The 56,805-nt window shown below is 43.1% G+C and carries 58 protein-coding genes and 1 riboswitch (1 of these 59 only partly in view); of the genes, 36 read left to right on the top strand and 22 right to left on the bottom strand.

The genetic code is table 11. The features are described 5' to 3' along the window. Positions 1-987, bottom strand: partial view of an ABC transporter permease gene (locus tag DFP77_RS14395; RefSeq protein ID WP_114412908.1) — the 5' portion only. It extends 81 nt beyond the left edge of the window; the window shows 987 of its 1,068 coding nt (coding positions 1-987); it begins with the start codon at positions 985-987; the stop codon falls past the left edge of the window. Next, positions 984-2,540: an ABC transporter ATP-binding protein gene (locus DFP77_RS14390; RefSeq protein WP_114412907.1), complete on the bottom strand. Its 1,557-nt coding sequence runs from the start codon at positions 2,538-2,540 to the stop codon at positions 984-986. The genes DFP77_RS14395 and DFP77_RS14390 overlap by 4 nt, the downstream gene beginning before the upstream one ends. 513 nt (positions 2,541-3,053) lie before the next feature. Here DFP77_RS14390 and DFP77_RS14385 point away from each other — a divergent pair. The 3 genes from DFP77_RS14385 (at position 3,054) to rlmM (ending at position 5,989) form a co-directional block, all read left to right on the top strand. Further along, a complete protein-coding gene (locus DFP77_RS14385) occupies positions 3,054-4,115 on the top strand; it encodes a GGDEF domain-containing protein (protein WP_258861174.1) in 1,062 nt (353 codons plus the stop codon). 104 nt (positions 4,116-4,219) lie between these two features. Further along, positions 4,220-4,891, top strand: a complete 672-nt coding sequence (locus tag DFP77_RS14380) for a TIGR01621 family pseudouridine synthase (protein WP_114412905.1) — start codon at positions 4,220-4,222, stop codon at positions 4,889-4,891. Positions 4,892-4,936: 45 nt separating this feature from the next. Then, positions 4,937-5,989 (top strand): 23S rRNA (cytidine(2498)-2'-O)-methyltransferase RlmM, encoded by a 1,053-nt coding sequence (gene rlmM, locus DFP77_RS14375; RefSeq protein ID WP_114412904.1) that lies wholly within the window; start codon positions 4,937-4,939, stop codon positions 5,987-5,989. A 108-nt stretch (positions 5,990-6,097) separates the two neighbouring features. On the opposite strand, the gene DFP77_RS14370 is transcribed toward rlmM, so the two are convergent. Both DFP77_RS14370 and DFP77_RS19870 read right to left on the bottom strand, forming a co-directional pair. Beyond that, positions 6,098-7,768 (bottom strand): L,D-transpeptidase family protein, encoded by a 1,671-nt coding sequence (locus DFP77_RS14370; RefSeq protein WP_114412903.1) that lies wholly within the window; start codon positions 7,766-7,768, stop codon positions 6,098-6,100. Next, positions 7,765-8,052 (bottom strand): YkgJ family cysteine cluster protein, encoded by a 288-nt coding sequence (locus DFP77_RS19870; RefSeq protein ID WP_239544138.1) that lies wholly within the window; start codon positions 8,050-8,052, stop codon positions 7,765-7,767. The genes DFP77_RS14370 and DFP77_RS19870 overlap by 4 nt, the downstream gene beginning before the upstream one ends. A 171-nt stretch (positions 8,053-8,223) precedes the next feature. Between DFP77_RS19870 and DFP77_RS14365 the strand changes: the two genes are divergently transcribed. After that, a complete protein-coding gene (locus DFP77_RS14365) occupies positions 8,224-9,462 on the top strand; it encodes a GGDEF domain-containing response regulator (RefSeq protein WP_114412902.1) in 1,239 nt (412 codons plus the stop codon). Between the two features lie 76 nt (positions 9,463-9,538). Here DFP77_RS14365 and gatB read toward each other — a convergent pair whose 3' ends face one another. The 3 genes from gatB to gatC are packed head-to-tail and all read right to left on the bottom strand — an operon-like array spanning position 9,539 to position 12,746. Next, entirely contained in the window at positions 9,539-10,984 is a 1,446-nt protein-coding gene (gene gatB, locus DFP77_RS14360) for an Asp-tRNA(Asn)/Glu-tRNA(Gln) amidotransferase subunit GatB (protein ID WP_114412901.1), read from the bottom strand. A gap of 2 nt (positions 10,985-10,986) precedes the next feature. After that, positions 10,987-12,447: an Asp-tRNA(Asn)/Glu-tRNA(Gln) amidotransferase subunit GatA gene (gene gatA / locus DFP77_RS14355; RefSeq protein ID WP_114412900.1), complete on the bottom strand. Its 1,461-nt coding sequence runs from the start codon at positions 12,445-12,447 to the stop codon at positions 10,987-10,989. Positions 12,448-12,458: 11 nt separating this feature from the next. Beyond that, positions 12,459-12,746, bottom strand: coding sequence for an Asp-tRNA(Asn)/Glu-tRNA(Gln) amidotransferase subunit GatC (gene gatC, locus DFP77_RS14350; protein ID WP_110573030.1), 288 nt, complete (start codon positions 12,744-12,746; stop codon positions 12,459-12,461). A 236-nt stretch (positions 12,747-12,982) separates the two neighbouring features. Here gatC and DFP77_RS14345 point away from each other — a divergent pair, with 236 nt between their 5' ends. The 7 genes from DFP77_RS14345 (at position 12,983) to DFP77_RS14315 (ending at position 22,103) form a co-directional block, all read left to right on the top strand. Beyond that, entirely contained in the window at positions 12,983-14,026 is a 1,044-nt protein-coding gene (locus DFP77_RS14345) for a rod shape-determining protein (RefSeq protein WP_110573027.1), read from the top strand. A gap of 67 nt (positions 14,027-14,093) precedes the next feature. Next, the gene (mreC, locus tag DFP77_RS14340) at positions 14,094-14,879 is read left to right on the top strand and encodes a rod shape-determining protein MreC (protein ID WP_258861173.1); all 786 of its coding nucleotides are present in this window, start codon (positions 14,094-14,096) and stop codon (positions 14,877-14,879) included. After that, positions 14,876-15,349, top strand: coding sequence for a rod shape-determining protein MreD (mreD, locus tag DFP77_RS14335; RefSeq protein WP_114412898.1), 474 nt, complete (start codon positions 14,876-14,878; stop codon positions 15,347-15,349). The genes mreC and mreD overlap by 4 nt, the downstream gene beginning before the upstream one ends. Positions 15,350-15,371: 22 nt before the next feature. Continuing rightward, positions 15,372-15,983: a Maf family protein gene (locus DFP77_RS14330; RefSeq protein WP_114412897.1), complete on the top strand. Its 612-nt coding sequence runs from the start codon at positions 15,372-15,374 to the stop codon at positions 15,981-15,983. Then, positions 15,976-17,430 (top strand): ribonuclease G, encoded by a 1,455-nt coding sequence (rng, locus tag DFP77_RS14325; protein ID WP_114412896.1) that lies wholly within the window; start codon positions 15,976-15,978, stop codon positions 17,428-17,430. The genes DFP77_RS14330 and rng overlap by 8 nt, the downstream gene beginning before the upstream one ends. 16 nt (positions 17,431-17,446) lie before the next feature. Continuing rightward, entirely contained in the window at positions 17,447-21,274 is a 3,828-nt protein-coding gene (locus DFP77_RS14320) for a YhdP family protein (RefSeq protein ID WP_114412895.1), read from the top strand. Next, complete coding sequence (locus DFP77_RS14315; RefSeq protein ID WP_114412894.1) at positions 21,264-22,103, top strand: carbon-nitrogen hydrolase family protein; 840 nt, start codon at positions 21,264-21,266, stop codon at positions 22,101-22,103. The genes DFP77_RS14320 and DFP77_RS14315 overlap by 11 nt, the downstream gene beginning before the upstream one ends. Before the next feature lie 70 nt (positions 22,104-22,173). On the opposite strand, the gene yjgA is transcribed toward DFP77_RS14315, so the two are convergent. The 9 genes from yjgA to DFP77_RS14270 form a co-directional block, all read right to left on the bottom strand. Next, on the bottom strand, positions 22,174-22,710 hold the full coding sequence (yjgA, locus tag DFP77_RS14310) for a ribosome biogenesis factor YjgA (protein ID WP_114412893.1): 537 nt from the start codon (positions 22,708-22,710) through the stop codon (positions 22,174-22,176). A gap of 6 nt (positions 22,711-22,716) precedes the next feature. Then, positions 22,717-24,069 (bottom strand): magnesium transporter, encoded by a 1,353-nt coding sequence (mgtE, locus tag DFP77_RS14305; protein ID WP_114412892.1) that lies wholly within the window; start codon positions 24,067-24,069, stop codon positions 22,717-22,719. A gap of 8 nt (positions 24,070-24,077) precedes the next feature. Continuing rightward, on the bottom strand, positions 24,078-24,347 hold the full coding sequence (locus tag DFP77_RS14300) for an HPr family phosphocarrier protein (protein ID WP_114412891.1): 270 nt from the start codon (positions 24,345-24,347) through the stop codon (positions 24,078-24,080). Between the two features lie 9 nt (positions 24,348-24,356). After that, positions 24,357-24,806, bottom strand: a complete 450-nt coding sequence (gene ptsN, locus DFP77_RS14295; protein ID WP_114412890.1) for a PTS IIA-like nitrogen regulatory protein PtsN — start codon at positions 24,804-24,806, stop codon at positions 24,357-24,359. A gap of 17 nt (positions 24,807-24,823) precedes the next feature. Continuing rightward, entirely contained in the window at positions 24,824-26,293 is a 1,470-nt protein-coding gene (locus DFP77_RS14290; protein ID WP_114412889.1) for an RNA polymerase factor sigma-54, read from the bottom strand. A 75-nt stretch (positions 26,294-26,368) separates the two neighbouring features. Further along, positions 26,369-27,094, bottom strand: coding sequence for an LPS export ABC transporter ATP-binding protein (gene lptB / locus DFP77_RS14285; protein WP_114412888.1), 726 nt, complete (start codon positions 27,092-27,094; stop codon positions 26,369-26,371). Positions 27,095-27,097: 3 nt separating this feature from the next. Then, a complete protein-coding gene (gene lptA / locus DFP77_RS14280; RefSeq protein WP_114412887.1) occupies positions 27,098-27,604 on the bottom strand; it encodes a lipopolysaccharide transport periplasmic protein LptA in 507 nt (168 codons plus the stop codon). Next, complete coding sequence (lptC, locus tag DFP77_RS14275; protein ID WP_114412886.1) at positions 27,588-28,163, bottom strand: LPS export ABC transporter periplasmic protein LptC; 576 nt, start codon at positions 28,161-28,163, stop codon at positions 27,588-27,590. The genes lptA and lptC overlap by 17 nt, the downstream gene beginning before the upstream one ends. Positions 28,164-28,165: 2 nt before the next feature. Continuing rightward, positions 28,166-29,146 (bottom strand): calcium/sodium antiporter, encoded by a 981-nt coding sequence (locus DFP77_RS14270; protein WP_258861172.1) that lies wholly within the window; start codon positions 29,144-29,146, stop codon positions 28,166-28,168. A gap of 151 nt (positions 29,147-29,297) precedes the next feature. On the opposite strand from DFP77_RS14270, the gene DFP77_RS14265 reads away from it, so the two are divergent. The 9 genes from DFP77_RS14265 to DFP77_RS14225 all read left to right on the top strand — a co-directional run bounded on the left by DFP77_RS14265 (position 29,298) and on the right by DFP77_RS14225 (position 36,196). Further along, positions 29,298-30,095, top strand: coding sequence for an ABC transporter ATP-binding protein (locus DFP77_RS14265; RefSeq protein ID WP_114412884.1), 798 nt, complete (start codon positions 29,298-29,300; stop codon positions 30,093-30,095). Beyond that, complete coding sequence (gene mlaE / locus DFP77_RS14260; RefSeq protein WP_114412883.1) at positions 30,092-30,874, top strand: lipid asymmetry maintenance ABC transporter permease subunit MlaE; 783 nt, start codon at positions 30,092-30,094, stop codon at positions 30,872-30,874. The genes DFP77_RS14265 and mlaE overlap by 4 nt, the downstream gene beginning before the upstream one ends. 1 nt (position 30,875) lies before the next feature. Then, positions 30,876-31,337 carry an outer membrane lipid asymmetry maintenance protein MlaD gene (gene mlaD / locus DFP77_RS14255; RefSeq protein WP_114412882.1) on the top strand — a complete coding sequence of 154 codons (462 nt, stop codon included), beginning with the start codon at positions 30,876-30,878 and terminating at the stop codon, positions 31,335-31,337. A gap of 4 nt (positions 31,338-31,341) precedes the next feature. Continuing rightward, positions 31,342-31,959 carry an MlaC/ttg2D family ABC transporter substrate-binding protein gene (locus tag DFP77_RS14250; RefSeq protein WP_114412881.1) on the top strand — a complete coding sequence of 206 codons (618 nt, stop codon included), beginning with the start codon at positions 31,342-31,344 and terminating at the stop codon, positions 31,957-31,959. Positions 31,960-32,163: 204 nt separating this feature from the next. Continuing rightward, positions 32,164-32,400 (top strand): BolA family protein, encoded by a 237-nt coding sequence (locus tag DFP77_RS14245; protein ID WP_114412880.1) that lies wholly within the window; start codon positions 32,164-32,166, stop codon positions 32,398-32,400. A gap of 26 nt (positions 32,401-32,426) precedes the next feature. Beyond that, a complete protein-coding gene (murA, locus tag DFP77_RS14240) occupies positions 32,427-33,689 on the top strand; it encodes a UDP-N-acetylglucosamine 1-carboxyvinyltransferase (RefSeq protein WP_114412879.1) in 1,263 nt (420 codons plus the stop codon). A gap of 1 nt (position 33,690) precedes the next feature. After that, on the top strand, positions 33,691-34,335 hold the full coding sequence (gene hisG, locus DFP77_RS14235) for an ATP phosphoribosyltransferase (RefSeq protein ID WP_114412878.1): 645 nt from the start codon (positions 33,691-33,693) through the stop codon (positions 34,333-34,335). After that, positions 34,336-35,655, top strand: coding sequence for a histidinol dehydrogenase (hisD, locus tag DFP77_RS14230; RefSeq protein WP_114412877.1), 1,320 nt, complete (start codon positions 34,336-34,338; stop codon positions 35,653-35,655). Next, a complete protein-coding gene (locus tag DFP77_RS14225; RefSeq protein WP_114412876.1) occupies positions 35,645-36,196 on the top strand; it encodes an SRPBCC family protein in 552 nt (183 codons plus the stop codon). The genes hisD and DFP77_RS14225 overlap by 11 nt, the downstream gene beginning before the upstream one ends. Before the next feature lie 17 nt (positions 36,197-36,213). On the opposite strand, the gene DFP77_RS14220 is transcribed toward DFP77_RS14225, so the two are convergent. Then, the gene (locus DFP77_RS14220; protein ID WP_114412875.1) at positions 36,214-37,266 is read right to left on the bottom strand and encodes a S1C family serine protease; all 1,053 of its coding nucleotides are present in this window, start codon (positions 37,264-37,266) and stop codon (positions 36,214-36,216) included. A 17-nt stretch (positions 37,267-37,283) separates the two neighbouring features. Between DFP77_RS14220 and DFP77_RS14215 the strand changes: the two genes are divergently transcribed. Continuing rightward, positions 37,284-38,045, top strand: coding sequence for a Nif3-like dinuclear metal center hexameric protein (locus DFP77_RS14215; protein ID WP_114412874.1), 762 nt, complete (start codon positions 37,284-37,286; stop codon positions 38,043-38,045). 46 nt (positions 38,046-38,091) lie between these two features. Here DFP77_RS14215 and DFP77_RS14210 read toward each other — a convergent pair whose 3' ends face one another. Then, on the bottom strand, positions 38,092-38,547 hold the full coding sequence (locus DFP77_RS14210; protein ID WP_114412873.1) for a Z-ring associated ZapG family protein: 456 nt from the start codon (positions 38,545-38,547) through the stop codon (positions 38,092-38,094). A gap of 130 nt (positions 38,548-38,677) precedes the next feature. On the opposite strand from DFP77_RS14210, the gene zapE reads away from it, so the two are divergent. From zapE to DFP77_RS14185, 5 genes are all read left to right on the top strand, one after another. Next, positions 38,678-39,778: a cell division protein ZapE gene (gene zapE, locus DFP77_RS14205; protein ID WP_114412872.1), complete on the top strand. Its 1,101-nt coding sequence runs from the start codon at positions 38,678-38,680 to the stop codon at positions 39,776-39,778. 152 nt (positions 39,779-39,930) lie between these two features. Next, on the top strand, positions 39,931-40,359 hold the full coding sequence (gene rplM, locus DFP77_RS14200; protein WP_113917669.1) for a 50S ribosomal protein L13: 429 nt from the start codon (positions 39,931-39,933) through the stop codon (positions 40,357-40,359). Between the two features lie 14 nt (positions 40,360-40,373). Next, the gene (gene rpsI, locus DFP77_RS14195; protein ID WP_114412871.1) at positions 40,374-40,766 is read left to right on the top strand and encodes a 30S ribosomal protein S9; all 393 of its coding nucleotides are present in this window, start codon (positions 40,374-40,376) and stop codon (positions 40,764-40,766) included. Between the two features lie 328 nt (positions 40,767-41,094). After that, positions 41,095-41,727, top strand: coding sequence for a glutathione S-transferase N-terminal domain-containing protein (locus tag DFP77_RS14190; protein ID WP_114412870.1), 633 nt, complete (start codon positions 41,095-41,097; stop codon positions 41,725-41,727). Positions 41,728-41,819: 92 nt separating this feature from the next. Beyond that, positions 41,820-42,200: a ClpXP protease specificity-enhancing factor gene (locus tag DFP77_RS14185; protein WP_114412869.1), complete on the top strand. Its 381-nt coding sequence runs from the start codon at positions 41,820-41,822 to the stop codon at positions 42,198-42,200. A gap of 89 nt (positions 42,201-42,289) precedes the next feature. Here DFP77_RS14185 and DFP77_RS14180 read toward each other — a convergent pair whose 3' ends face one another. The 3 genes from DFP77_RS14180 to DFP77_RS14170 are packed head-to-tail and all read right to left on the bottom strand — an operon-like array spanning position 42,290 to position 44,989. Continuing rightward, complete coding sequence (locus DFP77_RS14180; protein ID WP_114412868.1) at positions 42,290-42,883, bottom strand: SIS domain-containing protein; 594 nt, start codon at positions 42,881-42,883, stop codon at positions 42,290-42,292. 5 nt (positions 42,884-42,888) lie between these two features. Further along, positions 42,889-43,272, bottom strand: coding sequence for a YraN family protein (locus DFP77_RS14175; RefSeq protein ID WP_114412866.1), 384 nt, complete (start codon positions 43,270-43,272; stop codon positions 42,889-42,891). After that, positions 43,223-44,989, bottom strand: coding sequence for a penicillin-binding protein activator (locus DFP77_RS14170; protein WP_258861171.1), 1,767 nt, complete (start codon positions 44,987-44,989; stop codon positions 43,223-43,225). The genes DFP77_RS14175 and DFP77_RS14170 overlap by 50 nt, the downstream gene beginning before the upstream one ends. A 113-nt stretch (positions 44,990-45,102) precedes the next feature. Between DFP77_RS14170 and rsmI the strand changes: the two genes are divergently transcribed. The 7 genes from rsmI to DFP77_RS14135 all read left to right on the top strand — a co-directional run bounded on the left by rsmI (position 45,103) and on the right by DFP77_RS14135 (position 52,724). Continuing rightward, positions 45,103-45,963, top strand: coding sequence for a 16S rRNA (cytidine(1402)-2'-O)-methyltransferase (rsmI, locus tag DFP77_RS14165; RefSeq protein WP_114412864.1), 861 nt, complete (start codon positions 45,103-45,105; stop codon positions 45,961-45,963). A gap of 76 nt (positions 45,964-46,039) precedes the next feature. Beyond that, positions 46,040-46,144, top strand: a riboswitch (TPP riboswitch). 181 nt (positions 46,145-46,325) lie between these two features. Further along, entirely contained in the window at positions 46,326-48,341 is a 2,016-nt protein-coding gene (gene thiC, locus DFP77_RS14160) for a phosphomethylpyrimidine synthase ThiC (RefSeq protein ID WP_114412862.1), read from the top strand. Positions 48,342-48,356: 15 nt separating this feature from the next. Further along, a complete protein-coding gene (gene thiE, locus DFP77_RS14155; RefSeq protein WP_114412861.1) occupies positions 48,357-49,892 on the top strand; it encodes a thiamine phosphate synthase in 1,536 nt (511 codons plus the stop codon). Further along, complete coding sequence (thiS, locus tag DFP77_RS14150) at positions 49,889-50,086, top strand: sulfur carrier protein ThiS (protein WP_114412860.1); 198 nt, start codon at positions 49,889-49,891, stop codon at positions 50,084-50,086. The genes thiE and thiS overlap by 4 nt, the downstream gene beginning before the upstream one ends. Before the next feature lies 1 nt (position 50,087). Beyond that, positions 50,088-50,864 carry a thiazole synthase gene (locus tag DFP77_RS14145; protein ID WP_114412859.1) on the top strand — a complete coding sequence of 259 codons (777 nt, stop codon included), beginning with the start codon at positions 50,088-50,090 and terminating at the stop codon, positions 50,862-50,864. Further along, positions 50,861-52,033 (top strand): 2-iminoacetate synthase ThiH, encoded by a 1,173-nt coding sequence (gene thiH, locus DFP77_RS14140; protein WP_114412858.1) that lies wholly within the window; start codon positions 50,861-50,863, stop codon positions 52,031-52,033. Before DFP77_RS14145 ends, thiH begins: the two co-directional genes overlap by 4 nt. A 208-nt stretch (positions 52,034-52,241) precedes the next feature. Then, on the top strand, positions 52,242-52,724 hold the full coding sequence (locus tag DFP77_RS14135) for a Spy/CpxP family protein refolding chaperone (RefSeq protein WP_114412856.1): 483 nt from the start codon (positions 52,242-52,244) through the stop codon (positions 52,722-52,724). 159 nt (positions 52,725-52,883) lie between these two features. On the opposite strand, the gene aroA is transcribed toward DFP77_RS14135, so the two are convergent. Next, positions 52,884-54,161, bottom strand: coding sequence for a 3-phosphoshikimate 1-carboxyvinyltransferase (gene aroA / locus DFP77_RS14130; RefSeq protein ID WP_114412854.1), 1,278 nt, complete (start codon positions 54,159-54,161; stop codon positions 52,884-52,886). Positions 54,162-54,454: 293 nt separating this feature from the next. Between aroA and DFP77_RS14125 the strand changes: the two genes are divergently transcribed. The 3 genes from DFP77_RS14125 (at position 54,455) to DFP77_RS14115 (ending at position 56,770) form a co-directional block, all read left to right on the top strand. Continuing rightward, positions 54,455-55,354: an aldo/keto reductase gene (locus tag DFP77_RS14125; RefSeq protein ID WP_114412853.1), complete on the top strand. Its 900-nt coding sequence runs from the start codon at positions 54,455-54,457 to the stop codon at positions 55,352-55,354. 247 nt (positions 55,355-55,601) lie between these two features. Further along, on the top strand, positions 55,602-56,114 hold the full coding sequence (locus tag DFP77_RS14120) for a putative pterin-binding protein (protein ID WP_114412851.1): 513 nt from the start codon (positions 55,602-55,604) through the stop codon (positions 56,112-56,114). 113 nt (positions 56,115-56,227) lie between these two features. Next, entirely contained in the window at positions 56,228-56,770 is a 543-nt protein-coding gene (locus DFP77_RS14115) for a hypothetical protein (RefSeq protein WP_147270562.1), read from the top strand. Positions 56,771-56,805 lie beyond the last annotated feature (35 nt).

Here is a 56,805-nt window from a genome sequence, read left to right as displayed (position 1 = left end):
TTGGAACATACTCACCACGGCAACGGGGATGCCCATTTCGATTTGTGCTAAATCGCCTCCCATATAGAGAACCGCCATGAAAACTGCTGCTAAGATAGCGCCAAGAGGATTTAGTCTTCCTAGGTAAGCAACAATGATGGCGGAATAGCCGTAACCGGGTGATACATTGGGAACCAGTTGCCCAATTGGGCCAGTGGTTTCACTGACACCTGCTAAGCCTGCTAATGCACCTGCAAAAAGCATCACCATCCAGCTTAGTTTTCTGCTACTAAAGCCTGCGTACTTTGCTGCTGGTTCATCGGAACCAAAAACTCGTATTTGAAAGCCAAGGTGGGATTTGCTTAATATAAACCAAGCGATAAAAGCGGATATGATGGCAAAAACTATACCAAGGTGAATTCTGCTGCTCTCAAATAGTGTCGGTAAGAGAGTGGTATCGGAAAACATTGCGGACTCAGGAAAGCCGAAGCCTTGGGGATCACGGAGAGGTCCATGTACTGCCCAAATAAGAAGATATAGGCCGATGTAGTTAAACATGATGGTGGTTAATATTAGGTTTGAATTAAAGCGTAACTTTAAATAGGTCGGAATTGCCGCCCAAATCATGCCTGATGCTATGCCGGCTAATAAGGTTATTGGCAAGGCAAGAATAGAGTCAGAATCGCCAAAGTAAAGCGCCATTGCCGATCCACCTAGAGCGCCTGCTAATAGTTGACCTTCAGCACCAATGTTCCATAAATTGGCTCGATAACATAAAGACAGGCCAACAGCACAGAGTAGGAGAGGCCCCATTTTGACAAACATTTCTCCAATGTTGTAACTGTCCGCTAATGGTGCGATTAATAAGACATGCAATGCTTGAATCGGCGATTTTCCTATGGCTGAGAAAAGAACGCAGCCAAAGATCAGGGTTAACGCAATAGCTAGAAGCGGTGAAGCCACTTTCATCAATGAGCTTGGCTCAGTACGAGCTTGGATAAGAATCATGCGGTTGCCTCTTGTTTGTCAGAGGCTGACGTATTTTTTATAAAAGTACCAGCCATCCATTGTCCTATTTGATCTATGTTGGTGGTTTCAGTTTTCACAACAGGTGATAGGTAGCCATCGCAAACAGCTGCCATTCGGTCGGCCAACAAAAATAATTCATCAATGTCTTCCGAAATAAGCAAAATGGCAGCGCCTTTATCACGAAGTTCTAATAGGGCTTGATGAATGGCAAGTGCTGCGCCTACATCGACTCCCCAAGTAGGGTGGGCACAAATAAGCACTTTAGGGTTCTGTCCAATTTCGCGCCCCATGATGAATTTTTGCAAGTTGCCGCCACTTAAGCTTTTCGCTTCGGAGAATTCACCGTGACATTTTACTTTATATTTGGTGATGAGCTCGCTGGTGTAGCCTTTTATACTCTGCCAATCGACTAGGCCGTTTCTAATGAAGCCTTGGCTGTGAGTTAGAAGGGTATTTTCTGTTAGGCTCATGTCTGGAACAGCGCCTCGACCTAAGCGCTCTTCTGGAACGTATGCCATACCAAGTTTTCGACGCTCGCCAGCATTTAAATCACTAATGTCTGAACCATCAAGTGATAAGCTGTTCTTTACACTGCGTTCATCTTCACCACTGATAATGGCCATCAATTCGTCTTGACCGTTGCCAGCAACGCCAGCGATGCCGAGGATTTCACCTGATTTTAGTTCGAAGTTGAGGTTCTTAAGCGTTGTCCCAAAAGGCTGCTTGGCTGCAAGAGATAAGTCTTCGACGTTAAAAACGCCAACAGTGCCTTCTTTTTTTGTGTACCCTGCATCTTGTTCAGCAAGATCACCTACCATCATTTTTGCAATAGAAGCTGGTGTTTCTCTTTGTGGAATGCAGGTATCAACCACTTTTCCGCCTCGTAGAATAGTGGCTTTATGGCAAATTTCTGTAACTTCATGGAGCTTGTGGCTGATAAATAAAATGCTACAGCCTTCATTTGAAAGTGTACGTAGAACGCCAAATAACCCTGACACTTCTTGGGGGGTTAAAACCGAGGTAGGTTCGTCTAAGATTAGTAATTTTACGGATTGAACTAGGCAGCGCATTATTTCAACACGTTGTCTTTCTCCTATTGATAGTGAATGTACGTATCGGCTTGGCTTTACGTTTAAGCCATATTCTGCAGAGAGGTGAGTAATTCTTTCTGCTAAATCTCCGATTTCATTTAATTGTGTCTTGCTCAAACATAACTCAATGTTTTGGCTAACTGTTAATGTTTCGAATAATGAAAAATGCTGAAACACCATCCCAATACCTAAATCACGAGCAATAGAGGGTGATTTGATAGAGACTTCTTTCCCATTCCAAATAATGTCTCCTTTGTCTGGAGCCACCACACCATAAATGGTTTTTACTAAAGTGCTTTTGCCTGCACCATTTTCTCCTAGCAGAGCATGAATTTCTCCTGGCATCAGGGTTAAGCTGATGTTGTCGTTGGCAAGGCAGCCGGGGTATTGCTTGGTAATGTTTGTGAGCTCAAGGCGTGATACCAAATTGTGCTTTTTCAATGTACTGGCACCTTATTCTATTAAATGAGTAAAAGACTTGAAGATACTGTGTCATCCGATATGTATGATAACTTTTTCATCTTTGTGCACCGTTTTGGTTTATGCCTCGCTTCCTTTTGGGGCATTTCTGATCTTTCTCATGTATTTTTGACCGATCAGTTAATTTTTTGCTTTTAGTATTGATAATAATCAAGTTTCATGCCAACGAAGTGGATTCTTTGACGAAAAGTTTACTTGATTTTGCAAAATGATAGCATGTGATTGTCGTTATTTTTTAGGAGATAGGAGGGGAGGTTGTCAAACCCTCTTTGTAGGGTTTTTACTTGGCTTAATTTATAGAAAAAATAATTGGTTTTCTGTAAAGTATGCGCTTTAGCCTGCACATTATAGAAAACTGTTTTTTTGTACGTATTGGGTGATGAATATAGCGATTTGATCGCAATTTAAATTATTTCAGGCAAATATATACGGGGTATTGTGTTTTCATCGATAAAGCAATTCATAAATACGCTTTTGAATATTGGTTTTGAGGATGAATTTGGAAATGACCTCAATCAAAAGCATGTAGTGAACTTCTCTTACATAATTTTTTGTGTGGGCTGTTTGTTTTTGATCGCTGTTTTTACCTTTCGTCAAATGTACTCTATTACCATCCTTTCTACTTTGGGTCTACTAGTTGCCTTGGTGGGTCTTCGATACAATTTTATTGGGCATCTTTTTAGGGCTCAGATTTTAATGCCTATCATTAAAATTTTTCAAACATCTATTCTCAGCTTGTTTTATTTTGGTACTGAAAGCGGTTTTCATTGGTTTTTTGTCAATGTTATTGCTTATGCTTTAGTTGTTTTTAGAACAGATCGACAAGCAGTGAAATATTGGGTTGTTGGCATCTCATTAGCGTTATTTTTACTTTGTGAATTGACCGATACCAATGGATTGTATCTTAATTCAACAGATCAAGAGTTATCCGTTATCTTGGTGTTTTTTGCGGTGACCTTTAATTTTGCAATGGTTATAAACCTAGTTATAAGTCGCTTGAAGTCAGTTAATCAGCATTTACGTATCCTTGCTGAAAAAGATGAGCTGACGGGGTTATCTAATCGGCGAAAGGTATTGGCCGATGCAGTTAATATTTTTGCAGATTCAATTATCAATAGAGAATCATGTGTTTTCTCAATCGTAGATTTGGACCATTTTAAAAAAATTAATGACACCTTTGGTCATGAAGCTGGTGACCTTGTGCTGGCTAAAGTATCTGCAATGATGGCTTCTGTTATTCGGCCACAGGATGAGATTGGTCGTTACGGCGGTGAAGAGTTCATCGTTATTATGCGTGGAACTAGCATCAAAGACGCTGCTGATATCATGGAAGCTATGAGGCGGTCTGTTGAAGATATGTTGATAGAGACGGAAAATGGAATTGTTATTCCTGTTACTATTAGCATCGGTTTGGCTGCAATAGACCCTGGCGTTTCACGTTATGAAGAAATACTAGCGCAAGCTGATAAAGGTCTTTATGTCGCGAAGCGTAGTGGTCGTAATCGCCTTTCTGTGCAGTCAGATTATCAAAATTAGATTATATTTACTTCCCTGTATTGACATATGAGTTGTCCACTTTCTCTGTGGATAAACTTGTTGGCTAATCCATTTTTTCTTTATTTATTCGTGGTGGGGCTCATTTGCTTCCTATATTGTTTCGTTGTGATGATTATTGGGTGATCGATAAGCCCGCTGGTATGAGCTTTCATGCAGAGTCAGAAGAGATGGGAGTTATGCAGTCTTTGTCTGCCTATTACCCTGAGCAAACGTTTTATCCGGTGCATCGATTGGATAAAATGACGTCGGGTCTGTTGGTTGTGGCGTGTCACGCAAAGGCAGCGGCTGACTTTGGTAGGATGTTTGAGCAGCATGCAGTTGAAAAACGCTATTTGGCGTTATCAAAGCGCAAGCCTAGAAAAAAACAAGGCACGATCGCTGGTGGTATGTCCCCTAGTCGAAGGGGGCAGTGGAAATTGACCAAAGAAGGTGAGAATATGGCTGTCACTCAGTTTTTTTCTTCATCTTTTCAAGGGTTTAGGGTTTTCATTGTTAGGCCTTTAACGGGGAAAACCCACCAGATTCGTGTTGCATTAAAAAGTATTGGTTCGCCCATTTTTGGCGATCTTAGATATGGTGGTGAAGAGGCAGATAGAGGATACCTTCATGCTTATTTTTTGCAGTTTAACTGGCATGGAGAGGATAAGGTTTATGTTTGTGCACCAAATAATGGGGCGATGTTTTCATCAGCTTTAGGTGACTTTGTGGGCGCTCAGTTTGATGAGTCTTTATTAAAATGGCCCTCTAAAAAATAATTGATTAACTTAGCTAGCTTGAATGCTTGCTAAGAAGGAATTTGAATGAAAAATGTTTTGGTTTATTGTCGTCAAGGCTTTGAAAAAGATTGTGCGGCTGAGTTATCTGAAGTAGCGAGCAGTAAAGGTTTTTACGGGTACGCCAAAGTTGTGCCGGATGCTGGCTATATTGTGTATAACTTTGACCAGCCTGATGCTGGCGAAACCTTGATTCAGCAATTGAGTTTTAACCGCCTTATATTTGCTCGCCAGATTATCGCTGTGAATGACGTGATTGAGTTGGAGCAGGGTGGCCGAGTTGAGTCCTTGCTAGAGGCCGCTCGGGAATTGCCGCTTGCGGAAGAAATCTGGATTGAAACAGCAGACACTAATGAAGCTAAATCTTTGTCGGGTTTAATTAAGAAGCTGGAAAAGCCATTGCGTGACGGCTGGAAAAAGTCGGGGGTGTTGCGTAATAAGGCGGTAGGTGTTCGTCATCATGTGTTTATGCTGGATGGTGAGGCGGCTTACTTAGGTGTTTCATACGCGGTCTGCCGTAGTGAGTTTCCGATGGGGATTCGTCGTTTGCGCTTTCCTGCAGCAGGCCCAAGCCGTTCAACACTTAAGCTGGAGGAAGCTTTTCTACAATTTGTGCCAGAACAAACGCGAGAGTCTGACCTAACAGAGGGTATGACTGCGGTTGATCTTGGTGCGGCCCCTGGCGGCTGGACATATCAGTTTGTTAAAAAAGGCATTCATGTTATTGCAATTGATAATGGCCCAATGCAAAAAGAATTAATGTCGACGGGTTTGGTTCAGCACGAAAAGGCAGATGGTTTTAAATATGAGCCACCTTACACTGTAGATTGGTTAGTTTGTGACATGGTGGAGCGACCAATTAAAGTCGCAGAATTAATGGCTAATTGGTTGGCAAGTGGATGGACTAGACGAGCAATTTTTAACCTCAAGCTGCCAATGAAAAAACGCTACCAAGAAGTGTCTTTGTGCTTACAGATGATAGAGGCAATGTTGAGAAAAGCTGGCGTCGGTTATCAGTATCAAATAAAGCACCTTTATCATGATCGTGAAGAAGTTACAGTATGTATTATGGTTCGATAATATAATGGGCTAGTTGTTGAAGTTGAAAGTCTGAAAGCGGTACATATAAAAATGCCCGGTAAGTAAATAATACTTATCGGGCATTGTTTTATGGTGGTTTTGAGGGTTTTAAATAGAGTCCCTTGCTCTGAATGGCGAGTAACCCATCGCTTCTTCCATTAAGGCGTCTCTTTCGTATACATCGTTACGAAACTCCAGCATACCGTTTGCATTTGGAACTACAGTGAAGTAAACCAAATACACAGGGATGTAAGTAGGTAGCGAGATGACTGTGTTGCTTTTATTCTTCAATGAGCTGTTCATAGCGTTGAGTTGTTTGCTGCCTTTGGTAATTTCTCTAGCAAACTCAACAGGGTTCTCTAGTCGTACACAACCGGAGCTAAATGCTCTGTCGCTTTCGCGAAAAAGGTGCTTAGCAGGGGTGTCGTGTAAATAAATTTCGTTTTTGTTTGGAAACATAAACTTATACTGGCCTAGGGCATTGCCTTCGTCTGGCTCTTGTTCAAAGCGAAAGGCTAACTTGTCCTCACTGATCGCTTTCCAATTGATTTTGGTTGAATCAAGTTCTTTTGCGCCAATACTCCAGCTTGAGAAGACTTTATAGCCATGTTTTACAAGATAGTTTGGATCAGCTTGTAGTTTTGGTAAAAGGTTTTCTCTGGCGATACGGTGCGGTACTCGCCATGTAGGGTTGGTAACCATATAGGTCATTAGGCCCTTGAATACGGGGGTTTTTCTGTCTGGCCTTCCTATGACTGCCTTCATTGAAGTGAGTTCGCCGTTAAGGTGCATATCGACGGTGTAATTGGTTAGGTCGACCCAGACTCGGTTCGCTTCTAGCTCGCTTGGCAGCCAGCGCCATCTTTCTAAGTTGTAAGCAATTTGCTTCGCTCTAGTTTCTAGTGGAACATTAAGCATTTCTATTGTTCTGGATCCTGCTGCACCGTCCGCTGTTAGGTGATGGCGGCGCTGAAAGCGCATCAATGATTCTTTTAGGCGAGAGTCAAACTGTTCTTCATTTACTTTGCGTGTGGAAAAACGAATGTCACCAAGTTGTACTAGTCTCGCTCTTAGTTGGGCAACTCTTGGACCAGTATCGCCAAGGGATAAAGGTACACCAGCGTTGACGAAGATGTCGCTTTCTTTTGCTGCTAGGTCTTGGTAATAAACTAGCCATTTTTGTAAAACTTGATATTGCGGGCTGCGAGGGGATAGCAGTTGTAATGAATTGACCATATCTGTTGCAGAATCAATGTACAGCAAGTCTTTCCAGTTATTGCTTGGGGCATCAAGCTGCCAATTTGGATCTATGAGTTGGGGTTCATAGCGCCCATTACTAATGTCATGGGCGTAGCTGTTTAATGCTATGGTCGAAATAACATCCATCTCGGCTAGTTGTTGAGGAGTGGGTTGTTTTAGGGCCAAATATTCTTTAATAATACCAGTGTGGTAGTGGATTGGGTTTAGTCCCTGGCTAAGGGATTGTTCAAGAATATCAACAAGCTTATAGATCGACATGTTGATTTTTTTGTCTTGAATCCAGATAGGCTCGTAGCCACGAGCTTCATAGGCTTGAAGAACAGTGTTGTTTGGAAGGGCTTGCCCAGCAACTGGTGTGAACGCATTAAGTGCTAATGAAACTTGCTCCTTCACACTGCTTTCTATTTGCGATTCACTTGGTGGAATAACAATGAATTGTTTGCTTGTTTTTGAGGTTGAGCAAGCGCCGAGCAATAAGCTAACACAGAGTAAAGGGAGTAGGTGCTTCGCTGGTATCATTGATATTTCCTTTTTAATAAGCCTGTGTTGATTGGGCTAGTTTCATCTTCCAAATGGGTCAATATGAAGAGTGCTTCTTCACGGTTACTTCCGCACGTGTATTCTTCGGCACTAAATTTGTCACAGACCTCTGGTCTTGAGGGGTCGCCAAATATAGCGCAGCGATAATCTGCAAGTAGCTGTATGCAAGGCTCTCCAGCGGCTTTTCCATTTGGCATACCTGGTATAGGAGAGCTTATGGATGGGGCTGTACAGCATGCTCCGCAATTTTCTCTGCATTGCATATATAGAACCGCCTTGCATTTAGTTAGATTAAGTTAATGTTAAGTATTGTCTGATTTTTACAAAACCATAATGTAGAGTAAGTATTTTAGAGTATCGGAATCGTGGGTCATAGGGGATAATTTAAAAATATTCAAAAAGTATGGCCTTACTTTTTATATTGGGAATTGAGCATGGTAAAGGAAAGAAAAATATTAGTCGTTGAGGACAGTCCTGTCGATTTGAAGGTTCTCCATCATTTGCTTTCCCAAACGGCTTTGTTTACACCGATTTTGTGTACTTGTTACAAAGAAGCTGAAGATAAATTGGCGCATTCTGGTGAAGAGTATTTTGCGGCGATTGTTGATCTTAATTTGCCTGATGCGCCAAATGGCGAGATTGTTGATCTGATTTTATCTCGTAGAATTCCCTGTGTGGTGCTGACTGGGAACTTTGACGATAACTTGCGGCTAAGGCTGCTTAATAAAGGGGTTTTGGACTATATCACTAAGGATGGTCGCTATTCTTTTAATCATGTAGTTAAGGTGATTGAGCGACTAGACCGTAATCGAGACATTAAGGTTCTGGTTGCTGAAGACTCCTCTACAAGCCGTTTGTTTATCAAAATATTATTGGAGCAATATCGGTTTAATGTCGTTGAGGCTGAGAATGGTCAGGTTGCTTTGGCTAAGTTGGAGGAAGATCCTTCTATACGCATGCTGATAACAGATTTTAATATGCCTTTGGTTAATGGTTATGACCTTGTGCGTATGCTTCGTTATAACTCTCGTTTTCAGGACTTAGTCATTATTGGTTTGTCAGCAGAGGGGGACAATGCTTTATCTGCTAAATTCATAAAGGCTGGTGCGAATGATTTTCTGAAGAAGCCTTTTTATCACGAAGAGTTTCATTGTCGGGTTATTCATAGTCTAGAGGCGCAGGAGATGCTCGAGACCATACGAGATCTTGCTAACATTGACCCTTTAACTAAGTTAAAAAACCGCCGCAGCCTATTTGAAGAGGGTGAACAGCTGCTTCGAGATAATGCCCTAGGGCTTTCTCTCGCTATGCTAGATATTGATCATTTTAAAAAAATTAATGATACCTATGGCCATCTTGTTGGAGATAGTTTGCTTGAAGCGGTAGGGCGGGAGTTTATTGAAGCATTTCCAGATATGCTGGTTGGCCGTTTTGGCGGAGAAGAATTTTGTGTCGTCACGAAAGTAGAGGGCCAAAAATTTCAGGATAGGTTACATGTTTTCTTGGAAACTTTGCGCTTAAAGGAATTCACGGAAGGTAAAATTCGTTTGGCTTTCAGTGTTGGTATTTGCAGCGATAAAGTCGATACGTTCGAGGAGTTGATTCGAATAGCAGAGCAGAATTTGCACGAAGCGAAATGTTCTGGTCGAGATAGAATTGTCGCCAGTTTTTGATGTGTGATTACGTAACTCAAGTACAATAAAAAAGCCGCACTCATGGTGCGGCTTTTTGCATTGTAAATGAGCGATTTTAGCCTTTCAGCATCTTGGTCAGTATAGGGTTCACCAAACCTGGATTGGCTTTGCCTTGCGATGCTTTCATAACTTGCCCAACAAAGAAGCCGATCATTTTCTTCTGCTTGTCTTCGTCTGCTGCGCGGTATTGCTCAACTTGAGCGGCATTAGCGTCTAAAATAGTTTGGATCATGGCTTCGATTGCGCCAGTATCTGTCACTTGTTTTAGGCCTTTAGCTTCGATGATTTCATCGGCAGAGCCTTCGCCGTTCCATATGGCTTGCAACACATCTTTTGCTGTTTTGCCATTGATGGTGTTGTCTTTAATTCGAACGAGCAACTCGCCAAATGCTTTAGCGCTAACCGGTGCGTTTTCAATTTCTAGCTGTTCTTGGTTAAGAAGCTTGCTTAGCTCGCCCATTACCCAGTTTGCCGTCAGTTTAGCGTCTGCCACAATGGTATTGGCTGTTTCAAAAAAGTCCGCCATGGCGCGCGAAGAGGATAGGACGTTGGCATCGTATTCGCTTAGTCCGTGCTCGCTTTGGAAGCGTGCCGCTTTTTGGCTTGGCAGTTCTGGTAGTGTTGCTTTAATTCCGTCTACGTATTCTTGCGTCAGTACTACCGGAAGTAGATCTGGGCATGGGAAGTAGCGGTAATCGTTGGCGTCTTCTTTAGAGCGCATGCTGCGAGTTTCGTTCTTTTCTGGATCATACAGGCGAGTTTCCTGAATGATGCGACCGCCGTCTTCCAAAATGTCTGCTTGGCGCTCTATCTCGGTGTAGATTGCTTTTTCGATAAAGCGGAACGAGTTAACGTTCTTAATTTCGGTGCGTGTGCCGTATTCTTTCTGGCCTTTAGGGCGTAGTGACAAGTTGATGTCGCAACGCATAGAGCCTTCTGCCATGTTGCCATCGCAAATACCAAGGTAGGTTACGATAGAGTGGATCATCTTAACGTAAGCCACGGCTTCTTTTGCTGAGCGAATATCTGGCTCAGATACGATCTCAAGCAAAGGCGTGCTAGAGCGGTTCAGGTCTATGCCTGTCATGCCCTGGAAATCTTCATGCAAGGATTTGCCTGCATCTTCTTCTAGGTGGGCGCGAGTAATGCCAACGCGAGAGGTGGTGCCATCTTCTAGCATTACATCGAGATAGCCTTTACCAACAATAGGATGATCCATTTGGCTGGTTTGGTAGCCTTTTGGAAGATCCGGGTAGAAGTAGTTTTTACGAGCAAAAACGGATGACATGCCAATTTCAGCGTTGATGGCGTGGCCAAACATAACGGCCATGCGTAACGCTTCCTTGTTAAACACAGGTAATGCACCAGGCATACCTAGATCAACAAGTGTGGTTTGTGTGTTTGGTTCGGCGCCAAAGCCAACGGCAGCGCCTGAAAACAACTTTGATTTTGTAGAGAGCTGAGTATGAATCTCAAGGCCAATAACAACTTCCCAGTTCATGCTTATGCTCCTTTTGCCATAGTTGGTGTTTGTAAGTGCCAATCTGTATTTTGTTGATACTGATGCGCTACGTTTAAAAGCTTGGCTTCGGCAAAATAGTTACCCATTACTTGTAGCCCAACCGGCATGCCATTGGCAAAGCCTGCTGGAACAGACATGGCTGGGATGCCTGCAAGGTTAACGGATAGGGTGTAAATGTCTTCAAGATACATGGCAACTGGATCACTTGTTTTGCTGCCAAGACCGAATGCGGTAGTTGGTGCAACGGGTCCCATGATGACATCGACTTCATCAAGTGCTTTAACGAAGTCTTCTTTAATCAGGCGACGAATTTTTTGTGCTTTTAGATAGTAAGCATCGTAGTAGCCTTCAGAAAGTGCATAAGTGCCAACCATGATACGTTTCTGTACTTCAGTGCCGAAACCTTCAGCACGTGAGCGCATGTACATGTCTAATAAGTCTTTTGGATCGTCGCAGCGGTGGCCGAAACGAACGCCATCAAAGCGAGATAGATTTGAAGAGGCTTCAGATGGTGCAATTACGTAATAGGACGGAATACTTAGCTGTAAGTTTGGCAGGGAAATTTCTTTTACCGTCGCGCCCAGTTTTTCAAACTCTTTTACTGCCGCCATAATGATGTCAGCGACTTGTGAGTCTAGACCTTCGCCAAAGTATTCTTTTGGTAATCCGATTTTTAGGCCTGTTAGCGGAGCGTTCAAATTGGCTAGATAATCTTCTGAAGGCGTATCTGCAGATGTAGAGTCTTTTTCGTCAAAGCCAGCCATAGCCTGCATCAAGTGTGCGCAATCTTCAGCGCTTTTTGCCATTGGGCCGCCTTGGTCAAGGCTGGATGCGTAGGCAATCATACCGAAGCGAGATACACGGCCGTAGGTTGGTTTTAGGCCAGTAATGCCGCAGAAAGAAGCGGGTTGGCGAATGGAGCCGCCCGTATCTGTGCCTGTTGCTGCAACAGCTAGTCCTGCAGCAATAGCTGCCGCAGAGCCACCTGAAGAGCCGCCAGGGACCATGTCTAGGTTCCATGGGTTTTTTACGGCACCGTAAAAGCTGTTTTCATTGGAAGAGCCCATCGCGAACTCATCCATGTTGGTTTTGCCTAGCATTACTGCGCCAGCCTGTTGAATGCGACTAGTTACGGTGGATTCATAAGGCGGAATGAAGTTGTTCAGCATTTTTGAGCCACACGTGGTTAATGTGCCTTCCGTGCAGAATAAATCTTTGTGGGCAATAGGGATGCCGGTCAGGCTAGTGCCTTTGCCATTTTGAATAAGTGCATCAGCTGTGGCTGCTTGTTCAAGAGCGCGCTGCTCGCTAACAGTAATGTAACTATTTAATTGCGGATCAAGCTTGGCGATACGCGCTAAAAATAGGCGTGTTAGCTCAACGCTTGAAATGTCTTTGTTGCGCAGCTTTTGCGCTAATGTCGAGATGCTTTGTTCGAACATGCTTGTCTCTCTTAATCGATCACTTTCGGTACTAGGAAAAGGCCAGCTTCGGTCTGAGGTGCGTTTGCTAAGAATGCGTCACGACGATTTTCTTCGGTGACTATGTCTTCTCTTAAGCGTTGAGTCATCTCAAGTGGATTAGAAAGAGGTTCAACACCATCGGTATCAACAGATTGCATTTGCTCAACGAGTGATAAAACGCTTGAAAGAGAGTGTTGGTATTGATCGGCGTCTGCCTCAGTAAGAGCGAGGCGTGCCAAGTGTGCAATCTTTTGCACGTCTTGTTTGTCTATGGACATGTTCCACCTAAATGTTTTGATTATCGTAAATGCCCGCCATTGTATCTCTTAGTGGTATTGCTATAAAGCAAAGCGGGTGAAAAAGAAGGCATATTTTAGATTTATTAATTTTTTTTGCTAAACAATGAAATACCTTGGAACTTTTTTAACATTTACGCGGAATCAACTTGCCCATTGGCCCCGTCATTGTTACATTTTGACGCTGTTCGTATCGTATTATCAGGGTGTAAGAATTCATGTTTAAGAAAATCAGGGGAATGTTTTCAAGTGATTTGTCAATTGACTTAGGAACGGCAAATACCCTTATTTACGTTCGTGACCGCGGAATTGTGCTAGATGAGCCGTCTGTTGTTGCTATACGTCATAATGGAAACCAAAAAACAGTGGCGTCTGTTGGTACAGATGCGAAGCGCATGTTGGGTCGTACACCGGGTAATATTACCGCCATCCGACCGATGAAAGACGGTGTTATTGCTGACTTTCATGTTACAGAAAAGATGCTGCAATATTTTATCTCCAAGGTTCATGAAAATAGTTTGTTAAAGCCAAGCCCTCGAGTTTTGGTTTGTGTGCCTTGTAAATCTACCCAAGTAGAGCGACGTGCGATTAAAGAATCCGCTTTGGGCGCTGGCGCACGCGAAGTTTATATTATTGAAGAACCTATGGCGGCGGCTATTGGTGCAGGTCTTCCTGTTGCTGAAGCGTCAGGTTCCATGGTTATCGATATCGGTGGTGGTACGACAGAGATCGCTATCATTTCTTTGAACGGTATTGTTACATCTGAATCGATTCGAGTAGGTGGTGACCGTTTTGATGAAGCCATTACTACATATGTTCGTCGCCAATACGGTAGTTTGATTGGTGATGCGACGGCTGAGCGCATAAAAACAGAGATTGGTATGGCTTACCATACTGGTGAAGAATTACAGATCGATGTTCGTGGTCGTAATTTGGCTGAAGGTATTCCTCGCTCTTTCACTCTAAGCAGCACTGAAATTCTAGAAGCGCTACAAGAGCCATTGGCTCAGATCGTACAAGCAATTAAAGGTGTTCTTGAGCAATCTCCACCAGAATTAGCTGCAGATATTGGTGAAACGGGGTTGGTTTTGACTGGCGGTGGTGCGTTGCTACGTGAAATTGATCGCTTGATCAGTGAAGAAACTGGTCTACCAGTTATCATAGCTGACGATCCGTTAACCTGTGTTGCTCGTGGCGGTGGTATGGCTTTAGAGTTGATGGACAAACACGCTTCTGAGTTGTTTACAGCAGATAACGAATAAGCGTTAGGAGCGTACCATTAATAATTCGCTTCTTTTCAGTGGCAAAGTATCCAGCACACGTTTTGTTGTGTTGGTTATTTTGTCTGTTGCGATGATCGTTGCTGATGTACGTTACTCGGCTTTTTCACAAGTAAGGCCTTATCTGACTTTGCTTGTGACACCTATCCAAGTTGTTGTTAACACGCCTCAGAAAATGTTCAATTGGGCTGGTGAGCATCTTGCGAGTAGGGAAGGCTTGGTTAAAGAGAATCAGTCTTTACAGTCTGAAATTTTAATCCTACGCAGTCGACAGCAGCGCCTTGAATCTCTGCAAGCAGAAAATGTTCGCTTGCGAGAGCTTTTAGATGCATCTCAACGGGTTGATGAAAAAATCGTAATGGCTGAGGTAATTGGTTTTGACCAAAGTGCTTACAGTCATCGATTGATGATAGACAAAGGGTTTTCCTCTGGCGCTTATGTTGGTCAACCTGTCTTGGATGCGACTGGTGTGTTAGGGCAAGTTGTTGAAACATCTGCTTATAGTAGTCGTGTATTGTTAATTGCCGACGCTAATCACTTTGTGCCTGTGCAGCTTTCACGTACTGGCTTTAGAGGGATTTTGCGTGGTACTGGAAGCGTCACCATTATGGAATTGATGAGCGTTCCTCGTTCAGTTGATATAAAAAAAGGTGATGTGCTCACTACTTCTGGTTTAGATAATCGCTTCCCCAGTGGTTATCCAGTCGGTGTTGTTCGGAGTGTGAAATATACTCAGGGCAAAGCTTATGCTGATGTCGAAGTTGTGCCTTTAGCTCAATTAGGTCGAAGCCGTCACGTTATGCTTATTGAAAAGCCTAAGGCGGGACGGTCATGAAGCCTATCTTTGTATTTTGTATTACCTTATTAACCGCTTTAATGCTTGAGGCTGTGCCTTTTCCTGGTGATCTTGTCTGGTTCCGCCCTGAATGGGCTTTGTTGGTCATTTTATATTGGGTTATTGCTTTGCCATTCCGTGTTGGTGTTGGTTTGGCATGGTTTCTAGGTTTGATGGTTGATCTATTGCAAGGCGGCATAATAGGTCAGCACTCATTAACCTATGTGATTATTGCTTATACCTGTGCCGTGTTTTATAAACGGTTGAGAATGTATCATCGTTGGCAACAGGGTTTTTTTATATGTTTGTTGGTAAGTGTGAATCAGCTTGTCGACTTCTGGGTTGATCATTACCTTGGTAATGCTGAGCCAACATTAATGATTTTTATGCCTGCGGTTATTACTGGGGCTTTATGGCCTTGGTCTTTTATTATATTGCGCAGTGTGCGCCGTATTTATGCTATTCGCTAGGTTTATTCTTTAGGGATACATTATGCTTGTTTTGGCTTCAGCTTCGCCGAGAAGGAAAGAGCTGCTTGGTCTTTTGGTTAAGCGTTTTGAGGTGTTGCCTGCTGACATCGACGAAACCCCAAAAGAGCAGGAGGAAGCGAAAGAATATGTTGTTCGTATGGCAGTGGAAAAAGCGCATGCAGCATCCAGAATATATAAGCAACAAAATCATCACCTTGACTCTTCAGTGATTTTTCTCGCGTCAGATACCAGTGTGGTTGTAGACGGCTGTATCCTTGGTAAGCCGGAGTCTCTTGAGGATTCAAGGTCAATGTTAAGGCGGCTGTCAGGTCGTTCTCATCAAGTCATTACCTCCCTTTGTCTGTGCAATATTAATCTTGAATATGTCGCTACGGAATGTGTTGTAAGCGATGTGAGTTTTCGAGATATCTCAGATGTAGAAATAGATCAATATTGGAAAACCAATGAGCCTAAAGATAAAGCTGGTTCATACGGCATTCAAGGTTTGGGTTCTATTTTCGTGCGCTCTATGTCAGGATCTTATTCTGCTGTTGTTGGGTTGCCCCTTTATGAAACGGCTGAGTTGTTAGCCCAGTTCGGAATTCATTCACTAGAGGAAATGTCACATGAGTGAAGATGTACTCATTAATGTTACTCCAATGGAGATTCGCGTTGCTCTAGTTGAGAACGGCGTATTACAAGAAGTTTATATAGAGCGTTCCAGCCGTAAAGGGATTGTCGGTAATATTTATCAAGGCAAGGTTGTCCGAGTTCTTCCTGGTATGCAGGCGGCATTTGTTGATATTGGCTTGGAAAGGGCTGCTTTTATTCATGTATCAGAGGTTGTGAGCCGTGATGCTGTTAACCCAAGTGATCAAATTGGTGATTATTTGCGTGAAGGGCAATCTCTAGTGGTTCAAGTGACCAAAGACCCTATTAGTTCAAAAGGCGCGAGACTAACAACTCACCTTTCTATTCCTTCTCGCTATTTGGTTTACATGCCAGATCAGGCGCATGTTGGAGTGAGCCAAAGAATCGAAGATGAAGTTGAGCGTGAACGTTTAAAATCGTTAGTTTCTGAAGCGCTCACGGACGCAGATGAAAATAGTGGTTATATATTAAGAACTGCAGCAGAAAGAGCGGGTGAAGACGAGATTCTTGCTGATATCAAGTTTCTTACTCGTCTATGGCAATCTGTAAAGCGTCGTATGCAAAATGCAAAAGCGCCTTCTGTTATTTATGAAGATCTTCCTTTGCACTTACGTACTATGCGTGATTTGGTTGGACTTTCGACAGAAAAAATTCGAATAGATTCCAAAGAGAATTATGCCAAGTTACGTTCTTTCGCTGAAGATTTTATTCCTGACCTTAGAGATCGCATTGAGTATTATCCTGGTGAGCGTCCGATCTTTGATTTATACAGTGTTGAAGATGAAATTCATAAGGCGTTAGATCGTAAGGTGCAATTGAAATCTGGCGGTTATTTGCTTGTTGAGCAAACCGAGTCCATGACCACTATAGATGTTAATACTGGTGCTTTTGTCGGAAGTAGAAATCTTGAAGAAACCATCTACAAGACAAATTTAGAGGCGGCCACCGCAATAGGCCGGCAACTTAGGTTGCGTAATCTAGGTGGTATCATCATCATAGACTTCATTGATATGGAAGATGAAGAGCATAAGCGTCAAGTGCTACGTATGCTTGAAAAAATATTAGATGCGGACCATGCGAAAACCAAAATTACTGGGGTTTCTGAGCTTGGTTTGGTTGAAATGACGAGAAAAAGAACGCGCGAGAGTTTGGGACAAACCTTATGTGAGCCCTGTCGTTCCTGCCGAGGCAGTGGTCTTGTTAAAACACCAGAGACAGTGTGTTATGAGGTGTTCCGGGAAATATTAAGAGCAGATCGCGCCTATAATTCACAAACATACACTGTCTTGGCAGCAAGTGCTGTTGTTGAAAGGTTTCTTGACGAAGAAAGTGTTGCTGTTGCTGAGTTAGAGGCATTCATTGGCAAAACTATCCGTTTTCAAGTTGATTCTGTTTACACGCAAGACCAGTATGATGTCGTTTTGCGTTAACTAAAAAGGACCTAAGATGCGTTGGATACTGCGTAAACTGATCCTTTTTTCTTTTTGGGGGAGTGTTGCATTAACAGCATTGTTGGCCATTTTTGCGCTCAGTGTTGGGCAGCTGCTTCCTTATATGGATCGATATCGTCCGCAGATCGAGAATAATTTACAGCAAATTATTGGTTATCCTGTGACGTTGGCTAGCATTGATGGGGGATTAGAGGGAGTCGATCCTACTGTTTCTATTAGCGGGTTTAACATCCTCGCTAATAGAAAGGTCGCCGTTAGTATTGATGAAATGCGTATTCGCTTAGACACTGTTAAATCCCTGCTTAGTTTAAGTCCTCAGTTTACCTATATTCGTTTTGTCCGCCCCTATTTAGGGATGCAAGAGAGTAATGGTGTTTGGCATTTAGATGGCGCCACACCCACACGCAATGTTCGTAATGAAGTGGGGGTTGAGCGTGCTTTAGATTACCTATCTGCACAGAAAAACTTTTCTATTTATGATGGTCAAATAGACGTTAATAGCGAGCAGCTGGGCCTACATAAAATCCGAGTCCCACACCTGTATCTATTTCAGAAGTCTTATGAGTCTTTGCTGACATCAACTGTCTTTTTAGATGGCTATCAATCTCCGTTCAAAATTAATGCCCGCATAGCGGAAGCGCGAGGTTTACTTGGTAACTATCGAGTAAAAGCATCGCTTCATGCCCCGAAGATATCTTTACCTATTAATAGTTTATTACCGAATAATTCATATTCAATTGCATCTGCTGATTTTGGTGGTGAAATATGGCTGGATGCGATTGTTGGCAAAGAATATGAGGTTCGTGCCGAGTCAACAAATTTCAATGTTGCTTTTGAGGATGGGCAGCGTTTTGACACGACATCTTCTGTAAAGCTTCATTACTCGCAGAAACAGCCTGCGGTTCGTGTTGATGTGCAGGATTTAACCGTTAGGGATAGTGATGGCGTAAATTACCCAGCAATCAAGGGTGTGTTTGATTGGTCGTCTTTAACAAATCGTTCGACAATTCGCTTTAATCAAGCTGATCTAGGGTTGGGGCATGAGGTATTAGCGTATTTTTTACCAAAAGATTCTAACGCATTCAGTATTTTGAATGGCTTAAATCCAGTGGGAATGGCTAGCAATGGCAGTGTCCAAGTATGGCGAGAAAATGATCAATGGTCATTCCAGTTTTTAAGTAACCTACAGTCGGCATCGGTTAGCGCCTATAATGGCATTCCTCAGGCCGATAATGTTAATGCCGTTTTCAGTTTGTCTGAGGACAATGGTTATATTGATTTTCGAAGTAATGGAAGCAAATTGTGGTTCGATACAGTTTACGAGTCGCCGTGGCTGGTTGATAAACTTTCGGGTTATGTGGGGTGGCGGCAACAACAAGATGTATTTTTAGTGAGTGGTCGGGATTTGTTCGTGCAGCGTCATGGTGCAGATGTTGATGGTGGTTTTCGTTTAGAGGTTAGAAGTAATGAGCCTGACTGGCTTGCTTTAGATTTGCATGGTCAAAACTTATCTGTTGCAGATCGACTGGATTATATTCCGCCTAAAGTGCTTGATGAAGCGGTTATGTCTTGGATTCAGAAGGCATTTCCTAATTCTGGAGAAATCACTGATATTGATGTATTGGTGCAGAGTGATTTGTCTGACGGTGCTAAGCCTCACGTACGAGTGCAAATGGGGCTAAATGATACGGATGTGGCGTTTGATGAAAACTGGCCTACAGCGACGGATGTCAAAGGCAATTTTTCATATGACGGCTTTGGCATTAGTGTCCGAGTGGACTCAGCAAAGCTAGCAGACTTACCGATACGTGATCTTTTGGTTACGGTTCCAATCATAAATGAGCGAGCGGATTGGCTAAATATTTCGGGTGCAGTGGATGAAGACGCGCCGCTGGTTATGTCTACATTACAATCAACGCCATTGGCTCAGTCTGTCTTGTCACCTTTTGCTAATTGGCAATTGAAGGGGCGTGTAAAAGGCGAATTTGATGTTGCGATTCCTTTTTCAGCTGACATGGAGCCCAAGGTACAGCTTGCGCTAGATATTAAAGACAATTCGTTGCGAATTAATGAACTTGACTTGACCGGTTATGTTCAAGAAGGGAGGCTGAATTACAGCTCTAGTGAGGGTATAACCGATTCAGGATTTGATGTGCAAGCTTTAGGTGGAGTCTCTCACCTAGCGTTGTCTTCTATGGCAACATCTGATGGGAGCGGTGGGTTGGCAGTTATTGGCGATCTTTCCGGCAATGTGGATGTTAAGGAAGTACTTAAATGGCGTAATGTTACTGATGTGGCCGTAAATAAAGTTTCTGGTTTGGCAGATTATGTCGGCAAATTATCAGTGAATCAATCTCAACCGGGTCAAGTCGACTTTACTATCGATAGTGATTTATTGGGTGCAAAAATCGATCTGCCAGAGCCTATTGGGAAAGAATCGGGTGAAGTAAAGCCGTTACAAGTTAAAGTAAGGCAGCATGAATCCGATCTTGTTATCGATGCAAGCTACGATGCTTTTTCGAAGGCAAGGTTATTGCTCCAAAACGAAGAGTTTGTTGGTGGCGAGTTGATTGTTAGTACGGTGCAACATAAAGGGCTGGGTTCAACCATACCAAATGGTTTGGTGATTAGTGGTGATCTAAAACAGCTTCTTGTTAATGAGTGGCAGTCTGTAATCGCTGATTTTTCAAACGAAAATACTACGTCTGATTCGGTGGAAATTCCTGCTCTACCTGCTTGGTTGAGTCGTGTTGACCTTATAGTGGATAGGGTGGTGGTAAATCCAAATAATACTTGGCATAACTTTAAGGTGCTTTATAACTCGTCTACGGATAAGCCACTCTTTGTAAATTCAGATGAAATGAATTTTGCTTTTATAAGGAAAGATGGTGTGGTTAATCTTAATTTTGGTTTTCTAAGCTGGAATTCTGATTCTTCAGAGGATGATGCTGATAGCGGTAAAGCGGCACCTTTCTCGGCTAAGCAAATTCCCAATATGAAGTTATCGGTAGATCAACTTTATTTTAATGAAAAGCCCTATGGTGATTGGCAGCTAACTATAACCAGAGAAGGAGATGTTGTAAGGGTTGATCCTATTTCATCTAAGTTAAAAACGGGCAGTTTTAAAGGTTCTTTATTTTGGCAAGACAGTGGGAAGGCTTCCAATGTTGAGCTAGTTATTACTGCTGATGGTGCTGACCTTGCAGAATTAACACAAAAGTTTTCCAACGAGGCCATTGTTACGTCTAAAAATTACAACATCGATGTGGGGTTAAGTTGGAAAGGGCACCCATTTTATTTTGATCGTGAATCTGTATCTGGACGGATTGCTTTTTCGGCATCGAATGGTAATTTCAGTAAAGTTGATGAGTTACCTCCATTTTTGAAAGCGCTAGGTATCTTTAATATAGGGGCCTTAAGTCGACGTTTGTTGTTGGATTTTTCAGATGTTTATGAGCCAGGGTTAACTTATGATGAGTTTAAAGGGGTGCTTTCACTTGGCGACGGGATTTTGAAAACGGTTTCTCCAATTACCATCAAGTCTCCGACTGCTGAGCTTGTTGTTGCTGGTGAGGCGGATATTGTGAATGAAATATTGAATGAAAAATTAACGGCGACTTTCCCCTTAACTGGCACGCTTCCTTTGGCGGGTTTGATTTGGGGGACACCTCAATTAGCAGGTTTATTGTTCATAACTGATAAGCTAATAGGTGATCAGTTATCGAAGGTAACGAGTGTTCAGTATAAGGTTGAAGGTTCATTTAATAATCCTGTTATGACGCCAGTTCGATATCAGCCACAGGGTAAGTCAAATGACAAATAGATTGTCTGTTGCCGCTATTCAGCTGACGAGCACGAAAGATTGGCGAAGCAATGTTAAAGAGGTTAAGCGACTCGTTACTTCAGCTGTTCTGGATGGAGGTGCGCGTCTCGTAGTCCTTCCTGAGAACGTATTTTTGTTTGATGGCAAAAGCATGCGTCGTTTGGCTGAGTCTGAAGATCAAGCTACGATTTTTGCTGAAGTTAAGGCCCTTGCTGTATTGCACTCTGTCTATATCGTTATTGGCTCTCATCCATCCCTTCTTAGGTTTGACGGCAGTGTGGTTCCTAATGAGCGTGTGAGGCAGTCTTGCTGGGTAGTTGGGCCGGATGGCGCAGTGCTTGAACGATATGACAAGATTCATTTATTTGATGTGGCTGTCGATGATAAAGCGGCCTCTTATAAAGAATCTGACGTTATAGAAGCGGGTGAATTATCATTAAAGGTGTTGGACATTGATGGTTTTAAAGTTGGTCTAAGTATTTGCTATGACTTGAGGTTTCCAGAGCTATATCGACAACTGGTAAGTCTAGGGGCCGAAATATTGTTAGTGCCATCCGCATTTACTTATGTCACTGGAAAGGCGCATTGGCGCACATTGTTGTCTGCTCGTGCAATAGAGAATCAGTGTTATGTATTGGGTGTTGGTCAGTGTGGTTGGCATAACTCAACAAGACAGACTTATGGTAATAGTGCTTTATATTCGCCGTTTGGTGAGTGTTTGGCGGATTTGCAGGAAGAGCCTGGCTTTTTTGTTTTTGAAGTGGAAAAACAAAGGCTGAATGGCTGCAGGAAAAAGATGCCCTGTTTAGTTCATCGTAGATTTCGCTAAAAAAGCCCCGGTCAGTTATGTCTGTACCGGAGCTTTTCGTCGTTAATTCCAATAGACTTAGTTTTCTTTGTTAGTCTTTTAGGCCCAAGCGCTTTTCTTCGGCTTCACGTAAAAAGCGGAAAAGTTTTTTACGATTTGTTGTGTTTGAGGCTTGGGATACTTCCTTCTGTGATAGGCGAATTAACTGCCTAAGCAATTGAATGTCTTCAATCTGAGGGTTTTCATCTAAGTATTGTGACAAAACCTCTTTGCTATTTTCACCAATCAGTGCATCACGCTTTACTTCAAGTTGGTGAAATAATTTATTGTAAGCGGCCGACGTCGAGTCAAACAGAGCGACACGATGCGCAATGGCTTCGTGGTCTTCTGTGCGCATTACCTTGCCAATATATTGGAGATGTCTTCTCATTGCTTCGTGTTGTTTTATGCGCCCTGCTTCAACAAAGGCTTCGCGTAATGTGTCTGACATCTCAACTTTCTTAAGTTGATTTTTACTTAAGCTTAGTAGTTTTTTACCTAGATCTTGCAGGGCTTCCATTTCACGCTTGATCTGGGTTTTACTTTTAGGGATGTCTTCTTCGTTTTCAAATTGATCAAAGTCTGTCATGGGAACCTATATTAGAAAAATAGTAGCGAGACCAAGGAAAGAAAGGAATCCAATCACGTCGGTCACGGTAGTCAAAATTACGCTGCCAGCAAGGGCAGGGTCGATACCAATCTTTTTCAAGAAAATTGGCAGAAGTGTACCAGTGGTTGCTGCAAATAGCAGGTTTATTATGGTGGCACCCGCAATGATATAGGCAATCTTTATGTTGTCAAACCAAAGAGCGGTAAGGGCTGCGATAACGGTTGCCCACAAAATGCCATTGAGAAGACCTACAACAAGCTCTCTATTCAAAAGCCAGCGAGTGTTGGTTGCTCCAATCTGGTTGAGTGCTATACCACGAATAACCAGTGTGAGTACTTGTGAGCCAGCGATGCCGCCCATGCTGGCAACAATAGGCATTAATATTGCCAATGCGACCACCTGATCCAATGTGTTTTGAAATAGACCAATAACATAGGAGGCAATAAATGCAGTAATAAGGTTTATACCTAGCCAAACAGCACGACGTTTGGTGGTTTTCATAATAGGGGAGAAGGTGTCTTCGTCATCATCGAGGCCTGCCATGCTTAACATGGAGTGTTCTGCCTCATCTCGAATAACATCAACCACGTCATCTATAGTGATACGGCCAAGTAATTTTCTGCTTTCACCATCAATAACCGGAGCTGAGACAAGGTCCATTTTCTCAAATAACTGTGCGACTTCACTCGCGGGAGTTTCTGCATTGATAGCGGTAAACTCTGTTTCCATAATATCACGCACGGTTGCGCTTGGGTTGGAAACTAATAACTTTGTAAGGGACAATGTGCCTAGCAGTTTGTCTGAGCGGCTTACGACCAATAGGTTATCGGTCATATCTGGGATTTTTGCGTGCCTGCGTAGATAGCGAAAAACAATGTCAACGGTAATGTTTGGACGAATTGTTATTGTATCCGTGTTCATTAAGCCGCCAGCAGAATCCTCTGAATAGCTTAATAAATCTTCGACTCTTGTTCTGTCCTGCGCCGTCATTGACGCAAGAACTTCTTTTACAATTTTTTCTGGTAGGTGTTGCAGTAAGTCAGCTAGGTCATCGCTTTCGAAATGTTCAGAGACGGCGATTAGGCGTTCTGTGTTCATGTTTTTCATGAATTGAACACCAATATCTTCGGGTAGATACTGTAATACTTCGCCTTCGTTTTTGTCTTCGATGAGTTCCCATAAGAGCTTGCGCTCTTTTGGTGGGGAAGATTCTAGTAGTCGCGCAACATCTTGTGCAGGCAAGGCACCGTTAAGTAGGTAGCGTATTTGCATCGTAGCACCGGTCTCAAGGGACTCGGTAACTGTCTGCAAATGATTAAGGGTGTTTTGCTCCGACATGGTGCTCTTTACTCATCTTCACCGAAGCGATTGTTAATTAATTCAACAATCGCGTTAATAGCGTCTTGTTCGTCTTCACCATTTGCTTTTATGTTTATTTCGGTGCCTTTTCCTGCAGCGAGCATCATCATTGCCATGATGCTTTTTCCATCCACATTACGGCCGTCTTTCTCTATGGTGATATCGCAAGAAAAGCGTGTGGTTGTTTCAATGAGTTTGCCTGCAGCACGGGCATGCAAGCCAAGCTTGTTTATAATAACAATAGACTCTTCCAGCATGCTCTATACCTATACTAATGAGTTAAAAATATTGAATAGCTCTTCGTTATTTTGGGCTGTACGCAGCTTGTCTAATGACTCTGGAGACTGTGCTAATTCTGCTATTTGAGCTAATGTTGCAAGATGTTGGTCGCACTCATGTGGCGGAACAATCAAAGCAAATATTAGATCGACAGCTCGCTTGTCTATCGAGTCAAAATCGATAGGTGTCTGTAAGGACATCACGACTATGGCAGTATGATTTGCAGACTCTAGTCTACAATGTGGAATTGCTATTCCATTGCCTATACCGGTACTTCCAAGTTTTTCTCGACCTAGCAGGGCGTCATAAACCGCTTCGTTATCACAGTGAAGTCGGTTAGATGCTACTTCCGCGAGGTTTTCTAATACGCGTTTTTTGCTAATGATATCTTGCTTTGCGAGAACGAGGTCTGCTTTTAATAATGATTTCAATGACATGATAAAATGCTTTCCGTTTAGATCAGTCGTTTGCGTTCATTGGAAGGAGGGATGTTCATCGCCTCACGATATTTGGCTACAGTTCGTCTAGCAACTTGTATGCCTTGATCTGCCAGAATGGCAGCTAACTTGTTATCACTTAAAGGTTTTTTAGCAGGTTCATCGGCAACAAGCTTTTTGATCATGGCTCTGATTGCTGTCGAAGAGCATTCACCGCCGGATGCCGTATTAACATGACTAGAAAAGAAATATTTTAGCTCAAATATGCCTTTGGGCGTATGCATGTATTTTTGAGTAGTCACCCTAGATATGGTCGATTCATGCATGCCTACTTCTTCAGCTACGTCATGAAGTACCATTGGTTTCATCGCTTCTTCACCAAGCTCGAAAAAATCGATTTGTCTGCTAACAATGCAACTGGCTACTTTTAGCAGTGTCTCGTTGCGGCTTTGCAAGCTTTTCATGAACCATTTTGCTTCTTGTAGAGAGTTTTTGATGTAAGAAGCATCTTCAGCTGTTGTAGCTGTACTTGCCATCGCTGAATAGGTTTCATTGATTTTTATTGGTGGAAGAGCGTCATTGTTTAATTCAACTTGCCATACGTCGTTGCGCTTTTTAACTGATACGTCAGGAATCACGTAATCTGTATCATCCGCATCAATAACAGAACCTGGGCGCGGGTTTAGTTGCTGGATTAGGTTAATGACTTCTTTTAGGGCTTCGTCTTTTAATTTAGTTTTGCGGCTTAATTGCGCAAAATCTCTATTACCCAATAGGGGTAAATAGTGGTCAATAAGGTTATATGTGCTTTTAAATAGAGGATGTGTTTGAAAAGCCTCTAATTGCACTAATAGGCAATCGCGTAAATCAATAGAGCATACACCGACGGGGTCGAAGCGCTGTAGTCTATGTTGAACAGCAATGACTTCTTCCATTTCTAAGTCTTCAAGTTCAATGCTGAGTGATTCGCAGATGTCGTCAGGGGTAATGCTTAAGTAGCCATCAGGCTGAACACATTCAATGATGGCATAGGCAATCTCGAGGTCTCTATCTGACATGTGGGTGAGGTTTAACTGCCAAATAAGATGGTCTTGAATGCTTTCGGCTGGAGCATTGCGGCTTTCAAAATCGCTATCGCCTTCAAAACTGTGGCTGTCACTCACCGCTGCTGAACTTTGGTAGGTGTCATCCCAATTACTATCTATAGACAGTTCTTCGGGGATGCTTTCCGTCCATTCAGACTCTACGCGCGCTTCTTCACCGTTGTCTAGAGGTATTTCTGTTTCGCTCTTTGATTCAATGCTAGCAGGGATATCGTTATGAGTTTGCTCGTCATCATCAAGCTCAAGGAGCGGGTTAGACTCTAGAAATTCATGGATCTCTTGCTTTAAATCCAACGTAGAAAGCTGCAGTAAGCGTATTGCTTGCTGCAGTTGGGGGGTCATGGTTAGCTGTTGACCTAGCTTTAATTGTAAAGACTGCTTCATGGAGCAACTCTTTTTGTTTGAATGAATTGGAACGAGTTGTGCATACTACTCCCTTTCTACAGCAATGATAAGGGGTTACAGACGGAAGTCGTCGCCTAAATAGACCTTTTTAACCTGTTCATTGTTGATGACAGTACTAGCATCACCTGACGCAATGATGTAGCCATTGCCAACAATATAGGCTTTATCGCAGATGTCGAGGGTCTCTCTGACGTTGTGATCGGTGATCAATACACCTATACCACTTTCTTGCAGATGTTTGATGATGAGCTTTATGTCACCAACAGAAATAGGGTCTACACCAGCAAATGGTTCATCTAGAAGGATGAATTTTGGGTTCATTGCAAGTGCTCTTGCAATTTCGACCCTACGACGTTCTCCTCCAGACAATGCCATGCCTAAGTTGGTGCGTATATGAGTAATGTGAAACTCTTCTAAAAGAGTCTCAAGTCTCTCTTGTTGTTGGCTTTTATTTAGCTCTTTTCGGGTTTCTAAGATAGCTAATATGTTATCTTCTACCGACATCTTTCGGAAAATAGATGCTTCCTGAGGAAGGTAGCCAATGCCTTTTTGTGCACGTGTATGCATTGCGTCGTGGGTTATATCTACGCCATCAATAAAAATGCCGCCAGCGTCATTTGCTACCATGCCAACAATCATATAGAAGCAAGTGGTTTTCCCTGCTCCGTTTGGTCCTAATAGACCAACCGCTTGTCCTGATTCAACAGAAATTGATACATCTTTTACAACTTTGCGTTTTTTATAGCTTTTTGCAAGGTGCTTTGCTTCTAGTAAGGCCATCTATTATTTTGCCTCAGTAGCTTGTGGTTGTAATGTCATAGACACGCGTCCAGAATCTTTTTTCTCTGCGCTAAAGGTGCCGTCTTGAATCATATAGAGGATATAGTCAGCAGTGATAGAGTTCTGCATGCGGCTCAAATAGCCATCACCAGTAATTTCTAACTTAGATTCATCTGTTTGGTAGTGGATTTCGTTTCCTCTGCTAATAACAATGTTTCCATTCCAGTCAATTTGTTGGCTGAACTTCGCAGGCAAACCAGTCGCTTCAAGGCTATTGAATTGTTGGGTTTTTGGATCTGTGGAAACTTTTAAATACTGCGCTTGAATCTCGATAGAGCCCTGCTTTACAAATACGTTGCCTTTATAAATGGCTTGACCTGAGTTTTGGTCGAACGATGCTTCATCGGCTTGTATTTCTAACGGCTTATTGATGTCATCTGGTAATGCGTAAGTGTATTGTCCAATAAGGGCAGAAGTGAGCAACATGCTGGCGTTAATGAATTGTTTCATAGCTTCCTCGTACAGATCCTGTCATCACGACTTCTTCTGAATTTATATAGGTTGTAATCTTGCTTGCGGAGGTTTTTCCTTGAGTTGATATCAGGGTAGCAGCTCCGTAGCTGGTCAATGATTTGTTTTTATCTTCGTAGTGCATGTTGTCTGAGCTTAAATTGATGTCTTCAGACTGTTGATACTTCTTAGTTGCTCTTACGTTGTCAGTTAATAGGATATCATTACTTCCGTCCTCAATAACCCCTTTATCTGCTTTTGCATTCCATTGCCCTGACTCTGAGTAGCGCGCAACACTAGGTTGTTCAAGGAATGTTTTGTCTTGCAAATCATAGTGGAAGGTTTGTTTTGCATTCATAGATTCGATTAAAGTTCCACTTTTATCAAACTCTTTAATTTGTACTTCGGTGACAAAGTAATCAGGTGATCCACGAAGTGCATCTGCTTCCACCAAGTTTTTGCCTGGCTCTGTACTGTACCAACTGATAGCAATCGCAAGCATAATTATCACGACTAATATGAGAGTGTTTTTGGTCTTTAATAGCTTTGCAGTATCCATTGTTATAAAGCGCCATTCGTGCTGATTGCGAATAAATACACGCCATAAGAAGCGATTAAGGGTAGACCTAACCATCTAGGGATAGCATTGCTCTTGGATTTTTTAAAGATGAAGATGGCAACAGCAAGCGCGACAGTCAATCCTAGTACCCAAGGGAAATCACGCTGTATCACGCTCGGATCAATGATTCCCGGGGCAATCAGTGCAGGTAAAGGTAGTACGGTGGCTAGGTTAAAGACGTTTGAGCCCAATACATTGCCAATGGCAATGTCATGATGGCCTTTTCTCACACTACTAATGGAAGCCGCTAACTCTGGAAGGCTGGTTCCAATCGCAACAATAGTTAAGCCGATGACTAGCTCGCTAACACCTAATGCTGTGGCTATCCCTATGGCTCCCCAAACGAGTAGTTTGGAGCTGCCGATTAGGACGATTAGTCCGATTAATGCAATGACTAGTGATTGTAGTATTGATGTGCCGTCATCTGCAGGAAGCTCTTCTTTTAGTTCACTCTCTAGATCTTTGTTGCCGCGCAATAGAATGATCAGTACGACGATAAAAGCAACAATGAGTATTATACCGTCCCAAAGATCTAATGCTTGGTCATATAATAAAAAGCCGGTTAGTAGTGTGATTGCTAACACTAGGGGGACTTCTTTTGTGGAAAGTCCTTTTGCTATAGGGATGGCGGAAAACAACAAGGTGATACCTAGCACTAGAGCGATGTTGGCAATATTCGAGCCTAGAACATTGCCGATTGCTATTTCTGGCGCATTATCCATTGCGGCAATAGCAGAAACCACCATCTCGGGAGCTGATGTGCCAAATGCTACTAGGGTGATGCCAATAATCATAGGGCTTACGTTGAGCTTTTCAGCTACGAGAGCAGCGTGCTCAATGAATTTATCAGAGCTAAATACGAGTAAAACTAGTCCTGCGATGAGAGCAATAGAAAATAACAACATATTAATGGTATGACTCATTGTAATAGAAGGCACCATTTAATGAGGTTTGGCGACTAAATTCAAGGCTTGATATTGCAAACAAAGTAGTTTTGCCTTTGTCACGATTCTAATTGTTAGGGGGCAATGATAGTATCAAACCATATTTGGGAAGGATGCTAAGGGTGTACCAGTGACTGATGCTTATATCGAAGTCCAAAATGTGAGTTTTTCAAGGGGGGAGCGGCTTATTTACGAAAACGTCTCTCTAACGATTCCTAGGGGGAAGATTACCGCTGTCATGGGGCCAAGCGGAACAGGTAAAACTACTTTGCTGCGTTTGATTGCAGCTCAGTTAGCGCCAGACTCTGGGGCGGTTTTGGTAGATGGTCAAAATATCCACTCATTGTCTCGGTCGAATCTGTATAAAGCGAGAAAGAAAATGGGCATGTTGTTCCAAAGTGGTGCTCTATTCAGTGACATGAGTGTTGCTGAGAACATAGCTTTTCCAATGGAGGAGCACACCAAGCTTGACGCTGAAGCAATATCTAACAGAGTGTTGGAAAAGCTTTACAGTGTCGGTTTGCGAGGGGCGGCCGAATTAATGCCATCTGAACTTTCTGGTGGTATGGCGCGACGTGTTGCATTGGCTAGGGCGATAGCCTTGGACCCTGAGTTGGTTATGTATGATGAGCCATTTACAGGCCAGGATCCAATTTCAAAAGGTGTGCTGGTGAAGCTAATACGCCAGTTAAATGATTCAGCCAAGATCACCTCAGTGCTTGTTTCTCACGATGTTGAAGAGTCTCTTTCTATTGCAGATCATGTATGTATTTTAGCTGGCGGTCGTGTTATTGCGGAAGGGTCAGCTGAGGAGATAAAGGCGTCAGATAATGCTGAGGTCCAGCAGTTCTTAAATGGTGAGCCAGATGGGCCAGTGCCATTTCATTATCCAGAAAGTAGCTCAGTTGCGGATAAGGTGTCTTTATGAAAATGGTTGCAGAACTTGGGGCTGCGTTGCTGAATTGGCTAGAGTCGGTGGGGCGTGCTGGGATTTTTCTCATTCAAAGTGTCTTTAGATTGCCAGTTAGGCCGAAAGAGTCTTTAAATTTACTGGTTAAACAGTTGTATTCTGTGGGTGTTTTATCTCTAGTGATAGTGGTCGTTTCTGGCGCTTTCATTGGGATGGTATTGGCGTTACAGGGCTATAGCATACTGGCTAAGTTTGGTTCAGAAGAAGCGGTAGGTCAGTTGTTGGCTTTGGCTTTATTGCGAGAGTTAGGTCCAGTGGTAACCGCTTTATTGTTCGCAGGTCGTGCTGGGTCATCTTTGACTGCTGAAATTGGCTTGATGAAAGCAACAGAGCAGCTATCTAGTTTTGAAATGATGGGTGTTGATCCATTGCGTCGAGTCATTGCACCTAGGTTTATTGCTGGGGTTATTTGTTTGCCTTTGTTGAGTTTGATCTTCTCGGCGACAGGGATTATCGGTGGCTTGATTGTTTCTGTTAACTGGTTAGGTGTCCATGATGGCGCTTTTTGGTCGCTGATGCAGCAGTCAGTCTATTTTGATACCGATATTCTTAATGGTTTTATTAAAGCGGTGTTTTTCTCTGTTGCTGTTACTTGGATTGCTGTCTATCAAGGGTATGAGTGTGTACCAACCTCAGAAGGGATTGGTAAAGCCACGACTCGTACTGTCGTTTTAGGTTCATTGGCTATTTTGGCGTTGGACTTTGTATTAACTGCCGCCATGTTTGGAGATTTTTAAGATGAGAAGTAAACGTATTGAATTGTTTGTAGGGGCCTTTATTGTTGTTGGTATTATGGCCTTTGTTTACCTAGCGGTGCAGGTTAGTGGCTTGGCATTTTCTGATAAAAAAGATACTTACCAGATAGTTGCTAGATTTGATGATATTGGTGGTTTGAGTAATCGAGCAAAAGTCACTATTGCTGGCGTAAATATTGGTAGTGTTGAATCGATAACGCTAGATAAAGATCTTTATATGGGGTTGGTTACCATGAATATCGATTCGGATGTCGATAATATTCCGACAGACAGTTCTATTGCTATCCTGACAAGTGGCTTGTTGGGAGAAAAATATTTAGGGTTATCAATTGGTGCTGATGATGAAATGCTGACTGATGGCGGTGAGATTTTTGATACGCAATCGGCTCTTGTTTTGGAGACATTAATTAGTCAGTTTTTATTCAAGGCAGGTGATTCGGAGTAGTATTATGTTAAGAATTTTTTCAGGCGTGCTTGTGTTTTTTTCCTTGGTCAGTGCAAATCTTGCATGGTCAAACGTAGATGAAGCGAGAAACACTGTTGTTAATGTGGTTGAGGCTTTTCGAACGAATATTGTTGCTGATAAGGCGGTTTTAGCAAAAGACCCAGCGTTACTTGAACAGCGTGTAAATGATATTTTGGAAGAGGTTGTTGATTTTGATGATTTCTCAAAAAAGGTAATGGGGAAGTATTATCGTAGAGCTTCTCCAGAGCAGCGAGCCCGTTTCGCAAATGTGACCAAAGATACCTTGCTGAAAACATATGGCGCATCGCTTTTGGAGTTGGACGCAGATCGAATTAATGTTTTACCCTTGGGGCCTCAGGGGCGAGGAAAGGAAACAAAGGTAGATGTTAATTTCCAGATGGAAGCAGGCGGTGTTCTAAATATTTCTTTTTATATGGAACAGGCAAAGCAAGGAAATTGGATGTTGAGCAATGTAGTCATCAATAACATTAACTTCGGACTGACTTTTCGCAAGCAGTTTGGTGTGATGATGGAACAAAATAGAAATGATATTGAGTCGGCTATTTCGGCTTGGAGAGAGTCGTTAGCTAAAAAGTCATAGTTTCTCCTCCTTGATATAAAGCACGTTAAAAATCCGAATTCACTCTGTGGGTTCGGATTTTTTGTCAGTTCGATTGTCAGCCTAGATTAAAATGTTAGAAAACAGCCAGTTTTTTCTTCAGAGTTACGCTTTGAGGTGTTAAGTAGTTGGCTGTACTAAGGTAGAATAAAGCCAATTATGTATATTTAATCTATTGGAGCGACTGTGAACGCAGGTGAAGTTAAAGCACTTTTAGAATCCTCTATTCCTAATTGCGAAGTGATCGCAGAAGGTGAGGGGTGTAATTTTCAAGTAGTGGTAGTAACAAGTGAGTTTGAAGGATTATCAACTGTCAAAAGGCAGCAGCTTGTTTACTCTCACCTTCAGGAAGCTATTTCCAGTGGCGCCATTCATGCCGTTACCATGAAAACCTACACGCCAGAACAAAAAAATAAGCTGTAATAACGCGATTATAAGAGATTTAAAATATGGACAAGCTTCTGATTACCGGTGGTACTCGGCTTAATGGTGTTGTTCGTGCGTCTGGCGCGAAAAATGCTGCGCTGCCAATTCTTGCAGCCACTTTGCTAACAAAAGAATTAATCACAATAAAAAATCTTCCGCATTTACATGATATTACGACCATGTTGGAACTGCTTGGTTCTATGGGGTGTGGCGTTGTAGTAGATGAAAAAATGAGTGTTCAATTGGATGTATCAACACTCAATAATTGTGAAGCGCCTTATGAACTTGTTAAAACCATGAGAGCTTCTATCTTGGTTCTAGGTCCATTAGTAAGTCATTTTGGTAAGGCTATTGTGTCTCTACCTGGCGGCTGTGCCATTGGTAGTCGACCTGTAGATTTGCACCTGCGTGGCTTAGAAGCTATGGGCGCAACTATAAGTGTCGAAGGTGGTGATATTGTTGCTAGTGTAGATGGGCGTCTTAAAGGTGCGCGCATTTTCTTCGACAAAGTGACTGTGACAGGTACTGAAAACTTGCTAATGGCTGCAACCTTGGCTGATGGTCAGACTATTTTAGAAAACGCTGCACGTGAACCGGAAGTGGTTGATTTGGCTGAATGCCTTATTGCTATGGGAGCAAAAATTACTGGGCATGGCACAGATACTATCGTTATTGATGGTGTTGAAAATCTACATGGTACTAACTACCCGGTGATGCCAGACCGTATTGAGACAGGTACCTTCTTGGTTGCTGCTGCAATTACTGGTGGTAAAGTGAAAGTGATTGATACTGATGTGAAATCACTTGAGGCTGTACTTGCTAAGTTGGAGGAGGCGGGAGCTAAGGTTACTTGTGGTGATGATTGGATCGAAGTGGATATGGAAGGTCGTCGACCGCAAGCTGTGAACATTAGTACAGCGCCTTACCCAGCTTTCCCTACTGACATGCAAGCGCAATTTGTTGCCTTAAACTCGGTTGCTAATGGTGTTGGCCGAGTCATTGAAAATATCTTTGAGAACCGCTTTATGCACGTAGACGAAATGTTGCGTATGGGTGCAGATATAGAAGTGAATGGTAATACAGCTATTGTTCGTGGTTGTGATCGCCTTAAAGGTGCACCAGTAATGGCGACAGATTTGCGAGCCTCCGCTAGCTTAGTGCTTTCTGCATTGGTTGCTGAGGGCGATACTAAAATTGATCGTATTTATCACATTGATCGTGGTTATGAATGTATTGAAGAAAAATTCGGTGCATTGGGTGCGAAAATTTCACGGGTTCTGAATTGATATGAGTAAAACATTAACGATTGCTCTGTCGAAAGGGCGTATTCTTGGTGAAACCTTGCCGCTTTTAGAGAAGGCGAATATTGTTCCTGTTGAAGATATTAGTAAAAGTCGAAAGTTAATATTTGATACTAATCATGAGCATATAAAATTAGTTATTTTGCGCGCAACGGATGTGCCCACATATGTTGATCATGGTGTGGCAGATTTTGGTGTGGCGGGCAAAGATGTATTGATGGAAGCCTCTACTAAAAATTTATATGAACTATTAGACCTTAAAATAGCAAAATGTCGTTTGATGACGGCTGGTGTTGTGGACCAACCTTTGCCAAATAGACGTTTGAAGGTGGCTTCTAAGTTTATCAAAACTGCGAAAGCGTATTTTGCTGAGCAGGGCGTTCAAGCAGACGTTGTGAAACTATATGGCGCGATGGAGTTGGCTCCGATCATGGGGCTTGCTGATCTTATTGTTGATATAGTGGACACGGGCAATACGTTAAAAGCGAATGGTCTGGAGGCGCGGGAATTGATTGCGCCAATTAGTACGCGTTTGGTGGTCAATAAAGCGGCTTACAAGACTAAATACTCAGAAATTGAGCCTATTTTAGAAATGATAAGACGAGCGGTTGAAGATAACGAGGGTAAGTAATTGAGTCTGAATATTCGAGAATTTTCTTCTAGAGCTGAAGGGTTTCGTTCAGAGCTAGAATCTCTACTTGCGTGGGACTCAGTGTCTGATAATGGAGTTCAGCAAGCGGTAGCAAATATTGTTGAGCAGGTTCGTCTTAAAGGCGATACCGCTCTGATTGAGTTTACCAATCAATTTGACCGCCGACAGGTTGCATCGTCTTCTGAACTTGAAATTACCCGTGAAGAGTTAGCGTTAGCGAAAGGTCGAGTAAGCATAGAACTGGTGGCTAGTTTAGAGGCGGCAGCGGAGCGAGTTCATAATTACCATGAGCGTCAAATACAGCCTTCTTGGCAGTATCAAGAAGACAGTGGTACTGTGCTGGGGCAAAAAATCACTCCGTTAGATCGAGTTGGTGTCTACGTGCCTGGTGGTAAAGCAGCCTATCCTTCCTCTGTGTTGATGAATGTGATGCCTGCAAAAGTGGCTGGCGTTGGTGAAATCATCATGGTGGTCCCGACTCCTGATGGAATAGTTAACGATATCGTTTTAGCTGCAGCCTATATTGCTGGTGTTGATCGTGTATTTACGATTGGCGGTGCCCAAGCCGTTGCAGCTCTGGCCTATGGTACAAAAAGCGTTCCTAAGGTTGATAAAATTGTTGGGCCAGGGAATATCTACGTAGCTACCGCCAAAAAAATGGTGTTCGGTGTGGTTGGTATCGACATGATTGCCGGCCCTTCTGAAATATTGGTTGTGTGTGATGGCAAAACTGATCCTGATTGGATTGCTATGGATTTATTTTCACAGGCTGAACATGATGAAGATGCACAATCGATTCTGATCTCACCTGACTTGGCTTTTCTTAAGGCTGTAAAGGCCTCAATGGATAAGTTGCTCGAAACGCAAAGTCGCAAAGATATTATTAAAGCATCCTTGGAAGGTCGTGGTGCATTTATTCATGTTGAGAACATGGATGAAGCGATGGATATTGCGAATGTTGTTGCCGCGGAACATCTAGAATTGTCTATGGATGATCCCGAAAAATGGGTTGAGAAAATTCGTCATGCTGGTGCTATTTTTATGGGGCGTCATACTCCAGAGGCGCTAGGCGATTACTGTGCTGGGCCAAATCATGTTTTACCAACATCTGGCACTGCACGTTTTTCATCGCCTTTAGGTGTGTACGATTTCCAAAAGCGTAGTTCTTTGATTTATTGCTCCCCTGAAGGGGCGAGTGAGTTGGCGAAAATTGCTTCCCCTTTGGCGCGTGGTGAATCATTAGAGGCGCACGCATTGTCAGCAGAGTATCGTATTCTGAAGGGTGCGAATGGTGAGTAATTTATCTCACCCTGCAGCGCTTTATACGCTCAGAAAAATAACACGTATTTCTGCGTTGGTTATTTTGCTTTTAGTGGTTGTTGGATTTTTCATGCCAACTGACTATCGAGTAGAGCGCAGCGTGGTTATTCAGGCTTCTCGTGATGCTATTTATCGAGATATTCTTCAAGGGGATCGTTTGCCGAGCTGGATGTTTATTCAGGGTGGTAAGGTTGCTGATTTTGAAGGGGCGTTGAAAGAGGGTGATTCTGTCGCTTTAGTTTACGATGAAACCGCTGAGCAAGGTTTGTTGACAATTGTTGAGTCTTCATCATCCGTTATTCGTTTTGATGTGCGCCCTAAGCCAGCAGTTGATTTAGTTCGAAACCAAATTGAGCTGCGAGATAGTGGTAGTGAAACTATGGTTGTATGGACTATTGAAGGTAGTCTGAATACTGGGTTACTGAGTCCTTATCTTGCTATGTTTGCGAATGATATTGCGGGAAGTAATTTTGAGCGCAGTTTGCAGAGTCTAAAAGAGCAAGTTGAGCTTCTGAATTAGTATTATTAAATAATGTATTAATAGTTAATGCGTTGCATCGTGGGCTGCTTTTCTAGCATGATATTTGTTTGATAGGATTGCTGCCCACGAATGCCAACAAGTGAAATATTGGTGCCGGGCTTTAGTGATGCAATTAAATGCCTAATCTGAAATGGATCTTCGCTCGGAATATTGTTTATTTCAATAATAATATCTCCAACTTCTATGCCTGCTTTCTCGGCTGGGCTTTCCTTTGTTATATCGCTTACTAATAGTCCGTGCTCTGAAGGTAGTAACAAGTTTTCAGCTAGTGCTTTTGTGACCTTCTGTGCGTCCATGCCCAGATAGCCTCTTATAACTTCACCGTGCTCTATAATATCCGCCATAACCTCAAGCGCGTCGTCCACTGGTGTGGCAAATCCTATCCCTTGTGAGCCTCCTGTACTTGAATAGATGGCAGAGCTAATGCCAATCAGTTCGCCTTTTAGGTTAACGAGTGCACCGCCTGAGTTACCTGGATTTATAGCGGCATCTGTTTGTAAGAAATTTTCGTAGGTATTCAATCCTATGCTATTGCGGCCTTTGGCGCTGATTATTCCAGCGGTAACCGTTTGACCTATTCCGAAAGGATTACCAATGGCGAGAATTTGGTCGCCAACAAAGACGTCATCACTGTTGCCCATTTTTATATTTGGTAAGTTGGGTAGCTCTATTTTTAGAACGGCTAGGTCTGTGGATGGGTCGGAACCAATAATTTTAGCCTCAATGCGTCTGTCATCATATAGGGCGATAACAATGCTTTGGGCATTTTGAATGACATGATGATTGGTTAGAATAAATCCATCTTTCGTTGCTATAACGCCAGAGCCTAAATTTATGCTGTGTTTTACTTTATTTGCATCGTTAAAGGCTTTTGGTTCTGCTACTTGGGTGTATATATTTACAACGGAAGGAGTCGCAGCTTTTACAGGTGAAGAGTAGCTTGTAATAGGTGTTTTTTGTTTCTCTTGAATGAGTAAGACGGCTAGGCCTATACAAGTGCCGGTGAGAATGGAGATAATGGCCGAAACCCAGTAAGTTTTTTGATTCATAGATGTGAGAGGTTACTTTGCTACGCAGTGAATTTGAGTTATTGCTTAATGAAACATTAAGTCCAAGTCGTTTCAAAGATTATGCGCCCAATGGTTTGCAGGTGGAAGGAAAAAAAGACATTAACCGTGTTGTGACAGGTGTTACAGCAAGTCAGGCGTTAATTGATGCTGCTATTGAACTAAAGGCCGATGCAATCTTTGTTCATCATGGGTATTTTTGGAAAAACGAAGATCCTCGTATTGTTGGTATGAAGTATCGCCGTATCGCCGCATTAATAAAGCATGACATCAATTTGTATGGTTATCACTTGCCGTTGGATGCGCATCCAACTCTGGGCAATAATGCGGGCTTGGCTGATGCTATTGGTTTGTCTTGTCGATCTGCTCTACAGACTGGGGTTCCTATCGAGGAGTCCATCGGTATTGTGGGTGAGTTAGAGGAAGCTATGTCACTTGATGCTTTTCAGCAACGAGTTGAATCAGCGGTCAGTCGAAGTGTGTTGTTTGAGCGTGTTAGTGATCAGCCTATACGTCGAGTGGCTTTGTGTACTGGAGGTGCGCAAGGTTATATAGAGCAGGCTGTGGCTATTGGGGCAGATGTTTTCATTACAGGTGAAGTGTCTGAGCAGACTATTCATATTGCTCGTGAAATGGGAATTCATTTCATTGCGGCTGGGCATCATGCTACCGAACGGTTTGGGGCTAAATCTATAGCGGCGTATTTGTCGGACGAATGTGGCTTAGTTGCGACCTTTATTGATGTGGATAATCCTGCTTAATGTTGATGGTTAAGCGTAAAAAAGGGCTTTTAAAAAAGCCCTTTTTTTATATAGTGCGTTTCGGTTCTAGATCTGAATCTCTGTTTCGATCATCTAGGCCAAAGCTTTCACTGAGCATGCCAGGTTCTTTATCTTTCTTGAGAGCGTAATCTCTAGGTGCTTCTGTTATCTCGGAGTCATCTGTCAACACTGAGGTGGTGGTTTGATGGCTTTCTATTTTAACATTGCTTAATTGAGGTGCATTGCTGGCAAGGCAGTTTCTCAATTCTGCTAGGCGCTTTTCGGCAGCAATAAGGTGTTCATTGCTGTCAGTGAAGAAGTTATCAATGATGACTTGTTTGCTGTCTAGCTCCTGTTGTAGCGATTTAATGGTGATAACGCTTGAGTTAGACATTGTTTGCTTACTTTGTCTTGTGTTGAGGCTTTTAACAAAAAGCGTGGCAACGCAGCCAATAATGATGCCAGTAATAAATATGATAATGTTGAATTCTTCCAAGTTCATGACTTTCTCCAAAAAACAGATAATCCATTATAGCTAAATCACTTCTACGATAACAGCTTGATAGGTGTTGTTTAAGGCGCAATTTGTTAGAATAAACGCAATTCACCTAATTGAACGAATAAGAGCGGCGATGACACCCATTACACGTTACAAGCAAGATTTGACCAGAGAAGACTTCCATTATGATCCAGCTCAAGAAGAAGCGGTAGAGGCTCTTCAAGATTTATTTGATCGCTTAGTCGCAAATCAGGCTAATAAGCCTTCAGATGGACTTTTGGGAAGGTTTTTAAAGAAAAAAACACCTGCTGTAGAGCAAGGTCTCTATTTTTGGGGTGGGGTAGGTAGAGGAAAGACCTACCTAATGGATACGTTTTTTGATTGTTTGCCGACAGAGAAGAAAATGCGCCTGCATTTTCATCGCTTCATGCAGATGGTTCATCAGGAATTGCGTAAGTTAAATGACGTTAAAAATCCGCTAGAGATTGTGGGTAAGCAAATATCTTCGAAAGCGCAGGTTTTGTGCTTTGATGAGTTTTTTGTAACTGATATTACCGATGCGATGATATTAGCGGGCTTGCTAGATGTGTTGTTTAAGAATGGCACTACCTTAGTTGCTACTTCAAACATTGAGCCAGATGGCTTGTATAAGAATGGTTTGCAGCGAGCGCGTTTTTTACCAGCTATTGATCTGGTTAAGCAGCACACCAAAGTAATGAATGTTGATGGTGGTGTCGACTATCGATTGCGTACGCTGAAGCAGGCTAAACTGTATCATTACCCTTTAAGTGAAGCGGCTGATAAGGAGCTAAATGACAGGTTTATGAGTCTTATTTCTGATGCGTCTCATATTGTAGAGGGTGGTGGTGTCGAAATTGAGGGACGTACAATCCCTCTTTTGAGGAGTTGTGAAAGTCTTGCTTGGTTTGATATTAAAGCGCTTTGCGATGGCCCAAGAAGTCAAATTGACTACATCGAAATTGCGCGTCTTTATGGTACGGTGATTATTTCTAACTTACCTCAGATGGACGCTTCTCGTGATGATTTGGCGAGACGCTTTATTAACTTGGTTGATGAGTTTTATGATCGTCATGTCAAGGTGATATTTACAGCCGAGGTGGCAATCCCTGATATATATACAGGTACAAGGTTGGCCTTTGAGTACGACCGGACTGTGAGCCGATTGTTAGAGATGCAATCTGAAGAATATTTGTCTTTAGAGCACCGTCCTTAAGAGTATTTCGACTTTCATATTTTATTAGGTTGGTATATACTTCGCTCGCCTTTTTAAAGGTAAGTGTACGTTGATCGGAAGCTTTGCTTTCGGCCAACCAATAATAATAGGTATAGCGTGTCATTGAACACGCATATTGATAGGGTTTTTTCATGAAAACTTTTACAGCTAAACCTGCTGAAGTGCGCCGCGACTGGTTCGTGGTTGATGCTGAAGGCAAAACTCTAGGTCGCTTGGCTACTGAAATTGCTCGCCGTCTTCGCGGTAAGCATAAAGCGGAATATACTCCTCATGTTGACACTGGTGATTACATCGTTGTTATCAATGCTGAGAAAGTTCACGTTACAGGTAACAAAGCAGCTGCTAAACAATACTACCGCCATACTGGTTATCCAGGCGGCTTGCGTTCTATGAATTTCGAGAAGTTGATTGATCACGCTCCAGAGCGCGTTCTTGAAATCGCCGTAAAAGGTATGTTGCCAAAAGGTCCTTTGGGCCGTGCAATGCACAAGAAAATGAAAGTGTACGCTGGTACTGAGCATCCACATGCTGCTCAACAGCCTCAAGCCCTTAACATTTAATACGGAAGATCATTATGTCAGCTACTCAATACTACGGTACAGGTCGTCGTAAAACGTCTACCGCTCGTGTTTTCCTTAAAGCGGGTACTGGTAACTTAGTTATCAATAACCGTACTCTTTCTCAGTACTTCGGTCGTGAAACAGCTCAGATGGTTGTTCGTCAGCCTCTTGAACTTGTTGATGCTACTGAAAAATTTGACGTTTACATCACTGTTAAAGGTGGTGGTATCTCTGGTCAAGCTGGTGCGATCCGTCACGGTATCACACGCGCATTGATGCAATACGATGAGACTCTACGTCGTACTCTACGTTCTGCAGGATTCGTTACACGCGACTCTCGTGAAGTTGAACGTAAGAAAGTTGGTCTACGCAAAGCACGTCGTCGTCCTCAGTTCTCTAAGCGTTAATTTTCGCTTTGGAATTATTATCAAAACGCTTGGTGTATTCGCCAAGCGTTTTTTTTGTTTGAAATAAATACAGTGTTACTATCGTTCAGCGTGATGATTTTTCTAAGAAAAATTGTTTCAAAAAATGTTAGAATAGCGGCTCTATAAAACAAAAGGTTTTCTTGGTGTTGCAAATCTCTTGTTTTCTGAAGCTGCGTGGTTATTAAACCGTAGAAATAATATTTTTAGTGTGACGAAGTTGTGTAATGTGTTTGTTACTTCGTCTCCATACTATAGTTTGTCCTTTTCTTCGAAGAGGGCGTTGATGTTTTCAATATAGGGGTTAGACATGGGTGTTATTGCAAAGCGCTCCTCAATGACGTTCTTCTCAGATGGAGAGGATCATTACAGCCATAGAGTTCGTATTGTATTGGCTGAAAAAGCCGTCACAGTGGACATCATAGATGTAGACCCATTTAACAAGCCAGACGAACTGGCTGATGTTAATCCATACAATGAACTTCCAGCATTGGTTGATCGTGATTTGGTTCTATACGAACCAAATGTAATGATGGAATATTTGGATGAGCGTTTTCCGCATCCACCATTACTACCTGTTTACCCTGTAGCACGCGCTGAAAGTCGCTTGTTTATGTATCGTATTCAGCGTGACTGGGCAAAGTTAGTTGATTTGATTTTGACTAGTAAAGACAAAGACGCGGTTGCTCAGGCACAAAAAGAATTGCGTGAAGGTCTATTAAATGTAGCGCCAATCTTTGAAGAGAAGCCTTATTTCATGAGCGATGAGTTCACCATCGTTGATTGCTGTTTGGCTCCTATTTTATGGCGTTTACCGGCATTGGGCGTAGAGATTCCTAAAGAGCAAGCAAGAGCTCTGTATAAATATATGGACCTTGTATTTGCTCGTGAATCTTTCCAAGAAAGCTTATCTGAAGCTGAACAGGAAATGCGTTTAGACTAAGCTGAGAGCCTTCTCAAGCTTTGTTTAGTAACAAAAGAGGAGCTCTTATAGCTCCTTTTTTTTACAAAGATTTATATGTAGTAGGAGTGAAAATGTTACCTAAACGATCTTATTTATTGAATGCAGCGTATTCTTGGGTTGCTGATAATGACATGACACCTTATCTTTTGGTCGATGCTGAGCAAAAAGACGTTGTTATTCCTACAGAGTTTGTTAAAGATGGACAAATTGTTCTTAACATTAGTATGACTGCTGTGCGGCACTTAAAAATGGATAAAGACGCTGTTTCTTTTGAGGCAAGGTTTAGCGGTAAGCCTATGCAGGTTTACGTTCCTATGTCGGCGGCTCTGGCTTTGTATGCAAAAGAAAATGGTGACGGTTTTGTGTTTCCGGATGAAGAGTTTCTTGATAAACCAACTCCGCCGACGTCACCGGAGCCTAAAAAGGGTTTTCAGTTGAAAGTAGTGAAATAAAAGATTTCATTGGTGTTACATTATCGACAAAAAAAGAGCCGCAAACAGCGGCTCTTTTTTTGTCTTGAATTTAGGTTTATTCGATTCTCTTAATCTTCATAGCCAAAAAGTTGTCGTTCAAGTAAATCTATTAATATATGGATAACACTCAGTTGGCACTCGTGTACTCTTGCAGTGCCAAGCAGATTTATTTTTATTTCTGTATCGTCTTGTGACGTAAGTGATGAAACGTTTTTGGCTTCTGGGCTGGTAAGGGCGACTATCCCCATTTTGCGCTCATGCGCTGCTTGAATGGCTTGTATGATAGGGGATGTGTTGCCACGGTTGGCTACAACGAACAGTATGTCCCCAGGATTGCCCAATGCAGTAATTTGCTTTGAGAAGACGTCGTGGTAACTGTCGTTATGGGTTATAGCTAATAAAGCAGCACCTTCACCGCTTAGGCAAATGGCAGGTAAGCCGGGGCGTTCTCTATCCATTCGATCTAGCATCAGGGTGCTGAAGTATTGCGATAGGTGGGATCCCGTACCATTACCAACACAAATCACTTTACCGCCGGAGGCAATGCTTGAAAAAATGACTTTAGCAGCGTGTTCAATGTAAGGGGGTAAACTTTCCAGCGCCTGTTGTTGTGCTTCAAAACTCTGGGCAAATTGTGTATAGATTGCTTCTTGAAAATCCATAGTTATTAAAATACTGCTTTCAGCCAAGTTAAGTGTTGTCGGTCTATTTCTGCGTCAAATAAGATTGCATCAAAACGACTTGCGTGATGTTCTTTACGGTTTTTTTGTAACCATAGTGCCGCGCTGTTGCGGACTTTTTGTAATTTAGAAGCGCTTAAGCTCTCGGCTGCGCTACCGTGTAATAGCTTTGCCCTATAGCGCACTTCTATGAAGATATAAGTGTCATTGTCTAAAAATATTAAATCTATTTCACCCATACGGCAGAAAAAATTTCTTTCAACAAAGCGAAGTCCTTCTTTTTTTAAAAAGGCCTCAGCAAGTTGCTCTGCTTTTTTGCCATTATTTTTCGAGGCTTTCCTTCTGTTCAAAAAACTGCTGACTGTTTGCATATACCAAATTTCCTTTTCGGTAGGTCATGATTTCAGGTCTTTTATGAAAAATACCATTTTCATCGATCGTTATAATGCCAGTATTTGCAGAAACTTTGGTGCTTGGGAGTAAGGCGAACAGCTTGTACTTGTTGGCTAATAGGTACGAATCTGCTCCCAATGCTTGTAGGCGTCGTAAAATGTTTGAACTTTGATTTTTCGGTAATGCACTCAATGCCGTATTTTTAGGGGTGAGTGCAGGGAGCTCTGTAAAGAGTATGCGCTCAATGTCTTCAGGCTTGGTTGATTTTTCAGGAGCGCTATCATTAAGAGTACTGCTGGCCAACATAGGGATTTTTTCGGCAAAGTAGAAATCTAATAAAGGCCTAATTTGCTTAGCATCATTTAACTTGCCTACATAGTAAACGTAATCAAGATCTTCTCGAGACCTTGCGATACTATCTACATTGGTTCCAGTCCACCTCTCAATCAGTCTTCGGCGGGCAAAACTCTCATCGATCAAGAGTAATTTCTGTATTGCCTCTTGTCTGCCTTTCGGCGTGTTAGCGTAGGTTTGGTTTGAAATTAGGTCCACATTTTCTTTTTCTGCAGCGGCTCGAAAATCATCCCCTTGCTTTAGTGCCCATGTGTCTTGAATGCTTAAAATAGCAGCTTTATTAGCGCTTTCTTTTTTGGCAAAGGCGATGATTTCGTGAATTTCATCTTCAGGGCTGAGAGAGAAGTGGAACAAGTTCTTAGGGTGCCGATTAATATCTAGCTGATTGAGTGCAATCACGGGGATAGGCAAATTTAAGCGACTAATCTGCGCCACATTATTTTTTTGAAGAGGGCCGATGATAACATCTGGCTGTATCTCGTTCGCGGCATCCAAAGCATCAGATATATTGGAGTAGTCCTCTACATTGATAATGACAACTTTTGGCTTTGCTTCTTTTTGATTGTAATAGCTGACAAAAAAGCCATCCACAATGGCTTGGGAAGCACGCTCTAATGGTCCGCTCATAGGGAGTAATAACACAATTTTTTCAGGCGCCATTTGGCCAACAGATGCCATTATCAGAAAGTCTTGTGGTGGTGATAGTGCAGCTGGGTGGTTTGGATTTTCTGCTTTCCAGTTGTCGAATACTTTTAGCTGTTGTTCGATTGAAAGTGACTGATTGCGTAAAATTCCACTGATGGTTAGCCATCCATTCAAAAGAGGCGTTTGCTGCTGGTACAGTTCGTCAACTTCATTCTTGGTCAGGTTTTGAATTGCTAACCATAATTTAGCTTGATTGTCTTCGCCTTCATTCAGTGGCAGGTTGAAAGTCAAGTCCATACGCAGATTGACCACATCTAACCAGTTACCGAAGTATTCTAAGATACTGGCTTTGGTTTCTTTTAGCGTGTTTTGATTGTCAGGGTGACGAGCAGCGGCCAAGGCATCTGCTTGGACTAAATAATTCATGGCAGCCGTTGAGTTATCTAGTTGAGAGGCGGCTTGTGCTGCTAATAAATATCCAGCAAAGCGAAGCGATGAGGTCGTGGTCAGTACGTCGTTTTCAAGTAGATCTAACGCCTGCTGGTATTCACCTTGTTCGTAAAACATTCTTGCAGAGGAGAAGCTTTTAGCCAGTGACTCTGAAACATCAGACGTTTTTCTTGGATGGTATATGCTTGCTGGCAAGCTGTTCTCTTGCCCTGCGTTTGCTTTCTGAGCTGCAGTTTGTTGTTCCATGTTTAAATTCATGGAATTACAGGCGCTTAGCAGCACACTGCAAAGAGTTAATGATATGATGCGGTAATTAATTAGGCTCATAAGCTTATAAAATGACAAATAAAAGAGGCAACATGGTACCACATAGTTCTGATGATGCGAGAGGGTCGCTGTACATAGTTGCCACTCCAATTGGCAATCTAGATGATTTCAGTAAGAGAGCAGAGCAAACTTTACGCGATGTAGACTATATAGCCGCAGAAGACACTCGACACACTCGCCGCTTGCTCAATCATTTTGCGATTGAAGCTAAGCTATTTTCAATTCACGATCACAATGAAAAAGATAAAGCTAACTACGTTGCCAGCTTACTAGAGGAAGGCAAAAATGTTGCCCTAGTCTCTGATGCGGGTACGCCACTTATTTCAGATCCTGGCTATCACGTGGTGCATGCATTACGAGAGCAAGGTCATAAAGTCGTGCCGATCCCTGGTGCTTGCGCGTTGATTTCAGCATTGTGTGCTTCTGGTTTGCCTACCGATCAGTTCTTTTTTGCTGGCTTTGTTCCTGCTAAATCCAAAGGTCGTTGTGACTTGTTTGAATCTTGGAAGAAGCAAACTGGCACCGTGGTTTTTTATGAATCTACTCACCGAGTTTATGACTCCATTGCGGATGTACAAAAAGTCTATGGTGAGGATGCTCAGCTGGTTTTAGCGCGGGAAGTAACGAAAACGTTTGAAACGTTTTTATCCGGAACGGCCTCAGAAATACTTGCCAAGTTCGATGCAGATGCCAACCAAATGCGTGGTGAGTTTGTCGTTATGCTGAGTTTTACGCAAGAAAGCGGTAATGAAGCCGAATTAGAAGCGAAGCGTATTCTGACGATTTTGTTAGAAGATTTACCGGTTAAGCAAGCGGCAGCCATGGCGGCTAAATTAACGGGTGAGAAGAAAAATTACCTCTATAAAATGGCGCTGGAAATGCAAGCCGAGTAGTTTTTCGTTGATTGGTTCCCCAAACGCTTGCTGAAAATGTGGGTGTTTACATTCCGATAAGACTGGGTATACTCAGCCCTACTTGTCGGAGTGCCATTTGGCTGAGATCGCATAATTAAATGCGGGATCCGCAGAACCTGATCGGGCTAATACCCGCGTAGGAAACAAGAAAGTCTCTATTTTTCTTTTCTGCATCGAATGAACTCCTGATTTTTATGGAATCGATGCGGTCATATGTCTATAGCATCCTTTCCTAATAAAATTCAGGGTTCATGTTTTGCAAATTAACGCCAGTAGTGCGTTTGCCTGTAAAACAGCACCCCAGACAAGCAATTCTCCATTTTTTAAATAAGGGAAGTGCTATGTCGACTACTAATGAACCTCAAAAAAAACCAAGCAAACAGACTCGAGAAGAAACGCGCCAAGCCGCCAAGTCTTTTATCGAATCATTACAAGCCAAGCCTTTTCCAGCGTCTGAGCGCATATATTTGAGCGGATCAGACGATTCGATTCGCGTTCCTATGCGTAAGATCAACTTAACCGATACACCGATTGGTTCTGATCCAGATAACCTGACTTTCGAACCCAATGAAGCCATCTATGTTTACGATTGTTCTGGTCCATATGCAGATCCGCACGAAAATATCGATGTGTATCGTGGTTTGGCGCCAATGCGTGCTTCTTGGATCGACAAGCGTAATGACTCCGAGGTGTTGCCCAGTGTGTCGTCAGAATTTGCGCAATCACGTTTAGAAAACTCGGCTCTGGATGAATTGCGTTTTAAAGAGTTACCTAAAGTACGCAAAGCGCGCCAAGGCAAGTGTGTGACGCAAATGCATTACGCTCGTCAAGGTGTTGTTACGCCAGAAATGGAATACATCGCTTTACGTGAAAATCAAAATATCGATGCGATCAAAAGCGAATTGTTATTGAAGCAGCACCCAGGTCAAAGCTTTGGGGCGAACCTGCAAACACGCATTACGCCAGAGTTTGTTCGTGATGAAGTGGCAAGAGGTCGCGCCATTATCCCTAACAACATCAATCACCCTGAATCCGAGCCCATGATCATTGGTCGTAACTTCTTAGTGAAGGTGAATGCCAATATTGGTAACTCTGCCGTGACATCTTCCATTGAAGAAGAAGTAGAAAAACTGGTGTGGTCGACCCGTTGGGGCGCAGACACCGTGATGGACCTATCGACCGGTAAAAACATTCATGAAACGCGTGAATGGATCTTGCGTAACTCGCCCGTGCCAATCGGTACCGTACCTATTTATCAAGCTTTGGAAAAAGTCGATGGCGTGGCCGAAAATCTGAACTGGGATGTGTTTCGCGATACCTTGATCGAGCAAGCGGAGCAGGGTGTGGATTACTTTACCATTCACGCCGGCGTTTTGCTGCGCTATGTGCCCATGACGGCGAAACGCCTGACGGGCATCGTGTCTCGCGGTGGTTCTATCATGGCGAAATGGTGTTTGGCGCACCACACAGAAAGCTTCTTGTACGAGCGCTTCCGCGAGATTTGTGAGTTGTGCGCGCAATACGATGTGGCCTTGTCGCTTGGTGATGGCTTGCGTCCGGGGTCTATCATGGATGCCAATGACGAAGCACAAATGTCGGAACTTCGCACCTTGGGCGAATTGACAAAAATCGCTTGGGAATACGATGTGCAAGTGATGATCGAAGGGCCGGGGCACGTGCCAATGCAGCTTATCGAAGAGAATATGACCGAGCAGCTGAAGCATTGTCACGAAGCACCGTTTTACACCTTAGGGCCATTAACGCAAGACATTGCTCCGGGTTACGATCACATCACGTCTGGCATTGGTGCCTCGCAAATTGGTTGGTACGGCTGTGCCATGCTGTGCTACGTGACGCCGAAAGAGCACCTTGGCTTGCCAAACAAAGAAGACGTAAAAGAAGGTTTGATCACCTATAAAATCGCCGCTCATGCAGCGGATTTGGCCAAGGGACATCCAGGGGCGCAAATTCGTGACAATGCCTTGTCGAAAGCGCGTTTTGAGTTTCGTTGGGAAGATCAGTTCAACCTGTCGTTAGACCCTGAAACCGCCCGTTCCTACCATGATGAAACATTGCCACAAGCTTCCGGAAAAGTGGCACATTTCTGTTCCATGTGCGGGCCAAAATTTTGCTCGATGAAAATCACCCAAGAAGTTCGCGATTATGCAAAAGGGTTAGAGAGTGCAAAAGAGTTCGAAGGCACACAGGCAATCGATGTGAGTGCTTTAGAAGCGAACGCAGGTATGCAGCAAATGTCTGAGCACTTTCGTGAGCTAGGTAGTGATGTCTACTTAACCACAGATAAGTTAACCACAGATAAAATAACGTCAAACAAATCAAAAGAAGAATCGCTGTAAGCGAAAGGAGGATATATGTCTATAAAACCTCCTGTGGTCTGGTGCGTGGGCGAGTCGGACTCGTCCGCCAACGTTGGACTTCAAGCGGATTTGGGTACAGGGCAAGATTTAGGTTGCCATGTGCAAACCATCGTCACTTGCATCACAGCGCAAAACCCCAAAGAAGTGCGCTCCGTCGAGGCTGTTTCTTTGTCCATGTTCGATGAGCAGTGGCAAACCTTGCTCGATGATGTACCGCCAGATGCTATTAAAGTGAGCTTGCTACCATCCATTGAGATAGTAAAAGCCTGTTCGATTTGGTTGAAGCGTGTTAAAGCAGACTTTCCTACTGTGTTGGTTGTCTTTGATCCCGTTATGGCGGCGAGCAGCGAGTTGGGAGATCAATTGCAGCAAGACTCAGTCGCAGCGTCTTTATTGGAATCAGTGCTGCCTTATGTGGATGTCATTACACCCAATTTGATGGAGTTTGAACGGCTGACAGGTTTATCAGCTCAGCAGTCAGTGGTTGATATACAAGGTCAGTTGGCTGCGTATTTATCGTCGTCCAAGTGTGCTTGGTTGCTGAAATCAGGTCAATTAGATTCAGAGAAGGCAACAGGCTGGCTAGTGAACCGGGATTCTATCATTGGTTTCGCATGCGAAAGACTGGTTGTACAAAACACCCGTGGCACAGGCAACGCCTTGTCGACAGCATTAGCGAGCTTTATTGCTCATGGCTACGATCTTTTGGATGCGATGACTATGGCGCAAGCTTATATCACTGGTGCCTTGAAAACAGGCGTGGAAATAGGCAAAGGAATTGGTTCATTGGGTCGACCTGGTTGGCCTCTTCAGATTGAAAACCTTCCAGCGATTGTTTCACCAAACATGAGCACAAAGGCGCCAACAAAACGGCCTTTTGCCAAGATGGACCTCAAAAAAATGGGCTTGTATCCCGTTGTTGATTCTGTGGATTGGTTGGAACGAGTGTTAAAGCAAGGCGTGAAAATCGCTCAGTTGCGCATCAAAGACCCTGACGACGCAGATCTAGAAAGTAAAATCCAACAGGCGATTGCCTTGGGTAAAGAGTACGACGCGCAAGTCTTTATTAATGACTATTGGCAGCAGGCCATCGCTTTTGGCGCTTATGGCATTCATCTCGGTCAGGAAGATTTGGAGGTGGCGGATTTAGCGAAAATCCAAGCTGCAGGGCTGCGACTCGGCATCAGTACCCATGGCTACTATGAAATTGCTCGAGCTCAATCTATCCAACCAAGCTACATTGCTTTGGGCCATATTTTTCCAACACAAACCAAAGATATGCCATCTCAGCCACAAGGCTTAAGTCGACTGGTCCATTACGCAACTTTATTAAAAGGCGCGTTTCCGACTGTGGCCATTGGTGGTATCAATGCCGAACGATTGCCGAGCGTTACGCATACGGGCGTCGATAGTGTTGCCTTGGTGACAGCCATCACTAAAGCGATTGATCCAGAAGCAGCGACACAATTACTCATTAGGTCGTTTGAACAGCACTCGAACACTCAAAGAAATAAAGGAGGCGAGCAATGAAGATTATGTTGAACGATGCGTCTCATGAGTTTGTTGGAGAGACGCTCCAAGATTTGCTTACTCAATTAGGCAAAAGCGAGCAGGGTATTGCCATTGCGATTAACCAGCAAGTGGTGCCAAAAAGCTTGTGGTCTAGTACGGAGCTGAATGAGCAGAGTCAGGTATTTATTTTTGAATCGATTGCAGGAGGCTAATATGTCGTCTTTATTTATTGCTGGACACGAATTTCATTCTCGGCTTTTTACCGGAACTGGCAAGTACGCCAGTGCCGATGCCATGATGGATTCTTTAAACGCTAGTGAGAGTGAGTTAGTCACGTTATCGTTACGTCGTATGGATTTAAAAAATCAGACGGACAATATTCTTCAGCCTTTGCTGCAACAGGGGATGAAATTATTGCCTAATACGTCTGGTGCGCGCACCGCGAAAGAAGCGGTATTTGCCGCTGAACTTGCTCGTGAGGCATTAGAAACCAATTGGGTGAAGTTGGAGATTCATCCTGATCCGCGTTATTTGATGCCAGATGGTATGGAAACCCTATTGGCCGCTGAAGAGTTGATCAAAAAAGGCTTTGTGGTGATGCCTTATGTTCATGCCGACCCCGTGCTTTGTAAGCGATTGGAAGAAGTGGGCTGTCAATGTGTTATGCCGCTGGGGTCGCCTATTGGCTCGAATATGGGGTTGGCGAGTCGTCCTTTTCTGGAAATTATTATTGAGCAAAGTAGGGTGCCTGTGATTGTGGATGCAGGGATTGGTGCGCCATCTGATGCTGCTTTAGCGATGGAGATTGGTGCGGATGCGGTATTGGTAAATACGGCCATGGCCGTCGCTAAGCAACCGGCTCAAATGGGCAAGGCCTTTAAACTTGCTGTGGAGGCAGGGCGTATGGCTTATGAATCGGGTTTGGGGGAAAAACGCTTGCAAGCGAATGCCACCAGCCCTTTGACGGATTTCATTGGGGCTCTGTCATGATAGAAGGAGCCAGTCAAAAAATTCGCATGCTAGAACAAAGTCCTGCTACGAAAGGTCAATTCAGCGAGTTTGTTGAAAATGCCGATTGGCAGGAAGTGACACGGTCGCATCAAGAAAAAACTGAGCAAGATGTGTTGCGAGCCTTGAGCAAAAGCAAGTTGGATGTGGATGATTTTGCAGCCTTGATTTCTCCTGCCGCAGAGCCGTATTTGCTGGAAATGGTGGCGAAAAGCGAGCAGCTTACTTTGCAACGCTTTGGTAAAACGGTGAGTTTGTTTGCGCCTTTGTATTTGTCTAACACCTGCGCGAACGAATGTACCTATTGTGGTTTTTCTATGAGCAACGCGATTAAGCGTCTCACTTTAAATCAAACCCAGCTAGGAAAGGAAATCGAAGCGATTAAAGGCAAAGGCTTTGATCATATTCTCCTGGTGACAGGAGAAACCAATAAAGTCTCTATGCCTTACTTTGAGCGCATGATTCCGCTTATCAAGCCGCATTTTAGTCAGCTCTCCATGGAAGTTCAGCCATTAGATGCAAACGAATACAAACAGCTACAAGGTATTGGCTTAGATGGTGTGCTGGTTTATCAAGAAACTTATCGACGAAAAACCTATCTTGAGCATCATTTACGCGGCAACAAATCCAACTTCAACTATCGACTAGACGCGCCGGATCGAATCGGGCAAGCAAGTATCCATAAAATTGGCTTGGGTGTGTTACTTGGCTTGGAGGATTGGCGTACTGACTCTGTGATGATGGCACATCATTTACGGCATTTGCAAAAGCGTTATTGGCGCAGTCGTTTTAGTGTGGCGTTCCCGCGTATTCGTCCTTGTGAGGGTGGGATCGTTCCCAAATCAGTCATTTCAGATCGTCAATTAGTTCAGCTTATTGCTGCGTGGCGCTTGTTTGATCGAGATTTGGAAATGAGCTTGTCTACTCGTGAGTCCCCTGAATTCCGCCATCATGCGGTGCGTATGGGCTTTACCACCATGAGTGCGGAGTCGAAAACCCAACCGGGTGGATACGCGGATGATTCTCTGGAAGCCTTAGAGCAATTTGAGATCAGTGACGAAAGGCCAGTTGCAGAAATCATGGAGATGATTCGTCAACAGGGGCGCGAAGTGGTCTGGAAAGATTGGGATCCAGCGCTTTCTTACATTTAAATGTGGATGATCGTAAAGCCAATCATTCGCACTTCTAAGAATATGTTCAGGTTTGCTCGCTTATTAGGAAAAAACGGTGAATGCGCACTTTCCTTTACGTTCTCATGACAAGTTGTGCATCTCGATTCACTCTCTTTGGCACTGTTTGACAGATAAATCGACATAATGGATTTCATTCAAACAGGAAACAGAGCGTAAGGAGCTAACTATGTTTAATCGTAAAAAAGCAGGAATGATGGGTGCGATTGGTTTAAGTGCCGCGATTATTACTGGCGTAGCCGTCAGTGCATTTGCAGAAACTAAAACGCCTCAGGGCGATATGTCTAAAGGTGAAGCGGTGCAAAGCGCTCCAATCAATACTGCACCAAGCCATGAACAACTGGCAAGTCGCATCGCGCAACAGCTAGGTTTGGATGAAAAAACTCAAACCAAAGTGTCTGACCTTTTTGAAAAAGACGGTAAGGCAATTCGTAAAATTCAAGAGCAGTTACAAACGACTCAAATGGAGATAAGTAGTTTATCACCAGGCTCTAAAGGCTACATGGATAAGGTGGATGATCTTGCAGAAAAAAGTGGTGAGCTAACAGAAGATCTGACCGTGGCTTATGCAAAGAACCGTGCAGGCCTTTATGAGTTGTTGACGCCTCAGCAAATTGAAAAGCTGGAAACTCCAGTACAGCCACAATCGTAATATTTCATTAATACATTTCCCTTTGTATTGAGAGCCTTGCCCCAGCCGTTCATGCTGGGGCTTTTTTTTCAAAAAAAGCCAAATCTCTGATAGGGATTTGGCTTTTACTATTTTTGTTCGAAGAAGTAGGTTTAAAGAAGGCTTGCGTCCTTTAAAAACTTAGCTTGCAACTGTGTTGAACAGTTCGAAATAGGTTGGGAAGGTTTTTGATGTGCAGCCCGGATCGTTGATAGTTACAGGTGTATCTGAAAAAGCAACCAGCGAGAAACACATAGCGATGCGATGATCGTTATAAGTATCGATGGCGGCATGTTGTAGTTTCTCAATGGGCGTGACGGTAATGAAGTCTTCGCCTTCAATTACATCAGCACCGAGCTTTTTCAACTCCGTTGCCATGGCGTACAAACGGTCTGTTTCTTTTACACGCCAATTGTAAATGTTGCGAATCGTCGTTGTACCTTTTGCAAAAAGGGCAGTAGTCGCTATAGTCATGGCTGCATCTGGGATGTGGTTCATGTCTAGATCAATGCCATTAAGTTCGTTATGTTCTGCGGCAATCCAAGTTGGGCCATAAGTGATCTTAGCGCCCATTTTTTCGAGTACTTCCGCAAATTTTACATCGCCTTGTACACTGTCAGTGCCAACGCCATGAACTTTGATTTTTCCACCAGCAATAGCTGCTGCGGCTAGGAAGTAAGACGCAGAAGAGGCGTCACCTTCTACCATTATTTCACCAGGGCTTTGGTAGGTTTGTTGACCTTTTACCACAAATGCTTGGTAGTTTTGGTTTTCAACGTCGACACCAAATTGCTTCATGGCATGCAGGGTGATATCTATGTATGGCTTGGAAACTAGTTCACCATCTACTTTGATGGTTAAGTCACCTTTCGCCAATGGCGCGCTCATTAGAATAGCGGTTAGGAATTGGCTTGAGATGTTTCCTTTAATAGAAACTTCACCGCCAGATAGGCCGTTCGCTTTAATTCGTAAAGGCGGATAGTTCTTCTCGCCTTCGTAAGCGATATCAACACCGAGAGCTGTTAAGGCATCAACTAGGTCACCAATTGGGCGTTCATGCATACGTGGTTCACCATGTAGGTAGAACTCGCCTTTGCCTAGACAAAGTGCCGCGGCTAAAGGGCGCATAGCTGTGCCGGCGTTACCCAGAAATAGGTCTCCGAAATCAGCTTGAATCGGCCCAGCAAGGCCTTCTAGTACACAGGTTGTGCCGTTGTTTTCTAGAGAATAGTTGACGCCTAATTTAGTTAGGCTTTCTAGCATGCGGCGAATGTCGTCGCTGTCTAGTAGGTTGGTGATTTTCGTGGTGCCTTTTGCTAGCGTTGCTAGCAATAAAATGCGGTTTGAAAGGCTTTTGGAACCTGGGATCTGAATCTCTCCATTTGCTTTGGAAAGAGGGCCTAGCGTAATTGAATTCATTATTAAGTCCATCACAGTAGTGTTGTGTTTATTGTTTCGCTCTTGTGCTTACTGATGTGTCGCTGCGTGTAAATTATAAGTGTCCGATATTGCCCGCAATTAACTCGTGATAATTTGTCCGTAATAAAGGTGGTCGCGTCGCTCTTTCAGCAGAGGTCAGTCTTGAATGTTGCATAGTATACCTTCGATGATGTTTCCTGTCAGTTGTGCCGATTCACTCAGTTTGCTGTTTTTTATAGCAAAGTCTCTTTAGAATGCTGATAAATAAAATAATGACGTTGAGGAAAATATCCATGAGACACCAATATCACCCCCTTGGTTTTGACGGGTCACGTATCGCACAAGGTTTTTGGCGACTAGAAGAGTGGAATATGACGTCCTCAGAAACACTAGGTTTTATTGAGGCATGTTTAGACCTTGGCGTGACGACGTTTGATCATGCGGATATTTATGGTGGTTATCAGTGTGAAGCTTTGTTTGGCGAGGCACTAAAGCTTAAACCCGCTTTGCGAGATAAGATGGAAGTCATCACTAAGTGTGGGATTTTGTTGCCGTCTGACAATCGTCCTGATATTCAGGTTCATCGATATGATTATCGCGCTGAACACATATTGGCAAGTGTCGATCAATCTTTGGCAAATTTGCAGTGTGAATACATCGATACTTTGTTGTTGCACCGACCGAGTCCTTTGATGGATGCGGATGAGGTCGCACAGGCGTTTGATTTGTTATTTACACTCGGTAAAGTTAAGCACTTTGGCGTGTCCAATTTTACTACTCGTCAATTTGATTTGTTGCAGTCTCGCCTTGATGCGCCTTTGATCATCAATCAGGTGGAATTGTCACCACTTGCGTTGCAGCATTTTGAAGATGGTACATTAGATCACTTGCAGCAGCATGCTGTAACACCAATGGCATGGTCGCCTTTTGCTGGTGGCGAGTTGTTTTCTGGAACCAGTGAGAAAGCTAAGCGCGTACAGGCTGTGTTGAATGAATTAGCTCAAGAAAAAAACTGCACCGTAGATCAGATTGTTGTGGCGTGGATACTAAAGCACCCGTCAGGAATATGTCCTGTAATGGGGTCTGGTAAGATCGATCGTTTAGCTGTCGCGGTAGAAGCTATGTCAACGCACCTTAGTGATGATGACTGGTTTAGAGTTTGGATTGCTTCAAAGGGCCAGCCGGTTCCATAGCCTTTATTGTTATCACTTTTTCTATCATCGCTTACGCTTTCTAGCTGGGCGCTTGTCTAACGACGCTTTCGGAGTGGCTACGTAAGATAGCTGCTTCGCAAAGCGTTTTTTTTATATAAATGTGTTTCATTATTTTTCTTTTGTTCTTGTCGGTGTAGAAAGTGTGTTGTTTCGTAAGGCGTTGACGGAAATCTCATATTTATTCTTTATACTCCTTGGAAAATATTCATTTATATAGGTGTACTGAATGAAGCAGTATTTTGTCTTAGGCTTGATCTCTGTAGCCACCGCACTTCCATTGTCTAATATTCAAGCTCATGAATTACCTAAGCCGTCAGGTAAAGTTATTCTGACTGTCAGCGGCAGTATAAAGAACACCAATACTGCGGATAGTACGGCGGAGTTCGATCGTGAAATGTTGATGAGTTTAGATGTAATCGAATTAAAAACAGATACCCCTTGGAGTGAAGGTGTTGATTCATATCGAGGCCCTTTATTACGTTCTTTAATGGCTGCGGTGGGAGCTCAGGATGGGGCCTTATCAGTAACTGCGTTGAATGATTTTAGCTCGGTTGTTCCGAGTCAAGATGGTGAGGAATACAATGTTATTTTAGCTATGGATCTGAACGGTGTGCCTATGTCGGTAAGAAATAAAGGACCGCTGTTTCTCCTTTATCCTTTTAGTGATTACCCCAGTTTAAACAATGAAGTAATTCACAATCGGTCTGTTTGGCAAATCAAATCCATACGTATTGAGTAAAAACCAGCATGCATCGATATATTTCTACTGTGCTCCGCAGATTTGGGGTTAACAAAACCTCACCTATACTTTTATTAGTAATGGCAGCATGCATTTTTATGGGTGCCTCTGTCATGATTTTCTTTGAGTTGGTTGATCGGCAAAAAGTGATCATGTCTGCGGTCGAAGAAGATGCACTTTGGGCGGCATATCAACTAGACAGAGAGTCGCTGAAGCTTAAAAGTACATTGAAGTTATTGGAAGATGAATTTACTGAAGAGCGCCTTGAAGAAGCCAAATTACGTTTTGACATACTTTATAGTCGTATCCATGTATTAGAGGCTGGCGAACTTCATGTGCTATTTAAGCGTTTACCTGAATATGAAAGCCTTTTGCTTTTTTTACAAGAAAAAATGCTGGAAATTGAGCGACTCCTTTTTAACGAAGGGAACGCTACGATAGTCGCTGACATCCTGATAAAAAGTGATGAAATGCTAAAGGAGACGGAGAGCATTGTTCATAAAACATTGGCTTCTCGTTCTGTTGAAAAAGTGCAGCAGCGAAAGGATGCATTGGGTCTTTTTATTGAGCTTGGCTCGTTAATCGCATTGTTGACCCCTGAATTCAAGTCCGAAGTGCGACACTTTCACTTCAAGCAACTAAGCACATTTCTTTAAACACTACGGCTGGTTGCTTGAACCCTAAACACTTC

It is taken from the genome of Marinomonas foliarum (assembly GCF_003337275.1).
GTDB lineage: Bacteria > Pseudomonadota > Gammaproteobacteria > Pseudomonadales > Marinomonadaceae > Marinomonas > Marinomonas foliarum.
Note: the sequence above shows the minus strand (reverse complement) of the source record. Positions and strands in the feature narration are given on the sequence as shown.

Excerpts from the sequence above, each read along its gene's own strand:
- rlmM (WP_114412904.1), top strand. The coding sequence starts at position 4,937 with ATGAAAAATGTTTTGGTTTATTGTCGTCAAGGCTTTGAAAAAGATTGT.
- DFP77_RS14370 (WP_114412903.1), bottom strand. The coding sequence starts at position 7,768 with ATGATACCAGCGAAGCACCTACTCCCTTTACTCTGTGTTAGCTTATTG.
- DFP77_RS19870 (WP_239544138.1), bottom strand. The coding sequence starts at position 8,052 with ATGCAATGCAGAGAAAATTGCGGAGCATGCTGTACAGCCCCATCCATA.
- DFP77_RS14365 (WP_114412902.1), top strand. The coding sequence starts at position 8,224 with ATGGTAAAGGAAAGAAAAATATTAGTCGTTGAGGACAGTCCTGTCGAT.
- gatB (WP_114412901.1), bottom strand. The coding sequence starts at position 10,984 with ATGAACTGGGAAGTTGTTATTGGCCTTGAGATTCATACTCAGCTCTCT.
- gatA (WP_114412900.1), bottom strand. The coding sequence starts at position 12,447 with ATGTTCGAACAAAGCATCTCGACATTAGCGCAAAAGCTGCGCAACAAA.
- gatC (WP_110573030.1), bottom strand. The coding sequence starts at position 12,746 with ATGTCCATAGACAAACAAGACGTGCAAAAGATTGCACACTTGGCACGC.
- DFP77_RS14345 (WP_110573027.1), top strand. The coding sequence starts at position 12,983 with ATGTTTAAGAAAATCAGGGGAATGTTTTCAAGTGATTTGTCAATTGAC.
- mreD (WP_114412898.1), top strand. The coding sequence starts at position 14,876 with ATGAAGCCTATCTTTGTATTTTGTATTACCTTATTAACCGCTTTAATG.
- DFP77_RS14330 (WP_114412897.1), top strand. The coding sequence starts at position 15,372 with ATGCTTGTTTTGGCTTCAGCTTCGCCGAGAAGGAAAGAGCTGCTTGGT.
- rng (WP_114412896.1), top strand. The coding sequence starts at position 15,976 with ATGAGTGAAGATGTACTCATTAATGTTACTCCAATGGAGATTCGCGTT.
- DFP77_RS14320 (WP_114412895.1), top strand. The coding sequence starts at position 17,447 with ATGCGTTGGATACTGCGTAAACTGATCCTTTTTTCTTTTTGGGGGAGT.
- DFP77_RS14315 (WP_114412894.1), top strand. The coding sequence starts at position 21,264 with ATGACAAATAGATTGTCTGTTGCCGCTATTCAGCTGACGAGCACGAAA.
- yjgA (WP_114412893.1), bottom strand. The coding sequence starts at position 22,710 with ATGACAGACTTTGATCAATTTGAAAACGAAGAAGACATCCCTAAAAGT.
- mgtE (WP_114412892.1), bottom strand. The coding sequence starts at position 24,069 with ATGTCGGAGCAAAACACCCTTAATCATTTGCAGACAGTTACCGAGTCC.
- DFP77_RS14300 (WP_114412891.1), bottom strand. The coding sequence starts at position 24,347 with ATGCTGGAAGAGTCTATTGTTATTATAAACAAGCTTGGCTTGCATGCC.
- ptsN (WP_114412890.1), bottom strand. The coding sequence starts at position 24,806 with ATGTCATTGAAATCATTATTAAAAGCAGACCTCGTTCTCGCAAAGCAA.
- DFP77_RS14290 (WP_114412889.1), bottom strand. The coding sequence starts at position 26,293 with ATGAAGCAGTCTTTACAATTAAAGCTAGGTCAACAGCTAACCATGACC.
- lptB (WP_114412888.1), bottom strand. The coding sequence starts at position 27,094 with ATGGCCTTACTAGAAGCAAAGCACCTTGCAAAAAGCTATAAAAAACGC.
- lptA (WP_114412887.1), bottom strand. The coding sequence starts at position 27,604 with ATGAAACAATTCATTAACGCCAGCATGTTGCTCACTTCTGCCCTTATT.
- lptC (WP_114412886.1), bottom strand. The coding sequence starts at position 28,163 with ATGGATACTGCAAAGCTATTAAAGACCAAAAACACTCTCATATTAGTC.
- DFP77_RS14270 (WP_258861172.1), bottom strand. The coding sequence starts at position 29,146 with ATGAGTCATACCATTAATATGTTGTTATTTTCTATTGCTCTCATCGCA.
- mlaE (WP_114412883.1), top strand. The coding sequence starts at position 30,092 with ATGAAAATGGTTGCAGAACTTGGGGCTGCGTTGCTGAATTGGCTAGAG.
- mlaD (WP_114412882.1), top strand. The coding sequence starts at position 30,876 with ATGAGAAGTAAACGTATTGAATTGTTTGTAGGGGCCTTTATTGTTGTT.
- DFP77_RS14250 (WP_114412881.1), top strand. The coding sequence starts at position 31,342 with ATGTTAAGAATTTTTTCAGGCGTGCTTGTGTTTTTTTCCTTGGTCAGT.
- murA (WP_114412879.1), top strand. The coding sequence starts at position 32,427 with ATGGACAAGCTTCTGATTACCGGTGGTACTCGGCTTAATGGTGTTGTT.
- hisG (WP_114412878.1), top strand. The coding sequence starts at position 33,691 with ATGAGTAAAACATTAACGATTGCTCTGTCGAAAGGGCGTATTCTTGGT.
- DFP77_RS14225 (WP_114412876.1), top strand. The coding sequence starts at position 35,645 with ATGGTGAGTAATTTATCTCACCCTGCAGCGCTTTATACGCTCAGAAAA.
- DFP77_RS14220 (WP_114412875.1), bottom strand. The coding sequence starts at position 37,266 with ATGAATCAAAAAACTTACTGGGTTTCGGCCATTATCTCCATTCTCACC.
- DFP77_RS14210 (WP_114412873.1), bottom strand. The coding sequence starts at position 38,547 with ATGAACTTGGAAGAATTCAACATTATCATATTTATTACTGGCATCATT.
- zapE (WP_114412872.1), top strand. The coding sequence starts at position 38,678 with ATGACACCCATTACACGTTACAAGCAAGATTTGACCAGAGAAGACTTC.
- rplM (WP_113917669.1), top strand. The coding sequence starts at position 39,931 with ATGAAAACTTTTACAGCTAAACCTGCTGAAGTGCGCCGCGACTGGTTC.
- rpsI (WP_114412871.1), top strand. The coding sequence starts at position 40,374 with ATGTCAGCTACTCAATACTACGGTACAGGTCGTCGTAAAACGTCTACC.
- DFP77_RS14190 (WP_114412870.1), top strand. The coding sequence starts at position 41,095 with ATGGGTGTTATTGCAAAGCGCTCCTCAATGACGTTCTTCTCAGATGGA.
- DFP77_RS14185 (WP_114412869.1), top strand. The coding sequence starts at position 41,820 with ATGTTACCTAAACGATCTTATTTATTGAATGCAGCGTATTCTTGGGTT.
- DFP77_RS14180 (WP_114412868.1), bottom strand. The coding sequence starts at position 42,883 with ATGGATTTTCAAGAAGCAATCTATACACAATTTGCCCAGAGTTTTGAA.
- DFP77_RS14175 (WP_114412866.1), bottom strand. The coding sequence starts at position 43,272 with ATGCAAACAGTCAGCAGTTTTTTGAACAGAAGGAAAGCCTCGAAAAAT.
- DFP77_RS14170 (WP_258861171.1), bottom strand. The coding sequence starts at position 44,989 with ATGGAACAACAAACTGCAGCTCAGAAAGCAAACGCAGGGCAAGAGAAC.
- rsmI (WP_114412864.1), top strand. The coding sequence starts at position 45,103 with ATGGTACCACATAGTTCTGATGATGCGAGAGGGTCGCTGTACATAGTT.
- thiC (WP_114412862.1), top strand. The coding sequence starts at position 46,326 with ATGTCGACTACTAATGAACCTCAAAAAAAACCAAGCAAACAGACTCGA.
- thiE (WP_114412861.1), top strand. The coding sequence starts at position 48,357 with ATGTCTATAAAACCTCCTGTGGTCTGGTGCGTGGGCGAGTCGGACTCG.
- thiS (WP_114412860.1), top strand. The coding sequence starts at position 49,889 with ATGAAGATTATGTTGAACGATGCGTCTCATGAGTTTGTTGGAGAGACG.
- DFP77_RS14145 (WP_114412859.1), top strand. The coding sequence starts at position 50,088 with ATGTCGTCTTTATTTATTGCTGGACACGAATTTCATTCTCGGCTTTTT.
- thiH (WP_114412858.1), top strand. The coding sequence starts at position 50,861 with ATGATAGAAGGAGCCAGTCAAAAAATTCGCATGCTAGAACAAAGTCCT.
- DFP77_RS14135 (WP_114412856.1), top strand. The coding sequence starts at position 52,242 with ATGTTTAATCGTAAAAAAGCAGGAATGATGGGTGCGATTGGTTTAAGT.
- aroA (WP_114412854.1), bottom strand. The coding sequence starts at position 54,161 with ATGAATTCAATTACGCTAGGCCCTCTTTCCAAAGCAAATGGAGAGATT.
- DFP77_RS14125 (WP_114412853.1), top strand. The coding sequence starts at position 54,455 with ATGAGACACCAATATCACCCCCTTGGTTTTGACGGGTCACGTATCGCA.
- DFP77_RS14120 (WP_114412851.1), top strand. The coding sequence starts at position 55,602 with ATGAAGCAGTATTTTGTCTTAGGCTTGATCTCTGTAGCCACCGCACTT.
- DFP77_RS14115 (WP_147270562.1), top strand. The coding sequence starts at position 56,228 with ATGATTTTCTTTGAGTTGGTTGATCGGCAAAAAGTGATCATGTCTGCG.